At 72.5% G+C, this 52,399-nt stretch carries 44 protein-coding genes (1 of these 44 only partly in view); 22 read left to right on the plus strand and 22 right to left on the minus strand.

Annotated features, from left to right (window positions below; genetic code table 11):
• A protein-coding gene (locus ACT2CW_RS38885) for a catalase (RefSeq protein ID WP_445520007.1) crosses the window boundary here: on the plus strand, positions 1-617 show its end. The gene continues 1,483 nt to the left of window position 1, outside the view; 617 of the gene's 2,100 nt are visible here — the last part of the coding sequence; its start codon lies off the left edge, out of view; its stop codon occupies positions 615-617.
• 328 nt (positions 618-945) lie between these two features.
• Here the strand turns inward: ACT2CW_RS38885 and ACT2CW_RS38890 are convergent, their stop codons facing one another.
• Both ACT2CW_RS38890 and ACT2CW_RS38895 read right to left on the minus strand, forming a co-directional pair.
• Positions 946-1,521: a TIGR03086 family metal-binding protein gene (locus ACT2CW_RS38890; protein WP_182473640.1), complete on the minus strand. Its 576-nt coding sequence runs from the start codon at positions 1,519-1,521 to the stop codon at positions 946-948.
• A 6-nt stretch (positions 1,522-1,527) separates the two neighbouring features.
• Positions 1,528-1,974, minus strand: a complete 447-nt coding sequence (locus tag ACT2CW_RS38895) for a phage holin family protein (RefSeq protein ID WP_445520008.1) — start codon at positions 1,972-1,974, stop codon at positions 1,528-1,530.
• A 317-nt stretch (positions 1,975-2,291) separates the two neighbouring features.
• Between ACT2CW_RS38895 and ACT2CW_RS38900 the strand changes: the two genes are divergently transcribed.
• The 5 genes from ACT2CW_RS38900 to ACT2CW_RS38920 all read left to right on the plus strand — a co-directional run bounded on the left by ACT2CW_RS38900 (position 2,292) and on the right by ACT2CW_RS38920 (position 5,772).
• Positions 2,292-3,461, plus strand: coding sequence for a baeRF2 domain-containing protein (locus ACT2CW_RS38900; RefSeq protein ID WP_445520009.1), 1,170 nt, complete (start codon positions 2,292-2,294; stop codon positions 3,459-3,461).
• Between the two features lie 101 nt (positions 3,462-3,562).
• Positions 3,563-3,946, plus strand: a complete 384-nt coding sequence (locus tag ACT2CW_RS38905) for a DUF2795 domain-containing protein (protein ID WP_138916885.1) — start codon at positions 3,563-3,565, stop codon at positions 3,944-3,946.
• Positions 3,947-4,097: 151 nt separating this feature from the next.
• Positions 4,098-4,448 carry a CBS domain-containing protein gene (locus ACT2CW_RS38910; RefSeq protein WP_233362236.1) on the plus strand — a complete coding sequence of 117 codons (351 nt, stop codon included), beginning with the start codon at positions 4,098-4,100 and terminating at the stop codon, positions 4,446-4,448.
• A 140-nt stretch (positions 4,449-4,588) separates the two neighbouring features.
• Positions 4,589-5,398, plus strand: coding sequence for a class I SAM-dependent methyltransferase (locus ACT2CW_RS38915; RefSeq protein ID WP_445520010.1), 810 nt, complete (start codon positions 4,589-4,591; stop codon positions 5,396-5,398).
• A gap of 23 nt (positions 5,399-5,421) precedes the next feature.
• Positions 5,422-5,772: a VOC family protein gene (locus ACT2CW_RS38920; RefSeq protein WP_037962492.1), complete on the plus strand. Its 351-nt coding sequence runs from the start codon at positions 5,422-5,424 to the stop codon at positions 5,770-5,772.
• A gap of 32 nt (positions 5,773-5,804) precedes the next feature.
• Here the strand turns inward: ACT2CW_RS38920 and ACT2CW_RS38925 are convergent, their stop codons facing one another.
• The 11 genes from ACT2CW_RS38925 to ACT2CW_RS38975 all read right to left on the minus strand — a co-directional run bounded on the left by ACT2CW_RS38925 (position 5,805) and on the right by ACT2CW_RS38975 (position 21,919).
• Positions 5,805-6,248 carry a DUF5709 domain-containing protein gene (locus ACT2CW_RS38925; RefSeq protein WP_445520011.1) on the minus strand — a complete coding sequence of 148 codons (444 nt, stop codon included), beginning with the start codon at positions 6,246-6,248 and terminating at the stop codon, positions 5,805-5,807.
• A gap of 469 nt (positions 6,249-6,717) precedes the next feature.
• Positions 6,718-8,940: a DUF5107 domain-containing protein gene (locus ACT2CW_RS38930; RefSeq protein WP_445520012.1), complete on the minus strand. Its 2,223-nt coding sequence runs from the start codon at positions 8,938-8,940 to the stop codon at positions 6,718-6,720.
• 210 nt (positions 8,941-9,150) lie between these two features.
• Positions 9,151-9,705: a GNAT family N-acetyltransferase gene (locus ACT2CW_RS38935; RefSeq protein ID WP_445520013.1), complete on the minus strand. Its 555-nt coding sequence runs from the start codon at positions 9,703-9,705 to the stop codon at positions 9,151-9,153.
• On the minus strand, positions 9,698-10,441 hold the full coding sequence (locus ACT2CW_RS38940) for a 4'-phosphopantetheinyl transferase family protein (protein ID WP_445520014.1): 744 nt from the start codon (positions 10,439-10,441) through the stop codon (positions 9,698-9,700). The genes ACT2CW_RS38935 and ACT2CW_RS38940 overlap by 8 nt, the downstream gene beginning before the upstream one ends.
• The gene (locus tag ACT2CW_RS38945) at positions 10,438-12,504 is read right to left on the minus strand and encodes a prolyl oligopeptidase family serine peptidase (protein ID WP_445520015.1); all 2,067 of its coding nucleotides are present in this window, start codon (positions 12,502-12,504) and stop codon (positions 10,438-10,440) included. Before ACT2CW_RS38945 ends, ACT2CW_RS38940 begins: the two co-directional genes overlap by 4 nt.
• Positions 12,505-12,512: 8 nt before the next feature.
• Positions 12,513-13,853, minus strand: a complete 1,341-nt coding sequence (locus ACT2CW_RS38950; protein ID WP_445520016.1) for a M20/M25/M40 family metallo-hydrolase — start codon at positions 13,851-13,853, stop codon at positions 12,513-12,515.
• Positions 13,846-14,679, minus strand: coding sequence for a M55 family metallopeptidase (locus ACT2CW_RS38955; protein WP_138916894.1), 834 nt, complete (start codon positions 14,677-14,679; stop codon positions 13,846-13,848). Before ACT2CW_RS38955 ends, ACT2CW_RS38950 begins: the two co-directional genes overlap by 8 nt.
• Before the next feature lie 106 nt (positions 14,680-14,785).
• Entirely contained in the window at positions 14,786-15,505 is a 720-nt protein-coding gene (locus ACT2CW_RS38960) for a class I SAM-dependent methyltransferase (protein ID WP_445520017.1), read from the minus strand.
• Positions 15,502-18,105, minus strand: coding sequence for a SpoIIE family protein phosphatase (locus tag ACT2CW_RS38965; RefSeq protein WP_445520018.1), 2,604 nt, complete (start codon positions 18,103-18,105; stop codon positions 15,502-15,504). The genes ACT2CW_RS38960 and ACT2CW_RS38965 overlap by 4 nt, the downstream gene beginning before the upstream one ends.
• 560 nt (positions 18,106-18,665) lie before the next feature.
• Complete coding sequence (locus tag ACT2CW_RS38970; RefSeq protein WP_445520019.1) at positions 18,666-21,236, minus strand: MFS transporter; 2,571 nt, start codon at positions 21,234-21,236, stop codon at positions 18,666-18,668.
• Positions 21,237-21,475: 239 nt separating this feature from the next.
• Positions 21,476-21,919 (minus strand): SRPBCC family protein, encoded by a 444-nt coding sequence (locus tag ACT2CW_RS38975; protein WP_037958771.1) that lies wholly within the window; start codon positions 21,917-21,919, stop codon positions 21,476-21,478.
• A gap of 159 nt (positions 21,920-22,078) precedes the next feature.
• Between ACT2CW_RS38975 and ACT2CW_RS38980 the strand changes: the two genes are divergently transcribed.
• On the plus strand, positions 22,079-23,131 hold the full coding sequence (locus ACT2CW_RS38980; RefSeq protein WP_445520020.1) for an Rv2578c family radical SAM protein: 1,053 nt from the start codon (positions 22,079-22,081) through the stop codon (positions 23,129-23,131).
• A gap of 37 nt (positions 23,132-23,168) precedes the next feature.
• On the opposite strand, the gene ACT2CW_RS38985 is transcribed toward ACT2CW_RS38980, so the two are convergent.
• Positions 23,169-23,849, minus strand: coding sequence for a HEAT repeat domain-containing protein (locus tag ACT2CW_RS38985; protein ID WP_086885149.1), 681 nt, complete (start codon positions 23,847-23,849; stop codon positions 23,169-23,171).
• Between the two features lie 394 nt (positions 23,850-24,243).
• Here ACT2CW_RS38985 and ACT2CW_RS38990 point away from each other — a divergent pair, with 394 nt between their 5' ends.
• Entirely contained in the window at positions 24,244-26,082 is a 1,839-nt protein-coding gene (locus ACT2CW_RS38990; protein WP_445520021.1) for a 3-hydroxyacyl-CoA dehydrogenase family protein, read from the plus strand.
• 127 nt (positions 26,083-26,209) lie between these two features.
• Positions 26,210-27,034, plus strand: coding sequence for a TetR family transcriptional regulator (locus ACT2CW_RS38995; RefSeq protein ID WP_182473626.1), 825 nt, complete (start codon positions 26,210-26,212; stop codon positions 27,032-27,034).
• 278 nt (positions 27,035-27,312) lie between these two features.
• On the opposite strand, the gene ACT2CW_RS39000 is transcribed toward ACT2CW_RS38995, so the two are convergent.
• The gene (locus ACT2CW_RS39000; RefSeq protein ID WP_445520022.1) at positions 27,313-29,163 is read right to left on the minus strand and encodes a glycoside hydrolase family 97 catalytic domain-containing protein; all 1,851 of its coding nucleotides are present in this window, start codon (positions 29,161-29,163) and stop codon (positions 27,313-27,315) included.
• Between the two features lie 149 nt (positions 29,164-29,312).
• On the opposite strand from ACT2CW_RS39000, the gene ACT2CW_RS39005 reads away from it, so the two are divergent.
• From ACT2CW_RS39005 to pssA, 8 genes are all read left to right on the plus strand, one after another.
• Positions 29,313-32,180 carry a glycosyl hydrolase family 95 catalytic domain-containing protein gene (locus tag ACT2CW_RS39005; RefSeq protein WP_445520023.1) on the plus strand — a complete coding sequence of 956 codons (2,868 nt, stop codon included), beginning with the start codon at positions 29,313-29,315 and terminating at the stop codon, positions 32,178-32,180.
• 362 nt (positions 32,181-32,542) lie between these two features.
• The gene (gene ccrA, locus ACT2CW_RS39010) at positions 32,543-33,901 is read left to right on the plus strand and encodes a crotonyl-CoA carboxylase/reductase (RefSeq protein ID WP_445520024.1); all 1,359 of its coding nucleotides are present in this window, start codon (positions 32,543-32,545) and stop codon (positions 33,899-33,901) included.
• On the plus strand, positions 33,901-35,919 hold the full coding sequence (locus tag ACT2CW_RS39015) for a protein meaA (RefSeq protein WP_445520025.1): 2,019 nt from the start codon (positions 33,901-33,903) through the stop codon (positions 35,917-35,919). The genes ccrA and ACT2CW_RS39015 overlap by 1 nt, the downstream gene beginning before the upstream one ends.
• On the plus strand, positions 35,916-36,899 hold the full coding sequence (locus ACT2CW_RS39020; RefSeq protein WP_051573593.1) for an HpcH/HpaI aldolase/citrate lyase family protein: 984 nt from the start codon (positions 35,916-35,918) through the stop codon (positions 36,897-36,899). Before ACT2CW_RS39015 ends, ACT2CW_RS39020 begins: the two co-directional genes overlap by 4 nt.
• Positions 36,900-36,902: 3 nt before the next feature.
• On the plus strand, positions 36,903-37,409 hold the full coding sequence (locus ACT2CW_RS39025) for a MaoC family dehydratase (protein WP_037958791.1): 507 nt from the start codon (positions 36,903-36,905) through the stop codon (positions 37,407-37,409).
• Position 37,410: 1 nt separating this feature from the next.
• Positions 37,411-38,613, plus strand: coding sequence for an acyl-CoA dehydrogenase family protein (locus tag ACT2CW_RS39030; RefSeq protein ID WP_182473621.1), 1,203 nt, complete (start codon positions 37,411-37,413; stop codon positions 38,611-38,613).
• A gap of 180 nt (positions 38,614-38,793) precedes the next feature.
• On the plus strand, positions 38,794-39,441 hold the full coding sequence (locus tag ACT2CW_RS39035; RefSeq protein WP_182473620.1) for a phosphatidylserine decarboxylase: 648 nt from the start codon (positions 38,794-38,796) through the stop codon (positions 39,439-39,441).
• Complete coding sequence (pssA, locus tag ACT2CW_RS39040; RefSeq protein ID WP_037958797.1) at positions 39,428-40,294, plus strand: CDP-diacylglycerol--serine O-phosphatidyltransferase; 867 nt, start codon at positions 39,428-39,430, stop codon at positions 40,292-40,294. The genes ACT2CW_RS39035 and pssA overlap by 14 nt, the downstream gene beginning before the upstream one ends.
• Positions 40,295-40,385: 91 nt before the next feature.
• Here pssA and ACT2CW_RS39045 read toward each other — a convergent pair whose 3' ends face one another.
• From ACT2CW_RS39045 to ACT2CW_RS39055, 3 genes are all read right to left on the minus strand, one after another.
• Positions 40,386-40,769: a hypothetical protein gene (locus ACT2CW_RS39045; RefSeq protein WP_401640079.1), complete on the minus strand. Its 384-nt coding sequence runs from the start codon at positions 40,767-40,769 to the stop codon at positions 40,386-40,388.
• A complete protein-coding gene (locus ACT2CW_RS39050; protein WP_182473691.1) occupies positions 40,766-41,023 on the minus strand; it encodes a hypothetical protein in 258 nt (85 codons plus the stop codon). The genes ACT2CW_RS39045 and ACT2CW_RS39050 overlap by 4 nt, the downstream gene beginning before the upstream one ends.
• Positions 41,024-41,111: 88 nt before the next feature.
• On the minus strand, positions 41,112-42,245 hold the full coding sequence (locus tag ACT2CW_RS39055) for a glycerate kinase (RefSeq protein ID WP_445520026.1): 1,134 nt from the start codon (positions 42,243-42,245) through the stop codon (positions 41,112-41,114).
• Positions 42,246-42,449: 204 nt separating this feature from the next.
• Here ACT2CW_RS39055 and ACT2CW_RS39060 point away from each other — a divergent pair, with 204 nt between their 5' ends.
• A complete protein-coding gene (locus ACT2CW_RS39060; RefSeq protein ID WP_182473617.1) occupies positions 42,450-43,520 on the plus strand; it encodes an ADP-ribosylglycohydrolase family protein in 1,071 nt (356 codons plus the stop codon).
• Positions 43,521-43,526: 6 nt separating this feature from the next.
• On the opposite strand, the gene ACT2CW_RS39065 is transcribed toward ACT2CW_RS39060, so the two are convergent.
• Positions 43,527-44,357 carry a TetR/AcrR family transcriptional regulator gene (locus tag ACT2CW_RS39065; RefSeq protein ID WP_445520027.1) on the minus strand — a complete coding sequence of 277 codons (831 nt, stop codon included), beginning with the start codon at positions 44,355-44,357 and terminating at the stop codon, positions 43,527-43,529.
• A 92-nt stretch (positions 44,358-44,449) separates the two neighbouring features.
• Here ACT2CW_RS39065 and ACT2CW_RS39070 point away from each other — a divergent pair, with 92 nt between their 5' ends.
• On the plus strand, positions 44,450-45,313 hold the full coding sequence (locus ACT2CW_RS39070; protein WP_445520028.1) for an NmrA family NAD(P)-binding protein: 864 nt from the start codon (positions 44,450-44,452) through the stop codon (positions 45,311-45,313).
• A gap of 231 nt (positions 45,314-45,544) precedes the next feature.
• Here ACT2CW_RS39070 and ACT2CW_RS39075 read toward each other — a convergent pair whose 3' ends face one another.
• Positions 45,545-46,249, minus strand: a complete 705-nt coding sequence (locus ACT2CW_RS39075) for a hypothetical protein (protein WP_445520029.1) — start codon at positions 46,247-46,249, stop codon at positions 45,545-45,547.
• 153 nt (positions 46,250-46,402) lie between these two features.
• On the opposite strand from ACT2CW_RS39075, the gene ACT2CW_RS39080 reads away from it, so the two are divergent.
• A complete protein-coding gene (locus tag ACT2CW_RS39080) occupies positions 46,403-47,146 on the plus strand; it encodes an SIR2 family NAD-dependent protein deacylase (RefSeq protein ID WP_445520030.1) in 744 nt (247 codons plus the stop codon).
• A gap of 15 nt (positions 47,147-47,161) precedes the next feature.
• Here ACT2CW_RS39080 and ACT2CW_RS39085 read toward each other — a convergent pair whose 3' ends face one another.
• Positions 47,162-47,674 (minus strand): methylated-DNA--[protein]-cysteine S-methyltransferase, encoded by a 513-nt coding sequence (locus tag ACT2CW_RS39085; RefSeq protein ID WP_445520031.1) that lies wholly within the window; start codon positions 47,672-47,674, stop codon positions 47,162-47,164.
• 155 nt (positions 47,675-47,829) lie between these two features.
• On the minus strand, positions 47,830-49,305 hold the full coding sequence (locus ACT2CW_RS39090) for an AlkA N-terminal domain-containing protein (protein ID WP_432048510.1): 1,476 nt from the start codon (positions 49,303-49,305) through the stop codon (positions 47,830-47,832).
• A 162-nt stretch (positions 49,306-49,467) separates the two neighbouring features.
• Between ACT2CW_RS39090 and ACT2CW_RS39095 the strand changes: the two genes are divergently transcribed.
• Positions 49,468-49,887, plus strand: coding sequence for a CU044_2847 family protein (locus tag ACT2CW_RS39095; RefSeq protein ID WP_233362233.1), 420 nt, complete (start codon positions 49,468-49,470; stop codon positions 49,885-49,887).
• 5 nt (positions 49,888-49,892) lie between these two features.
• Complete coding sequence (locus ACT2CW_RS39100; RefSeq protein ID WP_445520032.1) at positions 49,893-52,163, plus strand: VMAP-C domain-containing protein; 2,271 nt, start codon at positions 49,893-49,895, stop codon at positions 52,161-52,163.
• The last annotated feature ends 236 nt before the right edge of the window (positions 52,164-52,399 follow it).

Here is a 52,399-nt window from a genome sequence, read left to right on the forward strand (position 1 = left end):
CCTCGCAGGTGGCCCAGGGCATCGGCGTGGCGCTGCCGGAACCGGGCGCCAACAACCACAAGCCGCAGGCCTCGCCCGCGCTGAGCCTCGACAACCTCCAGGGCGACGGCTCCATCCGCACCCGTCAGATCGCGGTACTGGTCATGGACGGCGTGGACACCGGCCAGCTCACCCAGGCCCAGGAGGCGCTCACCGCCCAGGGCGCCATCGTCGAGGCCCTCGCCCCGCACGACGGCAAGGTCCTCGGCGCCGACGGCAACGGCTACGCGGTGGACCGCGCCCTCCCCACGGTCGCCTCCGTCCTCTACGACGCGGTCCTCCTCCCCGGCGGCCCCACCGGCACCCCCGGCCTGGCCACCGACAGCGAGGCCATGCGCTTCGTCCGCGACGCCTACCGCCACGGCAAACCCATCGGCGCCCTGGGCTCCGGCGTCGGCATCCTCTCCTCCCTCGACCCGGAGGGCCTCCACATCGCCTCCGGCCACGGCCACGTCTGCACCGACCGCGGCGTCGTCACGGACGCCACGACGGGCACGGCGAGCGAGGAGTTCACCCAAGCCTTCACCGAGGCCATAGCCGCCCACCGCCACTGGGACCGGCCGCGGGTCCGCTGCTGAATTCCGCGGGGCGCGGTGGGCCGATACGCGGGTGCGGGTAGCGCTCGCGCGCCGGGGCCGCCGGGGTGGGGCCCGCCAGCCACGCATTCGGCCCACCCGGGCCCGGGGCGCGTCGGCGCGTCGGCGCGTCCCGCCCAAGCGCTCCACGGGAAGTGCCGCGAGGTGCGGTCGTTCATCCGCGGCTTCGTCGTGGCCGGTCGCGCCCACGCGGCGGAGCCGCACATCGACACAGCCCCGCGCCCCTTCGGGGCGCACCCTATCCAGCCCCTCCGGCGATTGAGGAGCGGGGTCCGGGGCGGAGCCCCGGCCCCGGCGGGGGACTGACTGCCTACGGCTCGCGGCCCAGCAGCGCCAGCAGCCGAGCCTGCGCATCCGCCCCCGCCGGCGGCTCAACCGGCGCCGCGAACAGCCCGCTCTCCTCCAAATCCGCCGCGTACGGCGCGACCTCCCGCACCGAAAAGTCCACCAGCGGCTTGGGAATGCGCTCATCCGCCCCAATGGCCCGGGCCAGATCCCACGCGTGCACCGCGGCGTCAGCCGTCATCTGCGCGCAGTAGTGCGTCGCGGGACTCTCCCCGTACGAGAGGTCGACCGTCCGGTCGAGCGCCCCCGGCTCGCGAAAGGCATCCCGCGCCGCGGCCGCCACCACGTCCCACGTGGCGACGGGGTCGTCACCGAGCAGATCGCCCTCCAGCGCATCGCCCTGGTCGCCGACGCTCGCCCCCTCCCGGACCAGCGGCGGCACCCACATCTGCTCGACGGCGAGATGGTTCACCAGGTCGCGTACGGTCCACTCGGTGCAGGGCGTCGGGTCGTCCCACTGATCGGGCCGAATCGCGTGCACCCGTTCGGTGAAGAGGTCCAGCGCCTCGGCGTGCCTGGTCAGCAGCGGATTCTCCGCCATGGGCGATCACCCCGGGTGAGGAGGATGAGGGGGTTGAGGAGGAGCCACGGGCCCCGAAGGGGCGGAAGGCGCAGAAGGCCCCGAAGGCGCAGAAGGGGCGGAAGGGGCCGGAGGGGCGGAAGGGGCCGGAGGCGTGCCGGGACGTCGCCCCACCCCCTGCCCCGCCGCCGCGTTCTTCAGCCACCCCGCCACCACCAACAACAGCGCGAAGACGACCAGCGCCGCCGCCCACCCCGGCAGCGCCAGCGCGAACAGCAGCACCAGGCACGCCGTCAGCGCACCCCCCGCATAGAGCGCGGCCGCCGCCGCGCCCCCGTAGAGGCGGACCGCGCGCCGCCCGGACTGCTCACGCAGCTCCCGGCGGACCTCTTCGCGGACGGCTCGTGCGACCGGCTCCGCCAGGTCCCCGGCCGAGGGTATGCCCGCCTTCGGATAGTCCGATTTATCAGTCATGCGCCGCCGGGTACCCGTACCCCACCCCGTTAACAGTCCTCGTCACCGCGAGAGTCCTCGTCAACACGAGCGGACCACGGGTACGCGGGTACTTCCGCAGGGCGTCTCGACAGAGCACGGCGCCGGACCCGGCCCCTGATGTCCCGCGTCCGGCGCCGCTCCTCACTCCCTACGGGCCGCTCGGCCGACCGACGGGTCCCCCTCCCCCGCGAACCTCAAACCCCGGCTTCGAACGTGGTCCCCGATCGCCCCGACGACCTCGTGTCGATGCCGTCGTCATGGGTACGCGGTGGGGACGCGAAATCTGGAGGGAGTACATGCGACTCGCACATCTCCAACCGCTCTACGACCGCCCCGGCCCCTGGGCCAGCGTCTACTTCGACACCTCGCACCCCGACGAATCCGCGGCCGAGGAGCAGGAACGCGCCGCCCGCGAGGCGAGCCGCCGGCTGCAAGAGCAGGGCGCCGACGAGGCCACCTGCCGTGCGGTGTACGACAGGCTGGCCGCGCTGCCGCCCGCGGCGGGACCGGCCGGGTGGGCCGTCTTCGCCACGGCCGGTGAGGTGGTCCTCGACACCCCGCTGCTGAGCCCGCCGCCGATGAGCGAGCCCCCGTGCTGGTCGGCGCTTCCCCATGTGGGACCGCTGCTGGAGCTGACCGGCGAGGACCCGTCCTGCCTGGTGGCGTACATCGACCGCACCGGCGCCGACATCGAGCTGCGCGACGCGTACGGCGGCGACCGGGTCGGCTCGGTGGAGGGTCGGCAGTGGCCGGTGCACCGGACCGCCACCGCCGACTGGTCGGAGCGCCACTTCCAGCTCAAGACGGAGAACACCTGGGAGCAGAACGCGGCCCTGATCGCCGATGAGCTGGGCGCCTGCCGGCAGGAGACCGGCGCGGATCTGTTGGTGCTGGCCGGGGACCCGCGCGAGCGGCGCGCGGTCCACGAGCGGCTGCCCAAGGAGCTGCGCTCGGCGGCGGTGGAGACCTCGCGCGGGGGCCGCGCCCCCGGTTCCGCCCCGCACGGCAGCCACGCCGCCCGGCTGCTGGACCAGGAGGTGGACGACGCGCGCGCCCGCTACGCCCAGGAACGCGGCGAGGAGGCGCTGGAGCGGTTCCAGGCCGGCCGGATGCCCACCGGTGGGCGCGTGGAGGCGGCCGAGGGGGTTCCGGCGCTGGTCGACGCGGCACGTGAACACCGCATAGGCTCGTTGCTGATACGCCCGGACGGGCCCGATCTGCACCGCGAGGTATGGGTGGGCACCGAACCCGACCAGCTGGCCCTGCGCCGTACCGATGTCCAGTACCTGGGCGACACCCAGCCGTCCCCGGCCCGCGCCGACGACGCGCTGATCCGCTCGGCCGTGGCCACCGGCGCCGAAGCGCTGACGGTGGCACCGGCCGAGGCGGAGCCGAACGGCGACGACATCCCGGTGGGCGGCCTCGGCGCACTGCTGCGCTGGCCGTACGAGGGCGGCACGGATTGAACATCCCGGGAGCGGATCCGGCCGTCCCGGGAACCGATCGACACGTCCCGGGAGATGACCGGCCCGGGAGACACACGGACCCGCTGAGGAAGGGGACCGACATGCAGCGAGGCAGCGACCGGCTGAGCGTCCACAAGGACGACGAGATGAAGCACGAGCTCCAGGGGCTGATCCGCTCCGGGCACCCGACCCGTGCCGAGGAGTGGCACGACCCGGAGCCGTCCGCCGACGACGACCCGGACGTCGCCCTGGGGCCGGTCCCGGCGCGGGGGACGACCGGCGAGGCCGAGGCGGTGCGGTTCGAGTTCGCCCGCCGGCTGGGGCGTACGTCGTTCCCGGCGGATCGTGAGGGGCTGCTGGACGTCCTGGAGGACCGGCACGCGCCGGACGGGCTGATCGCTCTGGCCGAGGAACTGCCCGCGGACCGGACGTTCCACACCGTGCAGGAGGTGGTCTCGGCGCTGGGGCTGCACCCGAGCACGTAGGGGTTCGCCCAGGGATCGCGGACGGCGCGTATCCGGCACGCATACCCCCCGCCCCGGCTGGGTACTGCGGGCAGCACATCACCCACGAAGGGGAGGTGGACAAATGCCCCACGACCCACCTCGCGACCCGACGCGCCCCGTGCGGGAGGTCATGACGCGGCCCGCGATCTGGGTACGTCCCGACGCCTCGCTGGTGGAGGCCGCTCAGCTGATGCGCGCACAGGACATCGGCGATGTGCTGGTCGCCAGCGAGGGAGAGGTGCTCGGCGTCCTCACCGACCGCGACATCACGCTCCGCGCGGTCGCCGAGGGCGTCGACCCCCTCGCCGTCACCTGCCATGCCGTATGCACTCCTGACCCGGTGACGATCGGGCCGGACGAGGAGGTGGCCGAGGCCGCCGCGCTGATGCGGCGGCATGCGGTGGGGCGGCTCCCGGTGGTCGAGGCGGGGCGCGCGCTGGGCGTGATCAGCCGGGGCGATGTGACGGAGCCGCGCAGCTGAGGGGACCGCCGGTACCGGTCGCTCGTATGACGGGACCGCCGGTACCCGTCGCTCGCATGTCGAGACAGTTCTTCTCGTGATGCGAGATGCCTTCTACCGTGGAGCCACCCGTTCACCGGTCCCGGAGGGGGAGTTCCGCCATGCCCAAGGACACCGCCGTCTACACCCACGGCCACCATGAGTCGGTGCTGCGCTCGCACACCTGGCGCACCGCCGCCAACTCCGCCGCGTATCTCACCAGCCATCTGCGGCCCCATATGCGGATCCTGGACATCGGCTGCGGCCCCGGCACCATCACCGCGGACCTGGCGGAGCTGGTCCCCCAGGGGCAGGTCACGGGCGTCGACGCGGAGGGCGCCATCCTGGAGCGGGCGCGCGCGGTGGCCGAGGAGCGCGGGCTGGCCAATGTCTCCTTCGCGGTCGCCGACGTCCACGCGCTGGACTACCCCGACGACTCCTTCTGCGTGGTCCACGCCCATCAGGTGCTCCAGCACGTCGGCGACCCGGTGGGGGCGCTGCGCGAGATGCGGCGGGTGTGCGCGCCGGGCGGCATCGTGGCGGTGCGCGACTCCGACTACGCCGCCATGACCTGGTACCCGTCCGTCCCCGGGCTGGACGGCTGGCTGGACCTCTACCGCCGGGTCGCACGGGCCAACGGCGGTGAGCCGGACGCCGGTCGCAGGCTGCGCTCCTGGGCCCTGGAGGCGGGGTTCACCGACATCACCTCGACCGCCACGGCGTGGGCTTACGCCACCGAGGAGGAGCGGGCGTGGTGGAGCGGCCTGTGGGCGGACCGCACGGTCGCCTCCTCCTACGCCCGGCTCGCGGTGGACGGCGGCCATGCCACGGAGGAGGAGCTGCGGTCGATCGCGGCGGCGTGGCGGACGTGGGGCGAGGCTCCGGACGGTTGGTTCGGCGTCCTGCACGGTGAGATCCTCTGCCGCGTCTGACCAGTTCAACTAGGCTCGCCCGCATGGATATTCTGGGGACTTCACTCCGCGTGTGCGTCGACGACCTGGACTCGGCGATCGCCGTCTACGAAAAGCTGACGGGAGCCGAGGCGGTGCGCTTCCAGCGCGGACCCGTCGCGGTCGCGGCGGTCGGCTGCTTCTTCCTGATGAGCGGACCGGAGTCGGAGATGTCGATTCTTCGCAAGATCACGGCGACGATCGCGGTGAAGGACGTGGACGAGGCGATCGCCGATCTCACGGCGGTCGGTGGGCAGATCGTCGCCGGTCCGCTGCCCGCTCCCGTGGGCCGCACCCTGGTGGCCCGCCACCCCGACGGCTCGATCTTCGAGTACGTCGACCGGAACCCGGCGTGACCCGCGCGTGAACACACCGTCCGGCAGACCCGTCAGGAGGGCGGTCCCGGATCCACGATGACCTCCACGTCGTCGACCTCCTCGTAGAGATCGTCCACATCCCGGAGTTCATCGCTCTTGATCCGGACCGCCTCCCCCTCGGCGGACAGCCCGCTGGTCGAGCCCTCCTGGGAGTAGACGTCCTGCTCACGCGGGAGATCGGGATCCGGCTCGTCGTACAGCAGCCCGGCCGGTTCCGGCACGCTGCCGACCGGCTCCCCCGCCTCCGGCTCCTCGTCCGTCAACCGCTCGTCGAGCGACTCCCGCTCACGCGTCTCCGCGCTCGTGGTGTCCCGGTACACGGCGATCGTCGGCTCGTCCCCGGCCACGGGCAACTGCTCAGGGTCCTCGGCCCACTGCTGCTCGGGCGTCCCGTCCTGTAGATCGGGAATCCCCTCGTCCTCCGGATCCGCCCCAGGATCATGCGGTGTCCTCACGGTACGCGGCTCCTTTCCCCTGCTTCGCCACACCGACGTCCGCACCCGGGTGCCCACCATGCACCACCGCCATGCGGCCCCAGCCCCGCCCTGCCCCCTCCGGCTCGCGATGCCCCACGACACGGGACCCGCCACGCGGGCGCGGGCCGGTCAGACCACTCACCGGGCGCGGGACGCATGCGGGCCGGTGCGCGGACCACCTGCGGGCCGCGGCGCGAGGGGCGCGCCGCCCCCGCAAGCCCGCCTGCGAGCGCGGCCGGATCGAGCCGCTCGCCGAGGGGGCGCGCCCCGGCATGGTTTCTGCGGGCCGTAGGCCCGCTAAGCGGCCTCATTGAAGTCCGGTGCGGTTCGGGTGCGCCCCGAAGGGGCGCGGGGCTGTATCGATGTGCGGCTCCGCCGCGTGGGCGCGACCAGCCACGACGGCGCCGCGGACGATCGACGACAGGTCAGGGCACTTCCAGCGGAGCGCTTAGGCGGGGCGCATGCGGAATTCGTAGTGGGCCGGGAGGGGGTGGTCGGCGTGGGTTCGGGCGCGGGCCTCCTCGGTGAGTGGGTCCTCGGTGCCAGTCGCCAGCCGTTCCACGATCGCGTACCAGGTGTCGCTCAACGCCTCGTCGCCCTCGCGCAGATCGCAGACCTCGAAGCCCTCGTCGAAGACGGCGCGGGCGGCCAGGGCGTCGCCCTGGGCCAGCAGGACCTGGGCGCGCAGCAGCCGGAAGCGGCCGCGTGCGCGGATGGCGGGGCGCAGCGCGTCGAGGACCGCTCGTGCGTCGTCGGCGCGGTCGGCCGCGAGCAGCGCGAGGATCGCCTCCCGGCCGAGCGCCGCCTCGGCCGTCTCCAGCGCGAGCGGGTCGGCGGCGACGGGCGGCGCGGCCACCGAGAGGGCCGCCCCCTGCCCAGCGCCCGCCCTCCGCGCCGCGCCCTGCCCAGCGCCCTCCTGCCACGTCGCGCCCTGCCCAGCGCCCGCCCTCCGCGCCGCCCCCTGCCCCGCTCCCGCCGTTTCGAGGACCGGGGGCGTCTCGGGCTCCGGGGCGGCGGGCGAGGCGAGGAGGAGCCGTACGGCGCGCAGCAGCCGTTCCGCCGCGCGCGCCGGATGGCCCGACGCGGTGTCGGCGACGGCCAGACACCGCAGCGTCCAGGGCGTCTCCGCGCACCGCAGCGACCGCTCCCAGCTGCGCTCGGCCTGGGCGCGGTCGCCCGCGTGCCACTGGGCGACGCCCAGGTGGTACTCGGCGGCGGCGGTCGAGGGCGCCGCTTCGAGGAGGTCGCGCCAGGCGGGCGCGACCACGGAGGCGCCGGGGTCGGCCCGGGAGGGGCCCGGCTCCCAGTCGGGCAGGGCGCCGGTGCGCAGCAACCGGCGCCACGGCTCCTGCTCCTCCCCCAGCGTGTCGGGGTCGAACGGCGTCCCGGGCAGCTGGAATCCGCCCCGCTCGATCTCCAGCGCGCCCCAGCCGGAGCCGGTCGCGAGGCGCTCCGCCGGTTCCGCGTCGGCGTACGGGCGCCAGGCGGCGTAGGCCGCGTCGACGGCGGCGCGCGGCAGCGCGGCCTCCAGCCGGGTCTCGGTCTCGCGGCGGGCGGCGGCCCAGTCCGCGCCGTGGACGGCCGCCGGGTCGGCGGTCAGCGGGCCGTACGCCTCCAGCCAGGCGAACTCCTCGCCCGCCTCCAGCGGGATGTGCTCGAGCTGGGTGCGGGCGAGCCCGGCCTGGATCTCGGCGTAGCCACCGGTGCCGGGCTCGGTCAGCCACTGCTGCCAGCGGCGGCCGCCGGGGCCCGCGCCCCAGACGAAGAGCTTGCGGCCGCGCAGCAGATCGGTCGAGGTCTGGACGAGGCCCCCGCCGTCGGCGTCGAGCGAGGCGATCCAGCGGCGGGCGCCGTCGGGCACCTCGTAGAAGTAGTCGGCGGGGTAGGCGCCGCGCAGCGGATAGGTGCGGTCGGCGCCGTCCCACTCCGGGACCGGGACCTTGCTGAGGGTGCGGGCGTAGCCGAAGTGCCAGGCCTCGTCGGCGGGGGCGAGGACGCGGGTGTGCTCGTCCTCGGGGACGGCGATGTTGGACCACCAGTAGACGGGGGCCGGGAGGTGGTGGAGGTTGCGGATCCTGACGCCCACGTAGAGGAACGCGGAGTCGGCGGGCAGCCACAGATCCACCTGGAAGGGCAGGTCGCGCAGCCGCTCCCACTCCCACAGCCGCACCATCGCGCCCCCGTCGGCGGCGTCGGGCGCGGGGACGCGGGCGGCGTGCAGGGGTGAGCAGGACAGGGTGGTGTGGCCGGTGGCGCCGATGTTCCACTCGATCCCGCCGGAGAACCAGGCGCCGTTGAGCGCGAAGTCGGCGGGCTGGAACACCGGGTTCCGGTACAGCAGCTCACGGTCGGCCGGCTTGTGGACCAGCGAGTGGACCCGGCCGCCGAGCCCGGGCAGCACGGTGGCCCGCAGCCGGTCGTTCTCCAGGACGATGGCGTCGAGCGCGGCGGGGGCGCGGTCGCGGCCGTAGCCGTCGCGCAGCCGCACCGGCAGCACCGACCGCAGGGGGGCGTAGGCGACCTGACGGGCCATGTCGGTGGGGAGGGTGGCCCGGGTGCGGTCGTCCACGCGGTGCACCTCGTCGAGGGGGCGCAGCGCGGGCAGGGGGTTGTCGGGCCCCACGGGGGCGGCGGGAAGGGTCAGAGTGGTACGTCGCACGCTCGTGGCCACGGGCTGCCTCGTTCCGACTGCCTTGGGTCACCTCGGTGCGGCGACCGTCCGGTGACCATGGAACAACGCCGACGGGCCCGCTGAACAGAGCGGCTTCGGACCGAACATGGTGCCCCGTCAGCCCTACCGTTCACCCGGCGCCCGGCACCGCCGGTCGGCACCCGGCACCCGGCCCCGTCGTTCGGCACCCCGCCCCGGCACCCGGCACCGTCAGCCAGGGTCTGTCCGCTGGTCCAGCATGTCGCTGGTCATGGCCCAGCGCTCGTGGTCGCGCCAGGCGCCCTCGATATAGAGGAAGTCGGGGGAGAATCCCTCCAGCCGGAAGCCATGGCGCTTCACCAGCCCGATCGACGCCTTGTTGCCCGGCTGGATGTTGACCTCGACGCGGTGCAGCCCCAACGGCCCGAAGGCATGGCGCAGTACGAGCCCAAGCCCCTCGGACATATAGCCCTGCCCGGCGGCGGGCGGAAACGCGCCGTAGCCGATCGAGCCGCACTGGAAGGCGCCGCGCACAATGTTGTTGATGTTGATGAACCCGGCCAGGTCACCGGTCTCCCGGACATGGACCAGGAAGCCCTCGCGGTCCTCGCGCTCCAGCTGGGCGATGTAGTGCTGAAAGGCCGGCTCGGTGGTGGGGAGGGTGAGCCAGGGGCGGTGGAACGGCATGCTCTCCCGGGCGCGCCTGGTGAACTCCGCGGCGTCCTCGCGGCGGGTGTGGCGGATGGCGGCCCGGGTTCCCTCGGCGAGATACCGGACGTCAGGCATGCGGCAAGGATGTCAGCAGCGCCATGGCCGCCGCATAGCCGGAGCTCCCGGGTATGGCCCCCGCCACGGGGATGTCGGTCATCGCCCACGGGCCGACCGGCACGGCGGAGAGCCCGGTGCCGACATAGTTGACCGCCGGGTCCCGGGACAGGCCGGTGCCCAAGCCCTTGAGGTAGGCCTCCTTACGGGTCCAGCAGCGGGCGAAGGCGGCGGGCCGGTCGGCGGGCGCCAGCGCGTCCAGCTCGGCGCGCTCCTTGGGGTGCAGGCTCTCGGCGACCCCCTCGACCACCGAGGCGGGCTGGAGCTTCTCCACGTCCACACCGACCGGGGAGCCCGCGAAGGCGAAGAGCACCAGATCGCCGGCGTGCGACATATTGAAGTGCAGCGGGGTGCCGGACACGGCGGGGCGGCCGTGCGGCCCGCCGCAGCCGGGGCAGTCCTCGCGGGTGAACGGCACGTCGGCCGGGGCCATGCCCAGATAGGCGCCGAGCAGCTCCCGCAGCCCCAGATGGGCCGCCGTATAGCGCTCGCGGTCCTCCGCCCGCAGGAACTTCGAGGCCCGCTCCCGCTCCCCGGCGTCCAGGATCGCGCCGGGCGCGCCCGCGTCCATCGCCGCGGTGTACCCCGCGACGCTGAGCAGCCAGGTCTCCGGCTCGCCGCCCTGCGGCCAGGCATCGGCGACGGCGGTGGGCAGCGGATCACGGCCGACGATGCGCGGGGCCGATGGGGGTGTCAACTCGCTCCTCCAGTGGAGTTCGGAACCGCTGACTTCAGCAGCTCCAGGGTGGGCACATCAGATCTGATCAGCCCGAAGGTCTGGATGTACAGCGACAATTCGGCCTCCAGGGCGCGGATCATCGTATCGGCGCGGCGGAAGCCATGGCCCTCGCCCTCGAAGGTGAGATACGCGTGCGGGACGCCGCGCCCGGAGACCGCCTCCAGGAAGCGCTCGCACTGCTCGGGCGGGCAGATGGTGTCGTCCAGCCCCTGGAGCAGGACGAAGGGCGAGCCGACGCGGTCGGCCCGGTGCAGCGGGGAGCGCTCGCGGTAGCGGTCGGCCACCTCCGCGAACGGGCCGACCAGCGATTCGGTATAGCGCGACTCGAAGTCATGGGTGCCGCCGGTGGCCCAGGAGACCAGGTCGAGGATGGGGTAGCTGACGGTGGCGCAGGCGTAGAGATCCGTGGCGGTGAGGGAGGCCGCCGCCGTCCAGCCGCCCGCGCTGCCACCGCGGATCGCGAGCCGGGCGCGGTCGGCGATGCCCTCGTCGGCGAGCGCCCCGGCGACGGCGGCGCAGTCCTGGACGTCGACCACGCCCCACTGCTCGCGCAGCCGCTCGCGGTAGGCGCGGCCATAGCCGGTGGAGCCCCCGTAGTTGACCTCGGCGACGCCGATGCCGCGCGAGGTGAAGTAGGCGATCTCCAGGTCGAGCACGAGCGGGGCGCGGCCGGTGGGCCCGCCGTGGGCCCAGATCACATACGGCGGAAGCTCACCGTCCGGTCCGGTGTGGCCGGGATGGTGCGGTGGGTAGAGCTGGGCGTGGATCTCCCGGCCGTCCGGTCCGGTGAAGGTGCGGGCCTCCGGCCGGGGGTAGTAGGCGGGGTCCACGGGGTCGGTGTGGGCGCTGCCGATGACCCGGGAGCGACCGGTGCGCACATCCAGCTCCACCACCTCGTGGCCGCTGCGCGGGCCGGCCGCGACGCCGACCACGCGGGTGCCGTTGACGGCCAGCGTCGGCTCCCACTCGGTCCAGGGGCCGGGCACATCGGCGAGCTCGCCGGTGCGTGGGTCGAGGATGCCGAGGGCCGCCGCGCCCCGGCCGTGCAGCACCGCGATCAGACCGCCGGTCAGCGGGGCGAACCAGCGGTGGCCCAGCTTCCACAGCGGCCCGCCGAACTCCTCCTGGCGCGGGCAGAGCTCCACCGGCCGCCCGGCCATGGCCTGTTCCCCCGCACCGGCCGCCTCCTCCGGCGGCTGGAGCCGGTGCAGATTCCACCAGCCGGTGCGGTCGGTGGCCGCGAGCAGCGCACCGTCCTCGGCCCATTCGATCTGGGCGACCGACTCCTCCGGCCCGCCCAGCACCGGCCGGGCGCCGGTGAAGGAGCCGTCCTCCGCGACATCGGCCAGCATCACCTCCGTGCCGTCCCAGGGCATCCGGGGGTGGTCCCAGACGATCCAGGCGGCCCGCCGGCCGTCGGGCGAGAGCCGGGGTCCGGTGAGGAAGCGATGGCGGTCGTCGGTCAGCTCGCGCACCGCCGCACGGTCCTCGGCGGCCGAACCGTCCAGCGGTACGGCGGCGATGACCCGCCGCACATCGGTCGGCCCCGCGCCGGTGAACTCCTCCAGCACACACCACACCTCACCGCGCTCCGGGAGGAGCACCGGGTCGGCCCAGCGCAGCCCCTCCCCCACCGCCGACAGCGGGGTCAGCGGGCGCGGCGCGGCCCCGGCCGGGGCGTCCGGCTCGTAGACGTACAACCGCTGGTCGGCGAAGTGGACGAAGACCACCAGCGGGCCGCTCGCGCGGTCCACCGCGGCCCAGGGCATTCCGCCGTACCCCATCACCTTGCCGCGCACATTCCACGGCGGGGCCAGCACCGGGACCTCGGCGCCGTCGGTGCGCCGCCGGATCAGGGCGCGGCGGCCGCCCTCGCCGGGGCGCGGCGCGGTCCACCACACCTCCTCGCCGACCGTGCCCACATACTCCGGATGGCCGTCGTGGGAGGCGACGAGCGCGGCGTCGACCGGGGAGGGCCAGTCGCCGTAAGGGGCCGCCGTGACGGCCGTCTGCTGCTGCACCGTGTTCCTCACGCCCTCTTCAGGAAGTGGTCGAGCACCCGGACGCCGAAGTGCAGGGCCTCCACCGGCACCCGCTCGTCCACGGCGTGGTAGAGCGCCTGGTAGTCGAAGCCCTCGGGCAGGCGCAGCGGTGAGAAGCCGTATCCGGCGATGCCGAGCCGGGAGAACTGCTTGGCGTCGGTGCCGCCCGACATGCAGTACGGCACGGCGCGGGCGCCCGGGTCGAAGTGCTCGACGGCGGCGCGCATCGCCCGGTAGGTGGGGGTGTCGATCGGCGCCTCCAGCGGGCGCTCCCGGTGGTGGAACTCCCACTCCACATCCGGGCCGGTGAGCCGGTCGAGGGTGGCGTGGAACTCCTCCTCGCCGCCGGGCAGCATCCGCCCGTCCACATAAGCGGTCGCGCTGCCCGGGATCACATTGACCTTGTAACCGGCCTCGAGCACCGTGGGGTTGGCGCTGTTGCGCACGGTGGGCTCGATCAGGGCGGCGGCGGGCCCCAGCTTGGCCAGCAGGGCGTCGACGTCGAAGTCCGGGGCGTCCACCTCCGCCGGGATGCCCTGGAGCGCGGCCAGTTCGGTGAGCGCTGACTTCACCGTGGGCGTCAGCCGGACCGGCCAGCTGTGCTCACCGATGCGGGCGACGGCGGCGGCCAGTCTGCTGACCGCGTTGTCCCGGTTGACCTTGGAGCCGTGTCCGGCGCGGCCGTGCGCGGTGAGCTTCAGCCAGGCCGTGCCGCGCTCCCCCGCCGCGATGGGGTAGATCCGCATCCCGGACCCGGCGTGGAAGGTGAAGGCTCCGGACTCGCTGATGCCCTCGGTGCAGCCCTCGAAGAGCTCGGCGTGACGGTCGGCGAGGAAGCCGGCGCCCCAGGCGGCGCTGTCCTCCTCGTCGGCGGTGAAGGCCAGCACGATGTCCCGGCGCGGCCGCACGCCCGTCCGCGCCCAGGCCCGGACGACGGCGAGCACCATCGCGTCCATGTCCTTCATGTCGATGGCGCCCCGGCCCCAGACGACCCCGTCGCGCACCTCCCCGGAGAAGGGGTGCACGGTCCAGTCGGCGGGCTCGGCCGGGACCACGTCCAGATGGCCGTGGACCAGCAGCGCGGGCGCGGACCGGTCGGTGCCCTCGATCCGGGCCACGACATTGGTGCGCCCCGGCGACCGCTCCAGCAGGGTGGGCTCGATCTCCACATCGCCCAGCATCTCCGCCACGTACTCGGCGGCCGGGCGCTCCGAGCAGTCACCGCCGCCCCGGTTCGTGGTGTCGATCCTGATCAGATCGGAGGTGAACCGCACCACCTCCTCGAGCGCCTGGGCGTCGATCGCCTCGGCGCGCTCCCCGTCAGCCATATTGCTCCTCCACCGCGGCCGAGACGACCGTCGTGACGGCCTTGAAGCAGCGGATCCCCTCGTACATGGTCGGTGAGGTGTACGCGACGCGACGCTCGCCGCTGTGCTCCACGCCCGGTACGACGCTCGCCGCCCCCACCAGATGCTCGGCGTCGAATTCCAGCTCCAGCGTGAACGGCCCGCCGCGGGCGGGCTCATGGCGCACCGCCAGCACCGCCGCCTCGCGCGCCGCCTCCCGGATGTCCGCGGCCGTGCGGGCGGGGGTGCGGCACACCGCCGCATAGCGCGAGACATAGTCCTTGACCGCGACGCACCGGGCGTCGGGCGCATAGTCCTTGGCGTCCTCGCAGGTCTTGTCGTCCCCGGTGATCAGTACCACCGGCACCCCGTACTCGGCGACCACCAGTGCGTTGAGCCTGCCCTCGCTCGCCCGCGCCCCGTTCACCCATACGCCGGTGATGGAATTGGCCAAGTACGTGTGGGCGAGGACGCCCTCGGTGCCCGCGCCGGTGTGATAGCCGACGAACGCCACCCCGTCCACATCGCCGTGCTGCACGCCCTCGACCATGCTCAGGGTTTTGTGCCGCCCGGTGAGCATCTGCGCGCGGTCGTCCAGCTCCTCCAGCAGCAGATTGCGCATGCTCCAATGCGCCTCGTTGATGAGCACCTCGTCCGCACCGCCGTCGAGGAACCCCGCGACGGCCGCGCTCACATCGGAGGTGAAAAGACGGCGGCAGCGCTCCCACTGCGGGGTGCCGGGCAGCACATCAGCCGGCCAGGTCACGCCGGTGGCGCCCTCCATGTCGGCGCTGATGAGGATCTTCATGCCTCGAAACGTTACGCGCCGCGCCCGACCCGAACCACCCCTGTGGATAACTGGTCCAGTCCACCGCTCCCGCCTGCGGCGCGCGGGGTGCGCCCGCCGCGTCGGACTACGCCCGCGAGACCACGAACCAGCGGGCCGGCAGCTCGACCCGGGAGCCGTCCGGCCACTGCTCCGTCTGGGCCAGGGCCGTCGGGCCGTCGGCCAGTATCTCGAGCCCGGCCTCCGCCAGCACCTCCGGCACCTCCTTGTCCGCCGCGTCGGCCGGCCGCAGCCCGTGGTCGAAGACCCGGCGCAGCTTCGGCGGCGGACCGCCCGGGCTCGCCGCCAGCTCCCCCAGCACGGCCTTGGACCCGGCCGTCAGCTCCACGACGAAGCCCCGCCCGCGCCGCCCCAGCAGCGTGGCCACCGCCTCCGCGACCGGACGCCGGTCGGCGGCGTCGCTCTGGTGGATGACCGCCCGCATATACACGTTCGTGTCGCCGAGCCGCCGGGCCAGATCCGCCACCGCGGCCGCGTCCGTCAGGCTCAGCCGCCGGTACTCCGCCGCGCCCGCCGGGTCGGCGCGCCGTGCGTGCTCCACCGCGGCCTGGGACAGATCGACACCAAGCGCCCGCCCGAAGCGGGCGGCCAGATAGCGGGTCTGGGTGCCGTTCCCACAGCCCAGGTCGACGATCGGCAGCGAGGTGTCGGCGTGCGGGGCGAGCAGGTCCAAGTGCGGGGCGGCGCTCAGCGAGGGGTCCGCGTCCCAGATGGCGTCCCCCGGGGCGTCCGAGGTCTCCCGCCAGTAACTCTCCCACGCCTGCCGGTAGCGCTCCGAGACGCTCATCGCCGCTCCCCTGGGTGTGCCAACGTCTGATCGGCCGGATGCGCGGGCGTCTCGGCCGGGTGTGGCGACGCCTGCTCGGCCGGATGTGCCAACGCCTGCTCGAACCACACCGTTTTACCGCGCCCCGTGCGGCTCGTCCCCCACTCGCGCGCCAGTTTGCTGATCACCCGCAGCCCGCGCCCGCTCTCGGCGTCGCGGTCCGCGCTCAGCAGCGCCGGCAGTTCGTGGTCGTCATCGGTGACCTCGCACAGCAAGGCGTCGGTGCGCACCAGGCGCAGCCGCACATGGTGGGTGTGGGCGTGCCGTATCGCGTTGGTCACCGCCTCGCTCACCAGGAGCTCGGCGGTCTCCACGGACTCCGGCAGCCCCCACCGCAGCAGCCGCTCGCGGACCAGCCAGCGCGCCCGCCCGACCTCGCTGGGGTCCAGCGCGAGCCGCCACTGGGCGACGTCCTCGGCCGGTATGCCGTTCAGCCGCGCCATCAGCAGCGCCACGTCGTCCTTACGGCCGCCGCGGCCGTCCGTATCCCGGGACGCGGCGGCCAGCGCCCGGATGATGGTGTCGCAGGCGTCGTCCATGGACGCCGCCGGATGCGCCGCGGACTCGCACAGCGCGGCGATCCCGGCGCCGATGTCCTGGCCCCGCACCTCGACCAGGCCGTCCGTGCACAGCACCAGCCGGTCGCCGGGCGCCACCCGCACCGTCACCGTCTCGAAGGGCACCCCGCCCACGCCGATCGGCGCCCCGGTCGGCAGGTTCAGCAGCTCGCTGCGGCCGTCCTGGGCCCGCACCAGCACGGGCGGGATATGGCCCGCGTTGGCGACCACCAGCTCCGAGCTGACGGGGTCGTAGACGGCGTACAGACAGGTGGCCAGATAGTGCTCGCCGAGCCGCTGGGCCAGATCGTCGAGGTTGCGCAGCAGCTGGGCGGGCGGCAGATCGAGCGCGGCCATGGTCTGCACGGCGGTCCGCAACTGCCCCATCATCGCCGCCGAGGTGAGCCCGTGCCCCATGACGTCGCCGACCACCAGCGCGGTGCGCGACCCGGGCAGCTTGATGGTGTCGAACCAGTCTCCGCCGACCCGGCCGAGCCGGGTCCCGGGGAGATAGCGGGTGGCGGTGTCGCAGCCCGCCATGCGCGGTGTCACCTGGGGCAGCATGCTGTCCTGGAGCGTCTCGGCGACGTTCTCCTGGTAGGTGTACATCCGGGCGTTGTCGAGCACGAGCCCGGCGCGGGCGGCCAGTTCGGCGCCGGTCGTGCGGTCCATGTCGTCGAACGGCTCCCGCCCCGGGCGCCGCAGCAGCACCATGAATCCCAGCACCACATCGCGCGCCTTGAGCGGCACGATCAGGATCGACCGGCCGTTGATCAGGGGTCTGAGGTCGCGCTTCTCGAACTGCCCGGCGATCCGGTCGCCCACCTCGTCGCTGATGTGCGGGATCAGCACCGGCTCGCCCGTGACCATGCACTGGAAGAACGGGGTGTGCTCGGGGAACGCGATGCTCTCCCCGACCGGCACGGTGTCGTCCCAGCGGCCAGGTTCGTCGTTGTGCTCGACCCAGACGCGGTGCCAGACGGTGGTGACGTCCGGCGGGCCGTCGGGGAACCCCTCGCCCGCCAGGACCTGGGCGCGCAGATGGGTTCCGGCGAAGTCCGCGAAGCGCGGGACGGCGGCGCTGGTCACCTCGCGGATGGTGCGGGCGAGGTCCAGCGAGGTGCCGATGCGGCCGCTGACCTCGTTGAGGAACTCCAGCCGCTCGCGGACCGCCGCGTACTCCAGGTCCACGTCGTCGGGGTCCACGTCGTCGGGGTCCGGCGCGTACTCCAGGTCGACGTCGTCGGGATCAGGCGCACGCTCGGGGGCGTGCGCCTGCACCGGCGCGCCGCCCGCCGCGATCGCGCTCCGGCGTATGGCCTCCTGGCGCGCCCGGCGCTCGCGGTAGCGGGGCATCCCCCAGTCCGGCGTCACCGGGACGCGCTCGTGGTGGCTGATCTCCAGTACCGGATAGCCCAGTTCCAGCACCTGGGCGACGATCCGGCCGGCCGTGGCCGGGCCCATGTTGGGCAGGATGTCCGGCAGCCGGCCGGCCAGCCGCTCGGCGCCGGGGAACTCGGTGTGCAGCGCGAATCCGGGCCCGATCCGGTCGTCGCGCCCCAGCGCGTCCCCGCCCACCCCCTTGGTGTCCGCCGCCAGCACCAGCAGCCGCTCCGGGCCGGGGCCCACCAGCGGATACGCCCACCACAGGACGTCCACCTGACCATGGCCCGGCTCCGCCATACGGGCCCGCCCCGCGGTGGGGTAGTACACGGTGCCGAGCCGCGAGTCGTCGAGCTCCGGGCTGCCCGTCGCGTCGGTGCGCACCTCGGCGCCGCGTAACGCCCCCGAGACCGGCATCAGGTCGACGGCGAGCCGGCCGACGGCCTGTTGGCGCGTGGGTCCGAAGAGCCTGCGCGCCCCCGAACTCCAGTGTGTGACCCGCCCCTCGGCGTCGATGACGACGACCGCGAGCGGCATCCTCCCGTGGACACCCCTGCGCTGCTCCGGCACCACGGGCGGCTCGCCCTGGCCGTCGTCGCAGCGCGACGTGCCGTACTCCATAGGCGGAAGACTCCTTCGCACGCAAGATCTGCGACAGCGCTACCCACGGTACGGCTGTTGCGGGCGGCTGCGGGAGGCAATACCCGAATAGGTGTCATGTGCGGGTACGTGCGAGGGAGCCACCGCAGCGCGCCCCGGCGGATCTTTCCCCTCCCCGCCCCTTCCCGCTACCAGGGGCCCACCCCTGGACCCCGGCACTCGCGACGGAGGCGCGTATCGGTGCTGCGGGAAGGGACGAAACCCCGGCCCAAGATCTGGGGCGAAGCCCCGGCCCGGGGACTGGGCGGAGCCCCACCGCGCGGCGAAGCCGCAAATCGACGCTGTGGGAAGGGGCGGGGAGGGGGGACAGACCGCCGCAGGCGTCATGAGCCGCCGGACGCCCCCTAAGCAGGTCGGAGGAAGTCCGCTAGTTCGGGCAGCGCCCCGAAGGGGCGCGGGGCCGTGTCGATGTGCGGCTCCGCCGCGGCTGTGTCGATATGCGGCTCCGCCGCGCGGGCGCGACCAGCCACGACGGCGCCGCAGTCGGCCGACGACCCATCGCGACACTTCCAGCGGAGCGCTTAGTCCTCGTAGCCCAGTTGGAGATCGCGCTCCGTACGGCCGCCGCCCGCGATCTGGAGGACCGTCGCCACCGGCGGGTAGCCGGACGCGATGACCGTGTACTCGCCCGCCGACAGATCGATGAAGCGGAACGCGCCGTCCTGGCCCGTGGTCGCCGTGTCGACCACATTGCCCGCCGCGTCCAGCAGCGTGACCCGGGCGTCCTCAACCACCCGGCCGCCGGTGGCCCGGACGACACCGCGCAGGACCGCGCCACCAGCCAGTTCGATGTCCTGCCGGGTCTCGCGGGCGGCCTGGACGGTGACGGGGAGGGCGGCGGGGCGGAACGCGGGGGCGCTGGCGGCGAGGGTGTACTCGCCCGCCACCAACTCGTCCATCACATAGCCCCCTTCGCGGCCGCTGCGGGTGGCCGCGACGACCTCGCCGCGCACATCGGTCAGGGTGACCGTCGCCTCCCTTACGGGCGTGCCGTCCGCCGTAAGGACGGCACCGGCGAGCCGGCCCGCGCCGCCGAGCACCACGTCCAGCTCGACCGGCCGGTCCCCGACGGTGACACTGACCGCCCGCGGCTGGTGGCCGCCGGCCGCCGCGATCAGGACGTACGACCCGGCGCCGGGGGTGCTCAGCGCGTACCGCCCGTCCTCTCCGGTGGCGCCGCGCCCGATCTGCCGTCCGCCGACGTCGATGAGGGTCAGGGCCGCCCGTGGGACCGAGCTGCCGTCGTGGTGCTGGACCGTGCCGCAGACGGGGACGCCCGCGGTGGGTGGCGGCGCGGTGGGCGAGGCGGCCGCGGCGTGCCGGGGCCGGGCACCGGTGCGCGCGGCCGGCACCACGGGGTCGTGCAGATCTTGCGGGTCTTGCTGGACGGCATAGTCGGTGTGGGACACCAGAGGTTTCTCCTTCAGGAGGAAGGCGAGCAGGAAGCCCAGGACGAGCACCGGCACGAGATAGAGGAAGATCCGCGGTATGGCGTGGGCGTACGCCGCGATGTAGCCGTCACGCAGGGCGCCCGGCATGGCGTGCACCATCTGCGGGGTGACCGAGTCGGGGTCGGGCAGACCGGTTCCGTCGCCGCCGCTCCCGTACGCCGCCCCGGAGGGCAGGTCGACCTGGAGGCGGTCGGTGAGCCGGTTGGCGAAGAGCGTGCCGAAGACGGCCGCGCCGACGCTGCCGCCGATCTGCCGGAAGTAGTTGTTGGCGCTGGTGGCCGAGCCGAGGTCGGCCGCGGGCACGGAGTTCTGCACGGCGAGGATGAGCACCGGCAGGACGAGCCCGATACCGAGCCCGAGGACGCCCATCCACAGGCTGTAGTCCTGGCGGGTGGTGTCCTCCTCCAGCCGGGAGAGCAGCCACATGCCGCCGATGGAGATCAGCCCGCCGACCACGGGGAAGACCTTGTAGCGGCCGGTGGTGCTGATGAGGTGCCCGGAGAGGATGGAGGCCAGCACCATGCCGCCCATCATGGGCACCATCAGCAGCCCCGACTCGGTGGCCGAGACTCCGTCGACCATCTGGAGGAACGTCGGCAGATAGCTGGCAGCGCCGAAGAGGGCGACGCCGATGACGGCGCCGATCAGCCCGCTGACGCAGAAGACCGAGTCGCGGAACAGCCGCATCGGGATGATCGGTTCGGGGACGACGCACTCCACGACGACGAAGAGGATCGCCGAACCCGCCGCCCCCAGGGCGAGCCCGAGGATGACGCGGGAGCCCCACGCGTACTCCGTGCCGCCCCAACTCGTCAGCAGCACCGCACAGGTGGAGAACAGGGACAGGAACAGCGCGCCCAGATAGTCGAAACGGGCCCGCCGCGGCGGCTCCGGCACCTTGAGGACGGCGACCACGACGGCGAGGGTGAGCAGCCCGAAGGGGACGTTGACGTAGAAGCACCAGCGCCAGGAGGCATGGTCGGTGAAGAACCCGCCGAGCAGCGGCCCGGCCACCGAGGCGAGGCCGAACGCGGCGCCGATGAGCCCCATATAGCGGCCACGTTCCCGCGGGGGAACAATATCAGCCATGATCGCCTGGACGCCGATCATCAAACCGCCGGCGCCCACGCCCTGCACCGCCCGGAAGGCGATCAGCTCCTCCATCGTGCGTGACCAGCCCGCGAGCGCGGATCCGGCGATGAAGACGACGATCGCGAAGACGAAGACGCTCTTACGGCCGATGAGATCGCCCAGCTTGCCGTAGAGCGGCAGGACGACGGTGACCGCGAGCAGGTAGGAGGTGACGGTCCAGGACATCTTGCCCAGGCCGTGGAGTTCGCCGACCACCTCGGGGAGGGCGGTGGCGACGATGGTCTGGTCGAGCGCCGCGAGCAGCAGCGCGAGCATCAGCCCGAAGAAGACCATCCGCACCCGGGCCGGGCTGAGCGGGGCGGGCACCGGGGCGGCGCCGTCCGCCGGGGGCGGCGCCGCACCCGCCCCGGCGCCGCCGGCTTCGGCTCCGTCGTCCGTTCCGTCGTCGGTGGCGTGGGCGGGAGGGCCCGCCGGTTCGTACCCGCCGTGCTCATGGCTCTCTCGCCGCTTGGGCACGGTGGCGCCGGTGGTCCCGGTGGTGCCGCCCACGTCCTTCTCCCCTCGTCACGTCTGCGCCGCCCATTTCTCGCATCACGCGCAACGGGGGGCAAACAGCGACGAATCGCCGACAAGGGGCCGCGGACGGCATTCGCCCCGGTGAGAGTGTGTACGGGGGTATGCGGAACCGCGGAGAAAACCACCCGAACCGGTGAGTGTGACGCTCGGTCCGGGGGACGGGGCAGGGGCGGAACGGAGCCGGGATCAGGACGCCATGGGCGCCATAGGCGCTATTCGGCCGTCTCGGCCGCGAGCTTGGCCAGCAGTTCGTCGTAGATCCGGGCCAGCCCCTTGGGGGCGAAGGTCCGCTCGAAGAAGCCGCCGATACCGGTCGCGCCGGTCCACGTCGAGGTGACGACGACCCGCGACTTCCCCTCACCCGCCGGGGTGACGGTCCAGGTGGTGACCATCGAGGAGTTGCGGTCCTTCTCGATCAGCTGACCGTCGGACGGCTCGGTGACCTCCAGCAGGCAGTCGCGCACCCGCTTGCTGGTGGCTTGGAGCTTCCAGTGCACGACGGTGCCCTCACCGTCGCCGCCCTCGCGCACCTCGTACTCGCTGAACTGCTGCGGGAGGAGCCGGGGGCGGGTGTCGCGGTAGTCGGCGAGTGCGTCGAACACATCCTCGGGCTTACCCGTGACGATCCGCTCCGTTGTGGCCTCGACCTGCCCCATCGCATTTCCTTCCGCCCTCGACGTGGCGCCTTCAGCCCTTGACGCCCTGACAGGCGCAAGCCAACCACCTCAGGGGCACCGGCCCAAATCCGGGGTTGACGAAAACCAATCAAACATGTGTTCTATTGTGGTAACGAGCGACACCCGGAGGTGCCTGCGATGCGCTGGGACAACCTGACCCGAGACGACACGGCGGCCACCCCGGCCCTCTTCGCCGCGGACGCGGTGACCACCCGGACCTTCGACACCCCGGAGTTCCGCGGGATCACCTTCCATGAGATCCGGGCGCGCTCGATCGTCAACCGGGTGCCCGGAGCCTCCCGGATGCCGTTCGAGTGGACGGTGAATCCGTACCGCGGCTGCTCCCACGCGTGCGTCTACTGCTTCGCGCGCAAGACCCACAGCTATCTCGACCTGGACACCGGGATCGGCTTCGACTCCCAGATCGTGGTGAAGACCAACGCGCCGGAGCTGCTCCGCCGCGAGCTGGCCTCCCGCCGCTGGACCGGCGAGCACATCGCCATGGGCACCAACGTGGACTGCTACCAGCGCGCCGAGGGCCGGTACCGGCTCATGCCCGGCATCCTTACGGCGCTCACCGAGCGCGCCAACCCCTTCTCGATCCTCACCAAGGGCACCCTGATCCTGCGCGATCTGGAGCTGCTGCGGCGGGCCTCGCGCGTCACCGACATCGGCGTCTCGGTCTCGGTCGGCTTCACCGACGGCGAGCTGTGGCGCACCGTCGAACCGGGCACGCCCTCGCCCGAGCGGCGCCTGGACGCCGTAAGGACGCTGTCCTCCCACGGGATCCCGTGCGGTGTGCTGATGGCCCCGGTGATCCCCTTCCTCAGCGACTCCCCCGAGCAGCTGCGGGCCACCGTAAGGGCGATCGCGGAGGCCGGCGCCAGCTCCGTGACCCCGCTGGTGCTCCATCTGCGCCCGGGCGCCCGTGAGTGGTTCACCGCCTGGCTCACCCACCACCACCCCCGGCTGCTGCGGCGGTACGACGCGCTCTACGAGGGCGGGTCCTACGCCCCGAAGTGGTACCAGCGGCGGATCACCGGGATGGTGCACGACTTCGCCGCCGAGTACGGCATCGGTCCGTACGCGCCGGGCGCCCACCGCAAGGTGTCCGAGAAGCCGGACGCCCGGACCGAGGAGGAGCCGGACGCCCAGGCCGGCTCGTCGCCGGCCCAGCTGTCACTGCTCTGACTGTCACGACCCTGAAAACCCGCCGCCCCGCTTCCCCTCACGGCACCCGCGCCTCACCCACCTTCTCCGCCGCGCCGCCCTGGCCCGCCGACTCCGGCGCGCCCCCGCCCGTGACGGCGCCCTCGCCGGTGATCCGGGCCAGCGCGGCGGCGGCCGCCGCGCTGAGGCGTATGTGCTGGGCGGCGGCGGTCAGGGCCGGGATGGCGCGCTCGTCGCCGATCGCGCCCAGGCCCTCCACACAGGCGCGGGCGATCGCCCAGTGCCGGTCGCGGGCCGCCAACTGCCGTTCCAGGGCGGCCACCAGGGCCGGTACGGACTCGGGGGCCCGCAGCTCCACCAGCAGCCGGATGGGGTGCAGTGAGTACGCGGTGCGCAGCGGGTTCGTGGCCAGAGCGGCGGCGGCCCGCGCGGTGCGCGGATCGCCGAGCCGGGCCAGCACCCGGGCGGCGGTCGCACAGCGGGCCGGCTCGCGGTAGTTGAGCAGGAGGACAAGGGTTTCGAAGGCCCGGCGGTCCTTGGCGCTGCCGAGCACGAAGGCGGCCGTCTCGCGGGCCCACAGCGGCTGCTCCGGCGCGACGAGGATGCGGGCCAGCTGTTCGCGCGCGGCGGGGGTGCCCTGGCGCACGAGCGCGAGCAGCGAGGCATGGGCCGCGGTTTCCTGGGGGGTTGAGAGCGAGGCCCGTACCCGCTCCGTCAGCGTCCGGAATTCATCGTCCATACGAGGTCTCCCCTCCCCGGTGGGCCGTGTTCCGGCACGGCCTCACTTTGAGCTCTGGCATCTTGGTTACCCGCGAGTTAATATGGCGACACGAGCAGCACCCCTGCTCCGGCGGCCTGGTGACGCAGCCGCCTTGTGTGACGTCGGTTCGGCAGTTCCAGAACAGCAGTTGAGGCCCGGCCCCGGGACAGGGCCGGCCGCGTGTCTCCCACGGGCAGTTTCCTCCGTGCGGCGCTGTCCGTAAGGGAGCGTGCAAGCCCTTCCATCGGGGATTTGTGTCAGCCGCGTCAGCCCCCCGCGCGTGCGTGGCGTGAACGGCAGCAGTGGCATGACACGAGCTCCCCTCAGTCGTCACTTCATCCCCGCATCCGGGGAACACCCTCTGGAGTCCGCGATGGACCGTCTCCCACACACCGGCGTCAGCACTACGTCCCCCTCTGATCTCTCCCCCTCCCGGGCCCCGCTCACTACTGTCGCCGTCGTCGGGCTCGGCACGATGGGCACCGGCATCGCCGAGATCCTGGCCCGGGCGGGCCGCGAGGTGATCGGTATCGACATCAACGAAAGCGCCTGCCGCCGAGCCGTCACCGCGCTCGAGGTCGCCACCGCCCGCGCCGTGCACCGCGAGCGGATCAGCGAGCGGGAGCGGGCGGAGATCCTCGACCGCTTCCGCGTCTCCACCGATCTGCGCGCCGCCGCCGACGCGGAGCTGGTGATCGAGGTGGTGCCGGAGGACTACGACACCAAGCACGAGGTCTTCGCCGAGCTGGACACCGTGGTCAGCCCCGCCGCGATCCTCGCGACCGGCACCAACGCGCTGTCGGTGACCCGGCTGGCCGCCGAGTCCGCCCATCCGGAGCGGGTCCTGGGCCTGCACTTCTTCAATCCGGCGCCCGCGATGAAGCTCGTCGAGATCGTCTCCTGCGTGCTGACCGCGCCCGCGGCCGTCGAGGCGGTCACCGCGCTCGCCCGCGACCTGGGCAAGGAGCCGGTGGCGCTCGGCGACCGGCCCGGGTTCGTCGCCGACGGGCTGCTGTTCGGCTACCTCAACCAGGCCGCCGCGATGTACGAGGCCAAGTACGCGGCGCGGGAGGACATCGACGCCGCGATGCGGCTCGGCTGCGGGCTGCCGATGGGCCCGCTGGCCCTGCTCGACCTGATCGGCGTCGACACCGCCCGCACCGTCCTGGAGGCCATGTACGCCGCCTCCGGCGACCGGCTGCACGCGCCCGCGCCCATCCTGGGGCAGCTCGCCCAGGCCGGGCTCACCGGCCGTAAGGCGGGCCGCGGCTTCTACACGTACGAGGCGCCGGGCAGCGGCACCATCGTCCCGGACGCCGCGACGGCCGAGGTCGGGCACTCCACGGAAGGGGCGCGCCCCGTGCGCGCCGTCGGCGTCGCCGGCTCGGGCACCATGGCCTCCGGGATCGCCGAGGTCTTCGCCAAGGCGGGCCTGGAGGTGGTGCTGGCGGGCCGGACCCTGGAGAAGGCCGCGGCGGCGAAGGCCCGCATAGGGAAATCCCTGAAAAGGTCGGTGTCCAAGGGGCGGATGAGCGAGCAGGCCCGGGAGCGGGCGCTGGCGCGGATCACCCCGGCCGACGCGCTCGACGCGTTCGCGGACGTGGACCTGGCCGTGGAGGCGGTGGCCGAGGACCTGGTGGTCAAGCAGGAGCTGTTCCGGGTGCTGGACAAGGTCTGCAAACCGGGCGCGGTGCTGGCCACGACCACCTCGTCGCTGCCGGTCGTCGCCTGCGCGCGGGTGACCTCGCGCCCGCAGGACGTGGTGGGCCTGCACTTCTTCAACCCGGCGCCCGCGATGAAGCTGGTCGAGGTGGTGCACACCGTGCTGACCGCGGACGATGTGCGCGCGACGGCGCACGCGGTGTGCGCGGCGGTGCGCAAACACCCGGTCGACTGCGGCGACCGGGCGGGGTTCATCGTGAACGCCCTGCTGTTCCCGTACCTCAACAACGCCGTGAAGATGGTCCAGGAGCACTACGCCACCCCGGACGCCATCGACGCCGCGATGAAACTGGGCGGCGGCTATCCGATGGGACCCTTCGAACTGCTCGACGTCGTGGGGCTCGATGTGTCGCTGGCCATCGAGCAGGTGCTGCACCGGGAGTTCCGTGAGCCGGGCCTGGCGCCGGCGCCGCTGCTGGAGCATCTGGTGGCCGCCGGTTGCCTCGGGCGCAAGACCGGGCGCGGCTTCCGCGAGTATGCCAAAGCCTGAGTACGAGCCCGAGTACGCCTCCGGGTGGGGCGGACCGTCGGACTCCGGTTCCCGGTGGGGCGGGCTGCTGGAGCCTTCCGTCGGTCTGCCCCCGCACCGGCACTCACAAGCGTGTTACGTTCCCCACATGTCCCAGCCCGTGAAGGCCACGCGTACGGAGCGTACGAAGCGAACCCCCTCGTCCGGTGGCGGTGAGAGCGCGGGAAGCCGCCGCGCCGCGGCTCAGCGTCTGTCCATGCGCCGCAAACTCGCGGCCGCGGCGATGGAGTTGTTCGCGACGCAGGGGTACGAGGCGACGACCGTCGACGAGATCGCGGCCAGGGCGGGGGTGGCCCGGCGCACCTTCTTCCGGCACTTCCGCTCCAAGGAAGAGGCGATCTTCCCGGACCACGACGACACGCTGGTGCGGGCGGCGGCGGTACTGGACGCGGCGCCTCCGCATGAGAACCCCCTGGACACCGTGTGCCGCGGGATCAAGGAGGTCATGCGGATGTACGCGGCCTCGCCCGCCGTCTCCGTGGAGCGCTACCGGCTGACCCGTGAGGTCCCGGCCCTGCGGGAGCGGGAGATCGCCTCGGTGGCCCGCTACGAGCGGCTGTTCACCCGCTATCTGCTGGGCCACTTCGACGAGGGCGCCCACCACGACGGCGACGACGATCCGCTGCTGGCCGAGGTCGCCGCGTCGGCCGTGGTCACGGCCCACAACCATGTGCTGCGGCGCTGGCTGCGGGCGGGCGGCCAGGGCGATGTGGAGTCCCAGCTTGACCACGCGTTCGCGATCGTCCGCGAGACGTTCGGGAGCGGCATCGGGGGGCGCCCCGCCGTGGCCGGCGGGCGGCCCGCGGCGACGGTCTCGGCGAAGGAGGAGGACGAGGTGGTGGTGATGGTGGCGCGGACGGACGCGCCGCTGACGGAGGTTATGCGGACGATCAAGGAAGCGTTGCAGCGCTAGCGCTGCGGTTTGGGGTTCGCCGGGTTCGTTGGTTCTGGGCTGGCCCCTGGGCCCGGTGAACCACGTCTTGGGCTGGGGCCCGCCTGCGAGGTCGGTTCGGCACCGCCGGACTCCACCGTCGGGCGTCCCGCCGTCGCGGCGGGGAGTGGGGGCGGCATCCGCCCCCTCCCACCTCGCCGTCGCGGCGGGGACGAGGGCGGGGTCCGCCCCCCACAGGCGGGCCCCGCCCGGGCCGCGTCTGCGCCGCCCCGGTGCGGGGCGGCGCGGGCGCGGGCGCCTCAGCTGGTCTTCGTCAGTTTCGCTGCGTAGCCGCCGTTCTTCGGGGTGGTCACCTTGAGGCGGGAGGTCGCCGTGACCTCCTGGGTTTCGGTGACGACCTTGCCGTCCGGGCCGTCCTTCCACACCTCGATCCGCCAGTCGCCCTTGCCCAGGAAGCTCAGCGGCTCGTCCAGCGTGCGGGCCTCGCCCAAGGTGATCGCGCCCAGGTACCAGGTGTCGCCGGAGCGGCGGGCCAGGACGGCGCGGTCGCCGGGGTCGCCGTCGACCAGCTTTGTCTCGTCCCACACGGTGGGCACCTGGTTCAGGAACTTCAGCTCCTGCGGCCTGCTCTCGTACGACTCCACGCTGTCGGCGAAGTGCTGCACCCCGGACTCGTAGACGACCGACAGCGCGAGTTCGGCCGCGTCACTCGTGGGCCGCACACCGGTGAAGGTCGCCGGGGTGAAGTCCATGGGCCCGATGAGGTTCCGGGTGAAGGGCAGGGTCGTGTAGTGCGCCGCCGGGAAGGGCTGGCGGCCCGGCTTGGGGCGGGTGCCCTCGGCGCCCTTGACCGCTTCGGTGCTCATCAGCTGCGGCCAGGTCCGCTCCTGGCCGCGCGGGATCGTGGCGCCGTGGAAGTTCAGCATCAGCTTGTGCCGGGCGCTGTCCTTGAAGACCGCGTCGTACCAGCGCATCCGGTCCTGGCCGTCCGACTCCAGGAAGTCGATCTTCAGCCCGGCGATCCCCCAGGATTTCCACAGCGGGAACAGCCGGTCCCGCTCGCTCTGCGCGTCGATCGTCTGCCAGCGGGCCCACAGCCAGACGCCGACGCCCTTCTCATTGGCGTACGCGGTCAGCTCGGGCATCCAGGAGTCGCTCCAGCCGGAGTCCACCAGGATGTACTCCCAGCCCTCGCGGGCCGCGAAGTCCACGAACTTCTTCTGGGCGTCCAGGCTGGTCGGGCTCTGCCCGTCCGACCACCAGGACCAGGCCGCCTTGCCCGGCTTGATCCAGGAGGTGTCGGCGACCTTGGAGGGGGCGGCCAGATCGGTCGGCAGATCGCTCTCGGTGACGGTGGCGAGGTCACCGATGACCATGGTCCGCCAGGGGGTGGTCAGCCCCGGGCCGCTGACCTCGGCGGGGTCGGGGAGGGTGAGCTTGAAGCGGTCGGTGGCGGAGTCGAGGGTGAGCCGGGAGCCGCCGTAGGAGCTGTTGAGGTCCGCCTCCTCGATCAGCATCCAGCTGGAGCCGATGTGGAAGAGCGACGGATAGCCGTAGTCGCCCGCCTTGGCGTCGGCCACCGTGCCGTGGTCATGGGCGGACTCGTAGTCCTGGCGGCCGTTGTCGTACGGCAGGAGGAAGGAGTCGGCGGACGGCGGGACGGCGTACTCGGTGCTCTCGCCGAGCACGGTGACCGTCCCCTTGTCCGGCAGCACATAGCGGTAGGCCAGACCGTCGGCGGAGACCCGGATGACCACCTTCAGCGTCCGCCCGTCCTTGCGGAAGGTGAAGGTCGACTCGGAGGCGTCGGAGGTGTGGTGGGTGCGGCGGCCGGTGGTGGTCGTGTAGGTCTCATGGACCGTGCGGTCGCTGCGCCCCGCGAACCGCAAGCCCTTGCTGAAATCGGTCTCGGCGGTGCGGATGCCCAGGCCCGACGGGCGCAGCACGGTGGTGGCGCCATGGCGCGCGGCCAGCGTCAGCGCGCCCTCGTTGTTCAGCTTGAGCTCGCCGCTGACCTGCCCCTTTCCGGTCAGCCGCCAGTCCTGCGCACGACCGTCCGATGCCGCCGCCGCCCGGAGCGGCACCAGCACGGCGGCCGCGCAGGCGAGGGCGGCCACGGCTCTGGTGACCTTTGATCGTGCCGTATGCATCGTTCCTCCTCGTTCACCGCATCCTCGACACGGCGCTCGATACATCAGAGCAATCGGGTGCCTTGACGCATCATCAGCCCGTTTCTACGCTCCCGTCTAGCCAAATCATCGGAGCAATCTGATCGCTTCGGGGACGGGAGATGTTCGGGATGCCAGTCAGCAGACGCGGATTCCTGGGCCGGGTGGCGGCGGGCGCCGCCGCGAGCACGGCCGTCGGCACGGTCCTCCCCGAGCAGGAGGCGGCCGCACAGCCACAGCAGTCGGTGACCCTGCGGGGCATGCGCACCGACCAGGAGTGGGAGCGCTTTCTCAGCGGCCAGGATCTGCTCTGGAAGCGCTTGCCGAGAACGTGGTACGAGGGGCCGTTCCTCGGCAATGGCCTGCTGGGCTCGATGATCTACCAGGAGCCCGGGGAGAACGCGCTGCGCTTCACGATCCACCACAGCGAGGTGCAGGACCACCGGCCCACCGAAGGCGGCAGCGACTGGGGCGTGGCGCGGCTCCCGGTCGGCAATCTGCTGCTGCGCCCGGTCGGCGCCATCACCGGCGTCGATCTGCGGCTGGAGCTGTGGAACGCCGAGCTGCGCGGCACGGTCACCACGGACAAGGGGGAGCTGAAGCTCCGGGCGCTGGTGCACAACGACCGCACCATGCTGCTGGCCACCGTCGAGGCGAGCGCCGGCGAGGAGGGGTTCCGCTGGGAGTTCAAGCCCTCACCTGCGGTCAGCCCGCGCATCGTCCGCGAGGATCCGCCGAAGGGCTTCGAGCCCAACCCGGCCCCGGTCAGCCGCACCGAGGACGGGCTCGGCATCACCGTCCAGTCCCTGGTGGCGGGCGGGCAGACGGTGAGCGCGTACCAGCAGCGCGGCAGCGGCCGGGAGCGCACGTACTACCTGGCCGTGGCGCACTCCTTTCCGGGTACGGACGCGGAGGGCCGGGCGCGGACCACCATGCGCAAGGCGTCCGCGCTGCCGGTCTCCAGCCTGCGGCGCAGCCACTACGAGTGGTGGCACCGCTTCTACCGCAAGAGCTTCATCTCGGTGCCCGACGGGATGCTCCAGAGCTTCTACTGGATCCAGCTCTACAAGCTGGCCTGCGCCGCCCGTGAGCACGCCCCCGTCATGGCCACCACCGGCCCGTGGGTGGAGCCGACCCCATGGCCCGGGGTGTGGTGGAACCTCAACGTCCAGCTGGAGTACTGGCCGGTGCACGGCTCCAACCACCTGGAGCTTGACGCGATTCCGCGCACCCTCGCCGAGAACACCGATGTGCTCATCGGCGGCCTCAAGCCCGAGTACCGCGCCGACTCGGCCGGGCTGCGCCGCTCCACGGACGCGCAGTGCGAGGACAACGGCACGGTGCCGGTGCCGGGCGTCGGGGACTCCCCCGAGGTGGGCGATCTGCCCTGGGCGCTGCACAACGTCTGGCTGACCTACCGCCACACCATGGACCGGGGCCTGCTGGAGGATGTGCTCTATCCGCTGCTGCGCCGCTCCACCAACTACTACCTGCACTTCCTCACGGAGCAGCCGGACGGCAGGCTGCATCTGCCGAAGACCTTCTCCCCCGAGTACGGCGCGGCCCCGGACTGCAACTACGACCTGGCGCTGCTGCGCTGGTCCTGCCAGACCCTGCTGACCACGGTCGAGTTGCTGGACAAGGACGATCCGCTGGTGCCCAAGTGGCGCGAGGTGCTGGAGAAGCTGGTCGACTATCCGGTGGACGAGAACGGCTTCATGATCGGCACCGGCGTCCCGTTCGCCAAGTCCCACCGCCACTACTCCCATATGCTCTCGGTCTACCCGCTCTACCTGGTCAACTGGGACCAGAAGGAGCACCGGGACCTGATCGCCCGCTCGCTGGAGCACTGGATCAGCTTCGAGGGCGCGCTGCGCGGCTACAGCTTCTCGGGCGCGGCCTCGATCTCGACGCAGATGGGGCGCGGCGATGACGCGCTGAAGTATCTGCGGGAGCTGGTGGCGCGGTTCATCCAGCCCAATACCCACTACTACGAGGCGGGTCCGGTGATCGAGACCCCGCTGTCGGGCGCCCAGGCGATCCACGACATGCTCTGCCAGAGCTGGGGCGGGACGATCCGCTTCTTCCCCGGGGTGCCGGGCGAGTGGCGGGACGTCACGCTGCACGACTTCCGTACCCAGGGCGCGTTCCTGGTCAGCGGGGTGCGTACGGGCGGGAGGACGCGCTGGGTGCGGGTGCGCAGCCTGGCCGGGGAGCCGTGCCGCGTCCGCCACTCGATCGGCGGCCGGGTGGCGGTCGCCGGGGTCGGCGGCCCCGCGCCGAAGTGGCGTGACCTGGGCAACGGCGAGATCGAGCTGGAGCTGGACCGGGAGGACGAGGCGGTGATCTACCCGGCCGGCACCCGGCCGGACTTCCGGATCACCCCGGTGAAGGTCACCACCCCGGCCGAGCCCTGGGGCCTGCCGGAGCTGCCGCAGGCGGGCGCGGTCACCCAGGTCGATCTGACCGGGCACTTCGACAACGACGCCATCACCACCGAGATGTACTACGGGGACGGCGACTTCGACGGTACGGGCCGCACCTATCCGATGGCGCAGCTGCCGCAGACCGGGCAGACCGAGGACGACGGGATCACCTTCGCGTTCACCAACGGCAGCGAGGGCTCCAACAACAATGTCATCGCCGCAGGTCAGAAGGTTACGGTCGCGGCGGGCGGCTATACGAAGCTCCATGTGCTGGGCGCGGGCGACACCGGCAATGTGTCCGTCCCCGCCGAGGCCGCGTACGCCGACGGCTCGACGGGCAAGCTGACCATCCAGCTGACGGCCTGGAGGTCGGGTCCCGCGTACGGCGAGACGGAGGCGGTGCGGACGAGTCAGATCCACACCCGCACCGGCCCGTTGGGCACCAAGGCCGCGATCTTCCACCAGGTGGTGGAGCTGGACCCGGGCAAGGAGCTGTCGGCGATCACCCTGGGCGCTCCCTCGGGCACCGCGCGGGCGCATATCTTCGCCCTCTCGCTGGAGAAGGACGGCTGACAGCGCCCACAGCCGATCCACACCGCGACGGCCGCCCCGCTGGGGGCGGCCGTCGTTGCTCATGTGTGCACTGGAGATGACAACTGAGGGAAATTGTTGGCACCCAGTGTCTTGCGAGGTGGCACAGCGTGCCATACGGTGATGATGTCCGGGCGGCCGGCGCGCTGCCAACCATCGTGCGCCGGCTGTCCCCGCAAGCCGCTTTGCGCGCCCGGACACGCCTGCGTCACCAGGCACCCGGCGCCACCCGCGCCGCACCGAGCAGCACCTCCGCCGAACCGACGGCACCGCATCAGCATCACCCGTCACGAGCCCAGCGTTCCCTCAGGCGTCCCCTCATGGACGCTTCGCCGGAGGCACCGATGAACGAGATACTTGACGCGATCCTGGCGTCGGACACAGCACCCGAGGAGTTCGCGGCACTGCGCGTCCCCGAGTCGTACCGCGCGGTGACCGTGCGCAAGGACGAGGCCGAGATGTTCTCCGGCCTCACCACCCGGGAGAAGGACCCCCGCAAGTCACTGCACGTGGACGAGGTGCCGGTGCCCGAGCTGGGCCCCGGAGAGGCGCTCGTCGCCGTGATGGCCAGCTCGGTCAACTACAACTCCGTGTGGACCTCGATCTTCGAGCCGCTGCCGACCTTCGGCTTCCTGGAGCGGTACGGCAGGCTCTCCCCCCTGGCCAAGCGGCATGACCTCCCCTACCACATCATCGGCTCCGACCTAGCGGGCGTCGTGCTGCGCACCGGCCCCGGCGTGAACTCCTGGAAGCCGGGCGCCGAGGTCGTCGCGCACTGTCTGTCGGTCGAGCTGGAGAGCGCCGACGGCCACAACGACACCATGCTCGACCCCGAGCAGCGCATCTGGGGCTTCGAGACCAACTTCGGCGGGCTCGCCGAGATCGCGCTGGTCAAGTCCAACCAGCTGATGCCCAAGCCCGCCCATCTGAGCTGGGAGGAGGCGGCCGCCCCGGGCCTGGTCAACTCCACCGCCTACCGGCAGCTGGTCTCCCGCAACGGCGCCGGGATGAAGCAGGGCGACAACGTCCTGATCTGGGGCGCGAGCGGCGGACTCGGCTCGTACGCCACCCAGTTCGCGCTGGCCGGCGGGGCCAACCCGGTCTGTGTGGTCTCCTCGCCGCAGAAGGCCGAGATCTGCCGGCGGATGGGCGCCGAGGCGATCATCGACCGCACCGCCGAGGACTACACGTTCTGGAAGGACGACGGCACCCAGGACCCGCGCGAGTGGAAGCGGTTCGGCAAGAAGATCCGCGAGCTGACCGGCGGCGAGGATGTGGACATCGTCTTCGAGCACCCGGGCCGGGAGACCTTCGGCGCGTCCGTCTATGTCACCCGTAAGGGCGGCACGATCGTCACCTGCGCCTCGACCTCCGGCTATACCCACGAGTACGACAACCGCTACCTGTGGATGTCGCTGAAGCGGATCGTCGGCTCGCACTTCGCCAACTACCGCGAGGCGTGGGAGGCCAACCGCCTGATCGCCAAGGGCAAGATCCACCCGACGCTGTCCAAGACGTACCGGCTGGAGGACACCGGCCAGGCCACGTACGACGTCCACCACAACCTCCACCAGGGCAAGGTCGGCGTGTTGTGCCTGGCCCCCGAGGAGGGCATGGGCGTGCGCGACCAGGCGATGCGCGAGCGGCACATCGACGCCATCAACCTGTTCCGTGACGACCACAAGAACGGCCGGGGCGCCTGATGAGTGGCACACCCCGCCCCAAGGACCGTCCCTGGCTGATGCGCACCTACGCCGGGCACTCCACCGCCGAGGCGTCCAACGAGCTGTACCGGCGCAACCTGGCCAAGGGCCAGACCGGGCTCTCGGTCGCCTTCGACCTGCCCACCCAGACCGGCTACGACCCGGACCACATCCTCGCCCGTGGCGAGGTGGGCCGGGTCGGGGTCCCGGTCTCGCACCTGGGCGACATGCGGCGGCTGTTCCAGGAGATCCCCCTGGAGCGGATGAACACCTCCATGACGATCAACGCGACGGCGATGTGGCTGCTGGCGCTGTACCAGGTCGTCGCGGAGGAGCACGGCGCCGATACCGCGAAGCTCCAGGGGACGACGCAGAACGACATCGTCAAGGAGTACCTGTCGCGGGGGACGCATGTCTTCCCGCCGGGCCCGAGCCTGCGGCTGACCACCGACATGATCGCGTACACGGTCAACCACATCCCCAAGTGGAACCCGATCAACATCTGTAGCTACCACCTCCAGGAGGCCGGGGCCACTCCGGTGCAGGAGATCGCCTTCGCGATGTCCACGGCGGTCGCCGTACTGGACGCGGTGTTCGCCTCCGGCCAGGTTCCCGAGGACCGTAAGGGCGATGTGGTGGCCCGGATCTCCTTCTTCGTGAACGCGGGCGTCCGCTTCATCGAGGAGATGTGCAAGATGCGCGCCTTCGGCCGCATCTGGGACCGGATCACCCGCGAGCGGTACGGCATCAAGAACCCCAAGCACCGCCGGTTCCGCTACGGCGTCCAGGTGAACTCGCTCGGCCTGACCGAGGCCCAGCCGGAGAACAACGTCCAGCGCATCGTCCTGGAGATGCTGGCCGTCACCCTCTCCAAGGACGCCCGCGCCCGCGCCGTCCAGCTCCCGGCCTGGAACGAGGCGCTGGGCCTGCCCCGCCCCTGGGACCAGCAGTGGTCGCTGCGCATCCAGCAGGTCCTCGCCCATGAGAGCGATCTGCTGGAGTACGACGACATCTTCGAGGGCTCCCATGTGATCGAGTCCAAGGTCGCCACCCTGGTGGAGGAGGCCGAGGCCGAGATCGAGCGGATCCAGGAGATGGGCGGGGCGATGGCCGCCGTCGAGTCCGGCTACCTCAAGGCGCGGCTGGTGGCCTCCCACTCCGAGCGCCGGGCGCGGATCGAGGCGGGCGAGGAGAAGATCGTCGGCGTCAACTGCTACGAGTCCACCGAGCCCAATCCGCTCACCGCCGACCTCGACACCGCGATCATGACGGTGGACCCGGAGAACGAGGCGCGGGTGGTCTCGGCCCTGCACTCCTGGCGCGAGCGGCGCGACGAGGGACCCGCCCAGGAGGCCCTCGGTGCCCTCCGTAAGGCCGCCGTGGGGACCGACAACCTGATGGAGGCCACCCTGCGCTGTGCCCGCGCGGGCGTGACCACCGGGGAGTGGGCCTGGGCGCTGCGCGATGTCTTCGGCGAGTACCGCGCCCCCACCGGGGTCGGCGGCGCGCCCCTGTCCGTGGCCACGGAGGCGGGCTCCCTGCTGGCCTCGGTCCGCGAGAAGGTCGGGAAGACCGCGGCCGAGCTCGGCGGCGGCAGGCTGCGGCTGCTGGTCGGCAAGCCGGGTCTGGACGGGCACAGCAACGGCGCGGAGCAGATCGCCGTACGGGCCAGGGACGCCGGTTTCGAGGTGGTCTACCAGGGGATACGGCTCACCCCCGAGCAGATCGTCTCGGCGGCCGTGGCCGAGGACGTGCACTGCGTCGGTCTGTCGATCCTGTCCGGGTCGCACGCCGAGCTGGTGCCCGACATTCTGGAGCGGATGCGCACCGCGGGCGCCCAGGACATCCCCGTCATCGTCGGCGGGATCATCCCGTCCTCGGACGCGGCCGCCCTGCGCGCGGCGGGTGTCGCCGCGGTTTTCACCCCCAAGGACTTCGGTATCACGGAGATCATCGGCCGTATCGTCGATGAGATCCGCGCCGCGAACACGCTTCCCCCTCTGGAGGTTCTCGTATGACCGCCCCCGACCGCGCAGACGCTGCCGCCGGCCGCCTGCGTCCGCGCCGTTCGTGCCTCGCCGTCCCCGGCTCCAATCCGCGCTTCCTGGAGAAGGCCCAGGGGCTCCCGGCCGACCAGGTCTTCCTGGACCTGGAGGACGCCTGCGCCCCGCTGGCCAAGGAGGACGCCCGGCACACCATCGTCAAGGCGCTGAACGAGGGCGACTGGACCGGTAAGACCCGGGTGGTGCGGGTGAACGACTGGACCACCCACTGGACGTACCGGGACGTCATCACGGTGGTCGAGGGCGCGGGCCCGAACCTGGACTGCATCATGCTGCCGAAGGTGCAGGACGCCCAGCAGATCGTCGCGCTCGACCTGCTGCTCACCCAGATCGAGAAGACGATGGGCTTCGAGATCGGGCGGATCGGCATCGAGGCGCAGATCGAGAACGCCAAGGGCCTGGTCAACGTGGACGAGATCGCCGGCGCCTCGCCGCGTCTGGAGACCATCGTCTTCGGCCCGGCCGACTTCATGGCGTCCATCAACATGAAGTCGCTGGTCGTGGGCGAGCAGCCGCCCGGCTATCCGGCGGACGCCTATCACTACATCCTGATGCGGATCCTGATGGCGGCCCGTATGCACGACCTCCAGGCGATCGACGGCCCGTACCTCCAGATCCGGAACGTGGACGGCTTCCGCGAGGTGGCCGGGCGCGCGGCCGCCCTCGGCTACGACGGCAAGTGGGTGCTGCACCCCGGCCAGGTGGAGGCGGCCAATGAGGTCTTCTCGCCGTCGCAGGAGGACTACGACCACGCGGAGCTGATCCTGGACGCCTATGACTACTGCACCTCGGCGGAGGGCGGTATGAAGGGCTCGGCGATGCTCGGGGACGAGATGATCGACGAGGCCAGCCGCAAGATGGCCCTGGTCGTCGCGGGCAAGGGCCGCGCCGCCGGGATGAGCCGTACGTCCACCTTCCAGCCCCCGGAGGCGTGAGCCATGCAGTTCGGCCGTACCTATGAGGAGTTCACGGTGGGCGACGTCTACCGGCACTGGCCGGGGAAGACGGTCACCGAGTACGACGACCACCTCTTCTGTCTGCTCACCATGAACCACCACCCGCTGCACATGGACAGCAACTACGCCGAGAAGACGACCGATTTCGGCAAGAACGTGGTGGTCGGCAACTACATCTACTCCCTGCTGCTGGGCATGTCCGTTCCCGATGTCTCCGGAAAGGCCATCGCCAATCTGGAGGTCGAGTCCCTGCGGCATGTGGCGCCCACCTTCCACGGCGACACCATCTACGGCGAGACCGAGGTCCTGGACAAGACGCCGTCGAAGTCCAAAACCGACCGCGGGATCGTGCATGTGGAGACCAAGGGCTACAAGCAGGACGGCACCTTGGTCTGTGTCTTCCGGCGCAAGGTGATGGTGCCGACCGCCACCTACATCAAGGAGCGGGGCGGCGAGCAGCCGGGCCGCCCGGAGCTGGGAGGGCAGTGATATGAGCCGCCTCGCGCAGACGGAGGGCCTGACCGACATCCAGCGGGAGATCCTCTCCACGGTCAGGGATTTTGTCGACAAGGAGATCCTGCCGGTCGCGACCGAGCTGGAACATCGCGATGAATATCCGACGGCGATCGTCGAAGGGCTGAAGGAGCTCGGCGTCTTCGGGCTGATGATCCCGGAGGAATACGGCGGTCTGGGTGAGTCACTGCTCACCTACGCACTGTGTGTGGAGGAGATCGCCCGCGGCTGGATGAGCGTCTCGGGCATCATCAACACCCACTTCATCGTGGCGTACATGCTCAAGCAGCACGGCACCGAGGAACAGAAGGAGTATTTCCTTCCCAAGATGGCGCTGGGCGAGATCCGGGGCGCCTTCTCGATGTCGGAGCCGGGCCTGGGCTCGGACGTGTCGGCCATCACCAGCAAGGCGGTGCCGGACGGCGACGACTACGTGCTGACCGGGCAGAAGATGTGGCTGACCAACGGCGGCAGCTCCACCCTGGTGGCGGTCCTGTGCCGGACCGGCGAGGCCAAGGAGGGGGTCGCGCCGCACAAGGCGATGACCACCTTCCTGGTCGAGAAGGAGCCCGGCTTCGGCGAGGTCCGGCCCGGTCTGACCATCCCCGGCAAGATCGAGAAGATGGGCTACAAGGGGGTCGACACCACCGAGCTCATCATGGACGGACTGCGCATTCCGGCCGATCGGGTGCTCGGCGGGACGCCGAACCGAGGTTTTTACCAAATGATGGACGGAGTCGAGGTCGGCCGGGTGAATGTCGCCGCCCGCGGCTGTGGTGTGGCGCGACGCGCTTTCGAGCTGGGCGTCGCATACGCACAGCAGCGGCATACCTTCGGTAAGCCGATCGCCCAGCACCAGGCCATCCAGTTCAAACTGGCCGAAATGGGAACAAAGGTCGAGGCGGCGCATGCGATGATGGTCAATGCGGCCCGGAAGAAGGATTCGGGCGCGCGCAACGACCTCGAGGCGGGAATGGCGAAGTACCTGGCGTCCGAGTACTGCAAAGAGGTCGTGGAGGACGCCTTCCGCATCCATGGCGGGTACGGCTTCTCCAAGGAATACGAGATCGAGCGGCTCTACCGGGAGGCACCGATGCTTCTCATCGGCGAAGGGACCGCTGAGATTCAGAAAATGATTATTGGACGGAGGCTTCTGGAGGAATACCGAACCCAAGACTGAACGTCCCTTTTGGGGTGGTATCCGAGAGAAGAAGGTCACACCGCGCCGAGGGTCTTCGGTCACTGACAAGCCACCGACGGGCCCCGGCGCTTGCCCAGTTACCGCTCGCAACCGATACCATCCCGTAAAGCCGCCGTCCCCAGTCTTGCGTCGCGGCATCCTCCGCTACGAAGGTCATCCATGCCCCACAGCCAATCCTCTGCACAACGCGGCCGCGTCCGCCTCGCGCGCGGAGCGTCGCCGTGGCTCCTCCCGACCGTCGCCACCGCGGCGGTCAGTCTTGCTCGGTCCCGCCGCTCCGGACGCTGGGCGGCGGTCGCCGTGCCCGCCACCGCGCTCGCGGCGGGCATGCTGTGGTTCTTCCGCGACCCCGAGAGAGAGATCACGCAGGGCCGTGTGATCTCCCCGGCCGACGGCGTGGTGCAGAGCATCATGCCGTGGAAGGACGGGCGCACCCGCGTCGCCATCTTCATGAGCCCGCTCAACGTCCACGTCAACCGCGCTCCGCTGGCCGGTACGGTGACCTCCGTGGAGCACATCCCCGGCGGCTTCGTTCCCGCGTTCAACAAGGAGAGCGAGAACAACGAGCGGGTCGTCTGGCACTTCGACACCGAGCTCGGCGACATCGAGATGGTCCAGATCGCGGGCGCCGTCGCCCGGCGTATCGTGCCGTATGTGCCACAGGGCACGAAGGTCGAACAGGGTGAGCGGATCGGTCTCATCCGCTTCGGCTCGCGGGTCGACATCTACCTCCCCGAGGGTGTCGATGTCGCGGTCGAGGTCGGCCAGGCCACCACCGCGGGGGTGACTCGCCTTGACCGTGATTGATCCCGATACGCAGGCCGCCTGGGTCCCCGAGGCCGAGGTGGACGCGGCGGACGTCGACGAGACGGACGACATGCCGCTGTCGACGCGACTGTCGATAGCCGACACGCTGACCCTGGGCAACGCCACGTGCGGCTTCCTGGCGGTCTACTTCACCACCACCGGCGTCCTCATCCCGCACCTCACGGGCAGCGAGGACGGCGGGATGACCCGGCACAGCGCCGCCTCCGCGGTGATGCTGATGCTGCTCGCCTCCGTCTTCGACCTCTTCGACGGGCTCGTCGCGCGGAAGCTGCGCAGCTCGGCGATGGGCGCGGAGCTGGACAACCTCTCCGACCTGATCAGCTTCGGGCTGGCCCCCGCGTACTTCGTCCTCGTCTGGGGGATGGTGTCCGACGACGCCTATCAGCGGGTCTCGGTGGTGGGCGCGATCGTGGTGCTGCTGGCGGTGGTGCTGCGGCTTGCGCGATTCTCCTGTGTGACGCTGCGTGACGGCGTCTTCCAGGGCATGCCGAGTCCCTTCGGCGCCCTGACGGTCGTCTCGGTGGTCCTGCTCGGCCTGCCGTTCGTGCCGACGCTGCTCGCGATCGTGGGCGTCGCGTGGCTGATGGTGAGCCGGGTGGAGTACCCCAAGCCGCGCGGCCGGCTCGCGGTGGCCATGCTCGGCTGGATCGTCACCAGCATGGCCCTGCTGGCCGCCTGGGCCTTCGAGGCCCCCGGCGGAGAGCTCCTCCTCCAGTCGGCCTGCGCCCTTCAGGTCGTCATGGGCGCGGTGATCCCCCTCTTCGCCACGGCGCGCCGGGTGAACGCGTTCCGCGACAACCGCCGTGAGGCGAGGGCAGCCCAACTGCCGTAGCGGCCGCCAGGCCGCCCGTCCTTCGACGAAAACGCCGTGGGGCCCGAGCTTCCCGCTCGGGCCCCACGGCGTTTTCTGGTTCCGGCCGGGGTTACGGCCCCACGTCGAGGATCCGCACCGGCTGCCCCTTCCACCCGTCCGCCGCAGCCGTCGCGACCACCGCCCCGGCAGGGCGCTCAGGCGTCGGCTGGGCCACGTACGCGGTGTGGGCAGCCGCCCATCCGGCGGAAGCGCGCGCCACCGCCAAGGCGGCAGGCAGGTCGAGGTCCAGAACGGTGAGGCTGGGCAGGGCGGCGATGTGCTCCGCCGTTCCGGGACGGGCCCGGTCGGCCTCCACCAGGGCACAGGCGGGAGCGTAGAGGAACCAGCCCGGCTCGGCGTGAGCACGGTGGATCAGGCGGGAGAGTAGGACATTGCCGCGCCCGGCGGCCACCATGGCCGTGTCGTCCAGCACGATGTGCAGAGCTTCGGTCACCGGGCGTCCGCCTCGGCCAGACGCCGATCCAGGTCGGCGTCCAAGTCTGCGATCTCGGCTTCGCTGGGGTTGTACCCGTTCCACTCCCGCAACACGGCGCGAGCTCGCTCAGCGCGCTCGGCCCGCTCGGCCGGGGTGAGCAGGGTGTCGGCGAGGCGGGCCAGATACGCCCGCAGGGAAAGCCCCTCCGAAGCCGCTATCTCGGCCAGCCGGTCTCGTGCCTCGGTGGGAATGCGGACATTGGCATCGGCCATGGTGAGGCTCCCTCCACTCATGACACCAGGGTACGGGTACGCACCCGTACCCGTACCCGAATTCGGGAAGATGCGCCGGAAGCCGAAATCAGGCGAGGAAGTCCGCTGCCAGGCGTGCCGCGGTGCGTTCCAGGAGGGGGCCGGCCTCGGCGATGCAGCGGGCTGGGTCCGGTTCCAGGTCGGTGAGAGCGTAGGCGCGGCGGATGCCCGCGTTGCCCAGGGCCGCGGGGGCCAGCGACAGGCGGCCGCAGACCGCGACCACCTCGATGCCCCGCGCGCGGGCGGCCGCCGCCACGCCCGCCGGGGCCTTGCCGTGGAGGGTCTGCTCGTCCAGCGAGCCCTCCCCCGTGATCACCAGGTCCGCGCCCTCCAGCGCGGCGGGGAAGCCGAGGACGTCGAGCATCACCTCGATGCCGGGGCGGAAGCTCGCGCCCAGGCCGACGAGGGCGCCGAAGCCGATGCCGCCCGCCGCGCCCGCGCCGGGCGCGAGGGCGTATTCGGCGGCCGAGGCCCCGACCGCGCGTTCCAGGACGCGTACGTAGTGGGCGAGGGCGGCGTCCAGGGCCGCCACGTCATCCTCGCCGGCGCCCTTCTGCGGGCCGTAGACCGCCGCCGCGCCCTTCGGCCCGGTGAGGGGGTTGTCGACGTCGCTGGCCAGGACGGTCTCGGTGGCGGCGAGGCGTGGGTCGAGGCCGGACAGATCGGCCGTGGCGAGGTCGCGCAGCGGGCCCCCGCCCGGTGCGACAGGGGTACCGTCCGCCCGCAGGAAGCGCGCCCCCAGCGCGCTGAGCATCCCCGCGCCGCCGTCCGTCGTGGCGCTGCCGCCCACACCGAAGACGATCGTGCGGGCGCCCGCGTCCAGCGCCGCGCGCAGCAGCTCCCCGCTGCCGTACGTGGTCGCGGTGAGCGGCGCGAAGACGCCCGCCGGGAGATGCCGCAGCCCGGACGCCTCGGCCATCTCCACCACGGCCGTCGTCCCGTGCAGCGCGTACGCCGCCGTCACCGGCGCGCCCAGCGGCCCGGTGACCCGCGCCTCGCGCCGTTCGAACCCGGCCGCGACCGCCGCGTCCACCGTGCCGTCCCCGCCGTCGGCGACGGGCAGCGCCGCGATCCGCAGGCTCTCGCCGCCACGGGGCGCGCCGCGGCGCAGGCCCGCCGTGACGCGCTCGGCGACCTCCACCGCCGTGAGCGAGCCCTTGAACTTGTCCGCGGCGATCAGCACGCGCTTGGGGGGTGTCGCCTGCCCCTGCGCCCATGTCCTGGTCCCGGCTGTGGCTTCCTTCGCGTCTTCCGAAGCCTCCGTCGAAGCCGTCGAAGCGTCCGTCACCTTCGTAACCCCTCGCATTCGCCCAGGCAGTCGCGCCGCTGTGACCCTATCCGGCGCGGCCGCACCGGTACACCCACCTCAGATGGGTACACCTGACCCATGGCCCTCAGCGGGAGCGCACTCGCGGACCGGATCCTCGGTGGCTGGCTCGGCCGGATCGCCGGGAACATGCTCGGCAAACCCGTCGAGAACGGCGACCATTGGACCCGCGACCGCATCGACCGGTATCTGCGCCGCGCCGACGCCCTCCCGCTGACCGACTACCTGCCCGCGCTGGAGCCGCCCCCCGACCCGGTGGAGTTCGAGCTGCGCCCCGAGTGGCAGAGTTGCGTCCGCGGCCGGATCCACGGCAGTTGCCGCGACGACGACGTGGACTACTCCGTCCTCGGCCTGCACCTGCTGGAGACCCACGGCCCCGAGTTCAGCACCGAGCAGGTCGGTGAGGTCTGGCTGCTGCGGCTGCCGTATCTCCAGACCTTCACCGCCGAGCGGGCCGCCTACCGCAATCTCACGGCCGGGGTGAAGCCGCCGCTCAGCGCGACCGTCGACAACCCCTACCAGGAGTGGATCGGCGCCCTGATCCGCGCCGATGTCCACGGCTGGGTCAACCCCGGCGATCCGCGGCGCGCCGCCGCGATGGCCCGCCGCGACGCCGTCCTCTCCCATACGGGCAACGGGGTGTACGGGGCGATGTGGGCGGCGGCGATGATCGCGGCCGCGTTCACGGCGGACGGTCCGCGCGCCGCCGTCGAGAGCGCCCTGGACCGGATCCCGCCGCGCTGCCGCCTGGCCCGTACGGTGCGCCGGGTCGCGTCCCTGCACGACGCGGGCGTGGCGTGGGCGGACGCGCTCGCCCAGCTCGAGCGGGAGACCGCCGGGCTGCCCTGGATCCATGTGGTCCCCAACGCCGCCGTCCTCACGGCCGGGCTGCTCTACGGCGCGGGCGACTTCACGACGACGATCGCCCTGACGGTGCGCGGCGGCCTGGACACCGACTCCAACGGCGCCACGGCCGGGTCGGTCGCGGGGGTGCTGTGCGGCGCGGCGGCCATCCCGCCGCAGTGGACCGAGCCGCTGGAGGACCGGGTGCGCAGCGCCGTCTTCGGGTTCGACGGGGCCCGCGTCAGCGACCTCGCGGCGCGTACGCACCGGCTGGCGGTTTCGGGCTAGTCCGGACTACGGGGTTTCTGCCCGCCGACCGTCCGGATCGGCGATGCGGTCCAGCCACTCCCGCAGCAGGCCGCGTTCGGCCGCGGTCAGGGCGTCCGCCCGGGGCAGCGCGGCGCGCAGGGTGACGGCGGCCGCGACGGGCCCGGGTTCGGTGGCGGCGGGCGCGTCCGTGGTGATCGCCGCGATGGCCGCCTCGCGGGCGGTACGGGACAGCTCCGGATCGCGGCGGTCCTCGGGCGTGGCGATGAGCGTGAACGTCGTACCGCAGCCGGCCGCGTGGATCAGCGCCGCGGCGCGCTCCTCGGGGATGGCGAGCCGCCCCGCCTCGGCGATGCGCCGGATGAGCCGGGCGAGCATCTCGAAGGCAGTGACGGCGGCCGGTGAGGACACCCCGGGGCGGTGCCCGCCATACATCAGCGAGTACAGCGCCGGGTTGGCCAGGCCCAGGCCGACGTGCTGATCCCAGCCGACGCGCAGGTCCTCGACGGGGTCGTCGGTGGGTTCCTCGGCGGCCTTGCTGTTCACGTATTCCGCGAAGCCGTGCGCGACGACCGCGTCGAGCAGGCCCTGTTTGTCGCCGAAGAGGCGGTAGATGGTCGGCGGCTGCACCCCGGCTGCGGAGCTCACCGCCCGGGTCGAGACCGCGCCGGGCCCGCCGTCGGACAGCAGCCGGGCGGCGGCCGCGACGATGCGGTCGCGGTTGCCGTCACGGTCTCGGTTTGCCTCGCCGCTCGCGTCGTGGCTCGCGTCGCCGTTCGCGTCGTTGTTTGGCTCGCCGCTCGCGTCGTGGTTCGCGTCGTGGTTTCCGTTCAGCGCGATGGTGTCCTCCCGCTCCATGCTTCCAACGATAACAGGACGCCGTTAGCACCCCTTCGTTTCCGGTGATACGTTGGCGGCGATATCGCTGGAAACGGGCAGAGGAGATCACCGTGATCATCGTTACCGGAGCCAATGGCCAGCTCGGCCGGATGGTCGCCGAGCGGCTGCTGGAAGCCGTCCCCGCCGAGGAGATCGGCGTCAGCGTGCGCGATGTGGCGGCGGCGCGGGACCTCGGCGCGCGGGGCGTACGCGTCCGCCAGGGCGACTTCGCCGACCCGGACACCCTCCCCCACGCCTTCGAGGGCGCCTCGAAGGTCCTGATCGTCTCGACGAGCACCACGGGCGAGGCCGCCGTCCGATGCCACCGCGCGGCCATCACCGCCGCGGCGGCGGCCGGGGCCGAGCGGATCCTCTACACGAGCCACATGGGCGCGAGCCCGTCCTCTCCGTTCGCCCCGATGCCCGACCACGCCGCCACCGAGGAGGCGCTACGGCGGTCCGGTGTCCCCTTCACGTCGCTGCGCAACGGCTTCTACGTATCGTCAGCCGTGCAGTTGGTCAGGGGCGCGCTGGAGACGGGCGTCCTGGCCGTGCCCGAGGACGGGCCGGTCGCCTGGACCGCCCATGCCGACCTCGCCGACGCGGCCGTCCTTGCCCTCACCGGCGAGGTCCTGGACGGCCTGAGCCCCGCGCTCACCGGTCCCGAGGTGATCGACATGGCCGGTATCGCGGAGATCCTCACGCGGCTGACGGGTCGCCAGATCCGGCGGGTGGTCGTCTCCGACGACGAATACCGGGCGCAACTGGTCACCCATGGCGTGCCCGAGCCGTCGGCCGAGATGCTCGTCGGCCTCTTCGCCGCCAGCCGTGAGGGCGACTTCGCGCCGGTCGACCCCACGCTTGCCGATGTTCTCGGTCGACCCGTAGTGCGGGTGGAGGACTACCTGAAGTCGGCGGTTACGACGCCTCGGTGACGTACCGCGGCACGAAGCGGGCCCGGTCGGCCCGGCGCATCTGACGGCCGCATAGCGATGCTTTCCCCTCCCCGCCCCTTCCCGTAACCAGGGGCTCCGCCCCTGGACCCCGGGGCCTGGGGCGGAGCCCCACCACGCGGCGGAGCCGCATACCGACGCTGCGGGAAGGGGCGAAGCCCCGGTCCGGGTATTCGGGGCGGAGCCCCGCCACGCGGCGGAGTCACGCGGACGTCAGCGCTCGGCGGTGTCCCATTCGCTGCCCAGCCAGCCGCCGTGGCTGTCGAGGAGGGCGACGAGGGACGCGGTCACGCGGTCGTCCCACCACTCCGCCACGGCCTTGAGCTCGAAGGCGGGTCCGGGGCCGCTGTGGAAGTCGAGGACGATCCGGCGGTCCAGCCGCCACCGGGTGCGGCGCGGGGTGCGGCCGGGGTCGCCGCCGCCGTTGAGGACGATGCCGATCAGGACCAGCAGTTGGAGGGGGAGGAACAGCCACCACACGCCCCACCAGAAGGGCCGCCCCTTGAAGCCCACGGCGGGCCGGGAGCCGGTCTGCTGGACGGTCCAGCGGGTGCGGAGGCCGCCCTTCATCGCCGGGCGGCGGGTGATGAGGGCCAGGGGTTCGCCGGCGGCGCCCAGGACTTCGTACGTGGCGGGGCCGCCCTTGGTGGCCGACTTGGTCACCACCTGCGCGAACACCTGCCCGCGTTGGGGATCTGCCCAGAGGGTGAACGCGCGGGTGCCCTCCTTACGGGCGGCACGGTACTCGGGGAGGCCGCCGCCGGGTGGGTTCCGCCGCTCGGGGAAGCCCAGCGGGCGGGTGGTGCGGCCGCGGCGAGGTGGTTCGTCGGAGACGCGTATCGTCCGGGCGATGCCGCCCTCCGGTGCTCCGTCCTCCTCCTCTGCGGTCCGGCCGCTCAGCCATAGGAATCGCGCCATCCCCGTACTCTCCCCGTCCGCGGTGTCCGACCCGGGCGTCCGTCCCGGGGTCCCGGGCCTCCGGGTCGGACGTCCGTCCCGGTGCCGGGCGGACTTTACCCGTCCGGATAAACGCGTTCGCTGTCGGCCGCGCCGCGTGCGTACGCTCGCCGCATGAGCAGCGAGACGACGCACCGGCCGCTGGTGGCGATCCTGAGCGGGGCGGGCATCTCCACCGACTCCGGGATCCCCGACTACCGCGGTCCGCAGGGGCTGTGGCGGCGCGATCCCGAGGCCGAGAAGCTCGTGACGTACGAGTACTACATGACCGACCCCGACATCCGGCGCCGCTCCTGGGAGATGCGGCGCGACAGCGAGGCGCTGCACGCCCGGCCCAACGAGGCGCACGAGGCCGTCGCCCGGCTGGAGCGCTCGGGGGTGCCGGTGCGGGTGATCACCCAGAACGTGGACGGGCTGCACCAGATCGCCGGGATGCCCGCGCGCAAGGTGCTGGAACTGCACGGCACCGCGCGGGCCGTGCGGTGCACCCACTGCGAGGCGCGGTCCGGGATGGACGAGGCGCTGGAGCGGGTCGCGGCGGGGGAGGCGGATCCGGCGTGCCGGGAGTGCGGCGGGATCCTGAAGTCGGCCACGGTGATGTTCGGGGAGAACCTCGATCCGGAGGTGCTGACGGAAGCGGTCGCGGTGGCGCAGGCGTGCGAGATCTTCATCGCGGTCGGTACCAGCCTCCAGGTTCAGCCCGCGGCCTCGCTCGCCGGGCTGGCCGCCGAGCATGGGGCCCGGCTGATCATCGTCAATGCGGAGCCGACGCCGTACGACGAGGTTGCGGACGAGGTCGTTCGTGAGCCCATTGGTGTGGCGCTGCCTGCTTTGCTGGATCGCATCGCCGCGGGCTGAACACTGAGTTCATGGTCAGAAGAGGCCGGGGAGTTCTTGCCGCTCTTGTCGTGCCTCGAACTCCAGCAGCCGCCGCTTGCGGTCCAGGCCGCCGCCGTAGCCGGTGAGGCTGCCGGACGAGCCGACGACGCGGTGGCAGGGGACGATGATGCCGACCGGGTTCTTGCCGTTGGCCAGCCCCACCGCGCGGGAGGCGGTCGGCCGGCCGATGCGGTCGGCCAACTGGCCGTACGACCAGGTCTCGCCGTACGGGATGGCCCGCAGCTCGGCCCAGACGCGGCGCTGGAAGGGCGTGCCGTCCAGGTGCAGCGGCAGGTCGAACTCGGTCAGCTCGCCCGCGAAGTAGGCCGTGAGCTGGCGGATGGTCTCGGCGAAGGGGATGTCGGCCGGGTCGCCGGGAGCGCCGAAGGTTTCCTCGGGTGGGCGGTGGCGCTGCGCGACCATGTAGAGGCCGGAGAGGTCGGTGCCCGTGGCCACGAGGGTGAGGGGGCCGTAGGGGCTGTCGATGGTGGTGTGGGTGCGGTTCATGTGTTTTCCTCGGTGGGGTGTGGGGGCGCTGGGTGCGGTGGGGTGCGGGTCGGGCGGCTCAGCGGTGTACGGGCCGCCGTTTCGTTGCCGGGTGCGGGCCGGTGGCCGTTTGTGCCCACCCGTCCCCGCCCCGCGGGACGATTGCCCACAAACCGTCATGCCGCCGGTAGGCGGTTGATGGCGTGGGCTGCGTCTGTGGCCCAGAGGTATTGGACGGCGTAGGCGCGCCAGGGGCGCCAGTGGGTCGAGTGGCGGGTGAGGGCGCCGGGCGTGGCGGGCAGGCCCAGTTCGGTGGCGGCGCGGCGCACTCCCAGGTCGGTCGGGAGGAAGGCGTCCGGGTCGCCGAGGGCGCGCATCGCGATCACCTCGACGGTCCAGGGGCCGAGCCCCGGCAGCGCGCCGAGGCTCGCGCGGGCCTCGTCCCAGTCGCTGCCGACGCCGAGCGCGACCCGGCCCTCGGCGAGCGCGCCGATCAGCCCGGTGAGGGTGGCGCGGCGGGTGCGGGGCATGGCCAGCTTCTCGGGGTCGAGCCCGGCGAGGGCCTGGACGGACGGGAAGAGGTGGGTCAGGCCGCCCGCCGGGTCCTCCACGGGCTCGCCGTGCGCCGTCACCAGGCGCCCGGCGTGGGTGCGGGCGGCCGCCGTGGACACCTGCTGTCCGAGCACCGCGCGCACCGCGAACTCGTCCGCGTCCACCGCGCGCGGCACCCGCCGCCCCGGGGCCTTGTCGACCAGCGGGGCCAGCTGGAGGTCCGTGCGCAGCAGGTCGTCCACGGCGGCCGGGTCCGCGTCGAGGTCCAGCAGCCGCCGGCAGCGGCTGATCGCCCCGGCCAGATCGCGCAGGTCGGCGAGGGAGAGCTGGCAGGCGATGTGGTCCGGCCGGGGGCTGAGGGTGACCACCCCGGGCCCGTACGGTAGCCGCAGGGTGCGCCGGTAGGCGCCGTCGCGCCACTCCTCGACGCCGGGGACGGCGGTGGCGGCCAGGTGCCCGAAGAGGTTGTCCGGGCACAGCGGCGCCCGGAACGGCAGCCGCAGCGTGAGCACCCCCGGCACGCTGGTCCGCGGCCCTCGGCCGGCCCGCTGCCGCAGCTCGGTCGGGGAGAGCGCGAAGATCTCCCGTACGGTCTCGTTGAACGCGCGGACGCTGGCGAACCCGGCCGCGAAGGCGATGTCCGCCATCGGCAGCGCGCTGGTCTCGATCAGCAGCCGCGCGGTCTGCGCCCGCTGGGCCCTGGCGAGCGCGAGGGGGCCCGCGCCGAGCTCGGCGAGCAGCTGCCGCTCGACCTGCCGGGTGCTGTATCCCAGCCGGGCCGCCAGGCCCGGGACCCCGTCCCGGTCCACCACACCGTCGGCGATCAGCCGCATGGCACGGGCCACCAGATCCGCCCGCTCGTTCCACTCCGGCGAGCCGGGGCTGGCGTCCGGACGGCACCGCTTGCAGGCCCGGAACCCGGCCTGCTGGGCGGCCGCGGCGCTGGGGTAGAACCGCATGTTCTCGGGCTTGGGCCCGACGACCGGGCAGCTCGGCCGGCAGTAGATCCCGGTGGTCACGACGGCGATGAAGAACCACCCGTCGAAGCGGGCGTCCTTGGCCTGTGCGGCGCGGAGGCACCGGTCGGTGTCGGTGTGCATGGGTCCAGCATCCGCCAGCGGGGTGGGGGCAGGCTCGCGGGAATCCGACATCGACCTTGCGCGGGGCGCCCCGGTGGCGCGCGCCCGTGGCCCCGCGCCCCGTCCGTCGTTCCGGCGGCGTTTGGTGCGAAGGGGCAGACCGGAGGCCTGATGATCGGCATGATGAGGAATGTGACGGAACACCGTGAGATACCCCTGGCGGACGGCACGACCGTACGGCTGGAACTGGCCCCCGTGGGAGACGCCTCCCCCGAGGACGCGTACGGCGGCGTCGGCGGCGTGACCCCGGTGGGGCGGGGCGCGCAGGCCGCGGCCACGCTCGCCCATGCCGGTCTTGGCGTCATCCTGCGAGGCCTGGGGCCGGTGCTCCAGGATGTGCACGACGCCGTCAGCTCGGCTCCGCATCCGCCCCAGGAGTTCACCGTGCAGTTCGGGGTGCAGGTCGGCCAGGACCTCAAGCTCGGCATCGTGGGCGCCAACGGGAACGCCAACCTGACCATTTCGGCCACCTGGAGGCCGTCGGAGCGGCCCGGGCCCACGGTGCCGGCGGTGCCGCCGTCCCGGCCCGGCCCCGCGGGCTGAAGTCCATGGGGTGGTTCCACGCGCACGGGGTCTCGTCACGGCCCGCGGTGTCCATTCTCGCCAAGTCCGACGGAAGACCGGCGGGCGCGGGCGTCCTGCTGCCGCGCCGCCATCTGCTGACGTGCGCTCATGTGGTCAACAGCGCGCTGGGAAAGGACATGCTGGCCCCGGATCACCCGGGCCCGATCGCCGTGCCCGTACGGCTCCACGGACCGGAGCACACCGTCGAGGCCCACGCCGAGCTGGCGGTCTGGATACCGCCCCGGACCGACGACGGCGGCCTGGGCGCCTTCGAGTGGAACGGCGACCTCGCCGTCCTGCGGCTGAACGTGAGCCCGCCGCCCGCCATCGAGCCGCCGCGCTGGCACCCGATGGCCACGCGGCAGCTCGTACGAGCCTGGCACGGCAGCGGGGAGCCCGGGGTGTTCGCCGACGCCGAAGTGAGCGCGTGCGACGGGCGGTTCGGCTACTTCGACGGGGCCGAGCGCGCCCTGGACATCGAAGCCGCCTACAGCGGCGGCCCGTTGTGGTCCAACGAGGAGGGCGCCGTCGTCGGGCTCGTGACGGCCAAGCTCCGCGTCCAGGGGGCGCTGCGCCGCGCCTGGGGCATCCCCTGGCAGCGCGTGACGCGGGAGCTGGACGACGCCGGGGCGGGCCATCTGCTGCCCCGGCAGCCCGCGGTGGACGTGCGCGACCACCCTGCCTACGCCGAGCTCGTCGCCCTGCTGGACGGGCCGCTGACGCTGTCCGAGGGCTGGATCCGCTGCTGCCGTACGGTCGCACGCCAATGCGGCCTCGGCCATCGCGCGGACGGCGTGCCCTCCGCCGAGGAGTTCGCCCAGCTGCTGCTCACCCGGGGGCGTGCGCTGCCCGCGCTGGTCGAGGCGGTGCGCGGCATGGCGGGCCCGGTGGCCGACGACCTCCTCGCCATCGGACGCCGCTGCGGGCTGCCCAAGCTGCTCTCGCCGGGTGAGCACGAGCGGCTGCTGGTCCAGCTGCGCGCCCTGCCCGCGGCCGCCGCGGCCGGTGTCCCCGGGGCCGTACGGGCGGCGCTGCCGCTGGCGGCCCTGCCCGCGGCGCTGCTCACCGGCGGTGACGGGCACCACGACGGTCACCACGACGGTTACCACGACGGGGACAACGGGGACGGTCTCGGCGGCGTCCGCGGCGTCCGCGGCGGAGACGGCCTCGGTGTCGTCGGTGGCGGAGACGGCCTCGGCGGGCGGTTCGAGGCGTTGATCGCCCATGTGGAGGGGCTGCACGGGGACAGCTCGGCGGCCGACGACGGGGCCATGCCCGCCGTGCCGGGCCTGCTGCGGGCCGTGGAGTTCGTGGCCGCCGGATGCTGCCCGGCGGAGCAGCGGGCCGCGCTGCGGCGGTGGAACGCGGCGGTCGCCCGCCGTCTCGGCGTCCATGACGCCGCCCTGATGGACCGGCGCCACGACGCCGAGCAGTGGGCCCGGAGCGCCTCCCGGGGCGCCGCGCCCCGCGTCGTGGCGAAGCTGGACCGCTGCGGGGCGGCACCGGGCGGCGCACCGGCGGCGGCACGGGAGGAGGAGCCCGAGCGCTACCGGCTGCGGCTGTGGTGCGACGACGGGGACGGGCTGCGCCAGGTGTCGGACGACAGTGAACGGCCGCGCGGCGCGCAGGAGGTGGCCCAGGAGATCTTCGCCGCCGTGGGCGCGCTGCGCCGCCCCGACCCCTCGGGGCCGCGGCCCGTCATCGAACTGGTCGTGGACCGGGACGCCCTTGAGGTGCCGGTGGACCGCTGGAAGGCCGCGGGACCGGGAGCGGTGCTCCCCATGCGGCTCGGCACCCCGTACCCCCTGGTCGTCAACTGCCCCGAGCTGCGGGAGCTGAACGGCGGCACGATGCTGGACCAGTGGCGGGAGCGCTGGGCCCGGCTGGAGGCCGAGGAGCCCGTGCACATCGACGACGCCACGGCCCCGGACCCGGAGGCGGTGTGCGGTCTGCTCATGGAGCGGCTCACCGCCCGGGTCACCGTCGATGTGGCGGCCCACCGGCGCACCGGTGTGGTGCAGATGTGTTTGGCCGCGGGCGTTCCGGTGGTGCTGTGGGACCGCAGCGGGGAGCAGGGGTCCCCGGCCGTGCGCCACGCGGCGGGGGCAAGCACCCGGCAACTGCCCGAGGCCGTACGGACGTACCGCACGAAGACCCTGCAACGGCCCGAGGAGTACCCCGGGCGGCCGGTACTCGCCTGGGCCGATGCCGGGCGGGCGCTGCCACGGCTGGATCTTGTGGACCCCACGGAGTGACGGTGGGATCCGCAGCGGCATTGAGGCGGCAGTGAGAGAGACGGCAGGAGGCGCGCGATGTCCGCTGAGGCGGGCCGAGAGGGAGGTTCCCCGATGAATCCACGGGAGGAGCCCGACTGGCGGCTGTTCCGGGGGGACGGCGTGCCCCGGCATGTGGAGATGCCACCCGCCCCGGTGTGGTGTTTTTTTTGTTGCTCTGTGGGGGGGGGAATTCCCCAACATGGAATGAAGTTCTC

The organism is Streptomyces sp. NEAU-174 (assembly GCF_052665095.1).

Bases quoted from the DNA above. Each gene is read 5' to 3' on its own strand.
- ACT2CW_RS38950 (WP_445520016.1), bottom strand. From the start codon at position 13,853: ATGGCTGACGGGGAGCGCGCCGAGGCGATCGACGCCCAGGCGCTCGAG.
- ACT2CW_RS39095 (WP_233362233.1), top strand. From the start codon at position 49,468: ATGAGGAATGTGACGGAACACCGTGAGATACCCCTGGCGGACGGCACG.
- ACT2CW_RS38965 (WP_445520018.1), bottom strand. From the start codon at position 18,105: ATGGAGTACGGCACGTCGCGCTGCGACGACGGCCAGGGCGAGCCGCCC.
- ACT2CW_RS38975 (WP_037958771.1), bottom strand. From the start codon at position 21,919: ATGGGGCAGGTCGAGGCCACAACGGAGCGGATCGTCACGGGTAAGCCC.
- ACT2CW_RS39035 (WP_182473620.1), top strand. From the start codon at position 38,794: ATGCCCCACAGCCAATCCTCTGCACAACGCGGCCGCGTCCGCCTCGCG.
- ACT2CW_RS38960 (WP_445520017.1), bottom strand. From the start codon at position 15,505: ATGAGCGTCTCGGAGCGCTACCGGCAGGCGTGGGAGAGTTACTGGCGG.
- ccrA (WP_445520024.1), top strand. From the start codon at position 32,543: ATGAACGAGATACTTGACGCGATCCTGGCGTCGGACACAGCACCCGAG.
- ACT2CW_RS38895 (WP_445520008.1), bottom strand. From the start codon at position 1,974: ATGACTGATAAATCGGACTATCCGAAGGCGGGCATACCCTCGGCCGGG.
- ACT2CW_RS38900 (WP_445520009.1), top strand. From the start codon at position 2,292: ATGCGACTCGCACATCTCCAACCGCTCTACGACCGCCCCGGCCCCTGG.
- ACT2CW_RS38955 (WP_138916894.1), bottom strand. From the start codon at position 14,679: ATGAAGATCCTCATCAGCGCCGACATGGAGGGCGCCACCGGCGTGACC.
- ACT2CW_RS39000 (WP_445520022.1), bottom strand. From the start codon at position 29,163: ATGCATACGGCACGATCAAAGGTCACCAGAGCCGTGGCCGCCCTCGCC.
- ACT2CW_RS39080 (WP_445520030.1), top strand. From the start codon at position 46,403: ATGAGCAGCGAGACGACGCACCGGCCGCTGGTGGCGATCCTGAGCGGG.
- ACT2CW_RS38920 (WP_037962492.1), top strand. From the start codon at position 5,422: ATGGATATTCTGGGGACTTCACTCCGCGTGTGCGTCGACGACCTGGAC.
- ACT2CW_RS39075 (WP_445520029.1), bottom strand. From the start codon at position 46,249: ATGGCGCGATTCCTATGGCTGAGCGGCCGGACCGCAGAGGAGGAGGAC.
- ACT2CW_RS39090 (WP_432048510.1), bottom strand. From the start codon at position 49,305: ATGCACACCGACACCGACCGGTGCCTCCGCGCCGCACAGGCCAAGGAC.
- ACT2CW_RS39020 (WP_051573593.1), top strand. From the start codon at position 35,916: ATGACCGCCCCCGACCGCGCAGACGCTGCCGCCGGCCGCCTGCGTCCG.
- ACT2CW_RS39065 (WP_445520027.1), bottom strand. From the start codon at position 44,357: ATGGAGCGGGAGGACACCATCGCGCTGAACGGAAACCACGACGCGAAC.
- ACT2CW_RS38935 (WP_445520013.1), bottom strand. From the start codon at position 9,705: ATGCCTGACGTCCGGTATCTCGCCGAGGGAACCCGGGCCGCCATCCGC.
- ACT2CW_RS38995 (WP_182473626.1), top strand. From the start codon at position 26,210: ATGTCCCAGCCCGTGAAGGCCACGCGTACGGAGCGTACGAAGCGAACC.
- ACT2CW_RS38915 (WP_445520010.1), top strand. From the start codon at position 4,589: ATGCCCAAGGACACCGCCGTCTACACCCACGGCCACCATGAGTCGGTG.
- ACT2CW_RS39100 (WP_445520032.1), top strand. From the start codon at position 49,893: ATGGGGTGGTTCCACGCGCACGGGGTCTCGTCACGGCCCGCGGTGTCC.
- ACT2CW_RS38985 (WP_086885149.1), bottom strand. From the start codon at position 23,849: ATGGACGATGAATTCCGGACGCTGACGGAGCGGGTACGGGCCTCGCTC.
- ACT2CW_RS39025 (WP_037958791.1), top strand. From the start codon at position 36,903: ATGCAGTTCGGCCGTACCTATGAGGAGTTCACGGTGGGCGACGTCTAC.
- ACT2CW_RS38980 (WP_445520020.1), top strand. From the start codon at position 22,079: ATGCGCTGGGACAACCTGACCCGAGACGACACGGCGGCCACCCCGGCC.
- ACT2CW_RS39005 (WP_445520023.1), top strand. From the start codon at position 29,313: ATGCCAGTCAGCAGACGCGGATTCCTGGGCCGGGTGGCGGCGGGCGCC.
- ACT2CW_RS39015 (WP_445520025.1), top strand. From the start codon at position 33,901: ATGAGTGGCACACCCCGCCCCAAGGACCGTCCCTGGCTGATGCGCACC.
- ACT2CW_RS38990 (WP_445520021.1), top strand. From the start codon at position 24,244: ATGGACCGTCTCCCACACACCGGCGTCAGCACTACGTCCCCCTCTGAT.
- ACT2CW_RS39085 (WP_445520031.1), bottom strand. From the start codon at position 47,674: ATGAACCGCACCCACACCACCATCGACAGCCCCTACGGCCCCCTCACC.
- ACT2CW_RS39030 (WP_182473621.1), top strand. From the start codon at position 37,411: ATGAGCCGCCTCGCGCAGACGGAGGGCCTGACCGACATCCAGCGGGAG.
- ACT2CW_RS39050 (WP_182473691.1), bottom strand. From the start codon at position 41,023: ATGGCCGATGCCAATGTCCGCATTCCCACCGAGGCACGAGACCGGCTG.
- ACT2CW_RS38905 (WP_138916885.1), top strand. From the start codon at position 3,563: ATGCAGCGAGGCAGCGACCGGCTGAGCGTCCACAAGGACGACGAGATG.
- ACT2CW_RS38890 (WP_182473640.1), bottom strand. From the start codon at position 1,521: ATGGCGGAGAATCCGCTGCTGACCAGGCACGCCGAGGCGCTGGACCTC.
- ACT2CW_RS39060 (WP_182473617.1), top strand. From the start codon at position 42,450: ATGGCCCTCAGCGGGAGCGCACTCGCGGACCGGATCCTCGGTGGCTGG.
- ACT2CW_RS38910 (WP_233362236.1), top strand. From the start codon at position 4,098: ATGACGCGGCCCGCGATCTGGGTACGTCCCGACGCCTCGCTGGTGGAG.